The organism is Nocardia noduli, assembly GCF_019038455.1.
Lineage (GTDB): Bacteria > Actinomycetota > Actinomycetes > Mycobacteriales > Mycobacteriaceae > Nocardia > Nocardia noduli.
Genome location: NZ_JAFMPL010000045.1, coordinates 1 through 55,872, shown reverse-complemented (window position 1 = coordinate 55,872; position 55,872 = coordinate 1). Strand labels below are relative to the sequence as shown.

Sequence of the window (55,872 nt, the reverse complement as noted above, 5' to 3'; positions counted from 1 at the left end):
CCCTGAGTGGGCGGGGGCGGGTAACCCTGGGTCGGCGGCGGCGGGTAGCCCTGGGTCGGCGGCGGATACGCGCCGGTCGCCGCGTACTGCGGGGCCTGCTGGGTGGGCGGCGCCATCGGCTGCGGCGGGACGGGCGGCGGCGCGGCCGGCTGCTGGGCGGCGGGTTGTTGCGCGGGCTGGGGCGAGTCCTCGACGCTCACACCGTGATCGGTGACCAGCGCCGCGAATCCCCCCGCGTACCCCTGACCGACCGCGCGCACCTTCCAGGTGCCCTGGCGGCGGTACAGCTCGAGCGCGATGACGATCGACTCGGTCGCCAGCCCGCCGATCTGGTACTCGTACAACCGGTTGCCCGCCGAGTCGGAGACGACGGCGGTCGGCGGGGCGAACTGCCCGAAACTGCTCGACGGGTCGTCGAGGGTGATCACCGCGCGGATCTGGTCGATGTCCTGCGGCACGGCGTTCAGCGACACCGCCAGCGAGGCGGACTGCCCGGCGGGTGCGGGTTGCAGGTTCACGCCCGGTCCGCTCGGCTGGTTGAAGAATACGAAATCCGCGTCGGTTCTGACCTTGCCTCGCTCGGTCACCAGGAGCGCGGACAGATCCGCCGGAGCCGTCAGCTGGATGGAGATCACCACATCATTGGAGGCCAGCGGCCCGTTCTGGCCCTTGGCGAGTGTTGCGGACAAGGTCGACCCTTCGCTTGTCGGTGCGTTCGGTAGCCACTCTACGAGAAACGGACTCGGTGCGACCCGGGTAAGCGCCGTACACGACCCCGACTCCCAGGCCGAGATCGGTTAGTGTGTCGGCACACGAGAGATCGATGGGACACATTTGCGCGGTCCCGCGCGATCTACGGGGTGCGGGAACCTCCCGCGGAAAACAGTTGGAAGTGGCGAGAACTCCCACATTCCCGGACAAGACAGCAGGCAGACTCCCCCATGGCGCAACTGTTCGAACAGTCGAAAAAGGTGATCGAGGCGCACCTCGCCGGAACAAGTATCCGCGCGATCTCCGGCTCGATGATCGCCTATGAAGGAAACGTCCAGTTCAAGAGCGCCGGATTCGGCGGCGGCGACGGTGTACTCGCGGGCATGAAGCGGCGCGCGACCGGCGAGAAACTGTCGCTGATGGAATGCGGCGGGAACGGCCGGGTCTTCTTCGCCGTCAACGGCCAGGACGTCACCGTGATCAACATCAACGGCGACACCCTCCAGGTCGAATCGCAGCAGCTGCTCGCCTTCGCCGGAAACCTGCGCACCGACGTGCGTTTCGCCGGTGTGCGGGGCGCGTCGACCGGAGCGGGCCTGTTCACCACGACGGTGTCGGGTCAGGGCCAGGTCGCGTTGCTGTCGGCGGGCGGTCCGCTGATCCACCTCGAGGTGTCGCCGCAGTACCCGCTGATCGTCGACCCGGACGCGTTCGTGGCGGCGCAGGGCAACCTCCAGCAGTCCTTCGTCACCGATGTGTCGTGGCGGACGGTGGTCGGCCAGGACGCGGGCGAGGCTTTCTCGCTGCGCTGGGATGGCCAGGGCGTCGTGTTGATCCAGCCGGCGGAACGGTAGGGGCAGGTCCATGTTCGAGAAAGTCAACGGAAAAGTCGTCAAGGTCAACGTCGGCATGGCGGGCGGCGTTGTCGCGCGCAACGGCGCGATGCTGTTCTACACCGGCGATATCTCCTTCTCACCGCACCAGATTCCCGGCGCGCAGGGGATGGGCGGCGGCGGCATCATGGGGATGGCGGGCCGGATGATGGCCGGTGAGCACGAGCGCACCATGCTCGCCCAGGGCAACGGCGAAGTGCATTACGGCCTGGCCGGACTCGAAGTGCACGTGGTGCAGATGCAGCCCGGCGCGACCCTGCGGGTCGAGGCGTCGCGACTGCTCGCCAACAGCGCGCAATTGCAGAGTTCGATCGTCTCGGTGATGAGTTCCGGCGGCGGTGGCGGAGGTGGCGGCGGCGGCATCATGGGCGCGCTGCGCGGCGCCGCGGCGGGCACCCTGACCGGTCAGGGCATGTTCACCACCCAGCTCGCGGGCCAGGGGTCCGCGGTCCTGCTCGCCCACGGCGGGTTCCTGGAATTGCAGGTGGGCGGCCCGCATCCGATCGTGGTCGATCCGCAGGCGTTCGTCGCCGCGTACGGCAATGTGCAGACCGAACTGAAATCGGCACTCAGCTGGCGCGACGCGGTCGGCAAGGGCTCCGGCGAGGCGATGCAGTTGCATTGCGTCGGACAGGGCGTCGTCTACGTGCAGGCCTCCGAAGAGAAGTTGTGAGATATGTCTGAGCGAATCAGGATCCGACGAATCGGCGAGGTGCGGTGATGGCACAGGTTTTCAGCCCGGCGAATCTCGGTGAGAGCGACAACGTCCCGGGCAACGACTACGCCTACTGCATCGACCTGACCCGGCCGTGGTTCATGCGCAAGGGCGCGATGATCGCCTACTACGGGCAGATCAATTTCCAGATGCTCACCCACGGCCTGCACGGCGGACTGCTGCAAATGGTGTCGCAGCAATTCTCCGCGCCGCTGTTCACCGGTGACTACGTCGTGGCCGAGGGCCACGGGAAGCTGATCATCGGCGACCGCGGCTACAACATCAATTCCTACGATCTCGAAGAGGGCAACCTCACGATTCGCGCCGCCAATCTGCTGGCGTTCGAACCGGGTCTGTCGCTCAACCAGTCGATCGTGCCCGGCTTCCTCACCCTGATCGGCACCGGCAAATTCCTCGCCTCCTCCAACGGCCCGGTGATGTTCGCCGAACCGCCGCTGCGGGTCGACCCGGAATCGCTGGTCGGCTGGGCCGACTGCCCGTCACCGAGTCACCATTACGACCAGCGCTGGGTCACCGATTTCCTGGCGGCGGGCGCGGCGCGCATGGGCGTGAACTCCGGCGAGGAACGGCAATTCGATTTCACCGGCGCGGGCACGGTGCTCATCCAGTCCAGCGAGAAGGTGATGAGCGATTCCGTGCTGGTCCGCACGATCGAGGGCCAGTTGCAGAGCGGGATGACCGTGGGCGGTCTCCAGCGGATCCAGTCCGTGATCGCCCAGCAGCTCGCGGGTCAACAGCAGTACTGACCGCCCCGAGCATGCCCGGCACGGCGTCACGGTGCACTCGGCTACCGTGTGCACCGTGTCGCGCATGCTCGGCTCCGGAGCCGCACGGTTGATGTGGATCACCGCCCTCACCTGCACCGCCGCCTTGATCGGCGGTGCGGGACCGCTGGGCGCCGTACCCATACCGTCGGTGCCCGCCGGTCCCGACATCCCCGAATTCCTCGGCGCGCCCGCCGTCGCCGCGCCGATCCCAGGGATTGCGCCCGTCCCGCGACACCCCTTCCTCGCGCCCAACGGCGATTCCGGTATCCACAATGACGGCTGGATGAGCGACAGCTACACCCGCCCCGGCCCCCTCGGCTACGACACCCGGGTCAATTCGATGCTGCTGGCCAGCGAATGCGGCTCGGTCGCCTTCGATCGGGCCGGTCGGATCGTCACCACCTGTCTCGGCGTGGCGCCCGGCCTCTACATCATCGATCCGAACTCCCTCGCGGTGCTCGGCAAACATCCGCTGCCCGGCCGCGGCCCGCTCGATCTGTTGAAACCGGGCGCTTTCAACAACTTCGGTGGCGGCGGCTACTTCTACCTGGACAACGAGGACCGCGCCGTCATCGGCACCGGAACCGGCCACCTCCAGGTATTCCAGCAAACCCCGGCCGCCGACGGCTTCTCGCTGGTCCGCGACTACGACCTGACGGCCGTCCTGCAACCGGGGGAAACCCTCAACTCGGCGCTGCCCGATTCGAACGGCCTGATCTGGTTCGTCGCGAAGACCAACGGCGTCGTCGGCACCGTCGACCCGGACACCGGGGCGGCGCGGACGATCCGACTCGGTTCCGGTGAAGACGGCCAGATCGAGAACTCGTTCGCGGTCGGCGATTCGGGCGAGGTCTACATCGCGACCAATCGCGAACTGCTGCGTTTCGACGCGGCCACCGACGGCTCCCCCCTGATCACCTGGCGCGTCACTTACGCCAACAGCGGCCAACGCAAACCCGGCCAGGTCGATGACGGCACCGGCACCACACCCACCGTGCTACCCGACGGCTACGTCGCCATCACCGACAACGCCGACCCGATGAACGTCGTCGTCTACCGCACCGCACCCACCGCCGCCGACCGCGAGGTCTGCGCCGTCCCGGTTTTCGCACCCGGTGCGAGCGCCACCGAGAACTCCCTCATCGGCGCGGGCCGCACCCTCATCGTCGAGAACAATTACGGCTACGCGAATCCGCGCTCGACCATGCTCGGCGCCACCACGACCCCAGGCTTCGCCCGCGTCGACATCGACCCGGACGGCAACGGCTGCACCCTGGCCTGGACCAACGACACCGAAGCCGCCCCGAGCGTCGTCCCGAAACTCTCCCTCGCCACCGGCCTCGTCTACACCTACACCAAAGGCACCCAGCCGACCGATCCCTGGTACTGGACCGCCCTGGACTACCGCACCGGCGAAGTGGTGTGGAAACGCCTGTCCGGAGTGGGTTTCGGCTTCAACAACAACTACGCGGGCATCGCCCTCGGCCCCGACGGCGCCGCGTACGTCGGCACACTGGGCGGCTTGATCTCCCTGCGCGACGGACGCTGATCCCGCGCGGACGAGTCCGAGCCACCGCGGGACACCCTCCCGACGCCCTGATACTCGGTCCGAAATATCGGCGAGTAACACAGGCGGGGGGAATTCCGATCAGCCTCGTGGACAAGTGTGTCGATCGCACGAGAAGAAGACAGAGGGGAAGCGGATGTCGCACCACCGCACCAGGAGACGGGTCGCACTCGCGGCGGTCGCGAGCGCGGTCGCGCTCGGGATCGGAATGTCTCCCGCGACTGCCGAGCCGGTGAACAGTCCCGGTGTCGTCGAGACATCGGTGAAATCCCCGGATGGTTCGTATATCCAGAAGATCGAGGTCAAGGACAGTCGCAATGTGCGACTGCACGTGTTCTCCGCGGCCATGAACAATACGGTCGCCGTCGACGTGCTGCGTCCGAGCGACACCTCCGAAGCCCGGCCTTCGCTGTACCTGTTCAACGGTGCGGGCGGCGGTCTCGACGACGCGTCGTGGAAGCGCAATACCGACGCGCTGGAATTCCTCGGCGGCAAGAACATCAATGTGGTGCAGGTCGTCGGCGGCGCGTGGAGTTTCTACACCGACTGGATCAATCCCGATCCGGTGCTCGGTGTGAACAAATGGCAGACCTTCACCACCGAGGAATTGCCGCCGCTGGTCGACGCGGCGCTCGGCACCAACGGCGTCAATGCCGTGGCCGCGCTCTCGATGACGGGCACCTCGGTGCTCAACTTCGCGATCGCGAAGCCGGGCCTGTTCCGCAGCGTCGCGACCTACAGCGGTATCGCCCAGGTCAGCGACCCGATCGGGCAGCAGATGGTCAAGCTGACCGTGGAGACGTGGGGCGGCGGCGATACCCGCAACATGTGGGGTCCGACCGACAGCCCGCTGTGGCGGGCCAACGACCCGATGGTGAACGCCGAGAAGCTGCGCGGCACCAACCTGTTCTTTTCCACCGGCAACGGCATTCCTGGTGAATTCGACCAGGCGGGCGGCAAATTCCGGATGGAATCCCCCGCGGAGACCCCGCAGGTGGTGGCGATCGGTTCGGTCATCGAAAGTGGCGTCAACTGGTCGAACCACAACATGAACACCCGGTTGAACCAGCTGGGCATTCCGGCCAAATTCGTCTACCGCAACAGCGGCACCCATTCGTGGGGTTACTGGCAGGACGATCTGAAGTCGTCGTGGCCGGTGCTGGCCGAAGGCCTGTTCAGCACACCGTAGTCGGATCGACCGTAGGCCGTCGCGCGGCGGCGGCCTACGCGGCGGGTGCCGCTGTGCCCTACGCGGCAGGGGCCGCTGTGCCCTACGCGGCAGGGGCCGCGTCGATGAACCAGTTCACGATCTCTTCTCCCGCCATGATCCCGGTCGCCTCGGTGATCGTCAGGTTCGGGCTGGTCCAGTTGAGTTGTTCGAGTTCTCCGTGCCGCGGGCGGATGGCCGAATCGGCGGCGCGCAACATCTCTGCGTCGAGTGCACCGTCGCCCGCCGCGAAAGTCTTCGCCGCGGAAGCGAGTTCACCCGACTCGAGTAGTCGCCTGCGCACCTCGGCGACGGCGAGACTCTTGCATACCGCGTTCGGCATCGTGTAGATCTTGCGCCCCTGTTGCGAGGCGGACCACCCGCGCGCACCGCACCACGAACCCCATTCGGCGAGAAAACCTTCGGGGACTTCCTTGGGTTTGACCACCAGGTAGCAGAACAGGTGGTCGGCGATGCGGAATTTGGAAACCCACGAATCATCGATACGGGAGCGCAGTTCGGCGCTCACCTCCGACAGCGTCGTGCCGCCCGCGCGCACCTGGTCGTCGATGTCGATGCGCCAGCGCATATCCGGTACGCCGTCGACCAGGATATTCCCGCCGTTGCTGGTGATGGCGTAGCGCCAGGGCGCACCCGGCAGCTTGATCCTGTTGAACTGTTTGATGGTGCGGGTGGTGGTCGGGATGACCGCGGCGGGTTCGGTGAGCGACTGCATCCGCAGCGCCGCGGCGGTCGTCATGAACGACAGCGGCGCGCCCTCCAGATGTTCCACGCAGACCATCGGCACTTCCGAGGTCGTGCTGAAGGCGTTGCGCGAGTAGATCATCGTCCGATCCAGGTCCGTCGCGATCAGGGCCTGTCTTCGTGTATTACGTAGGAGCATTCGCTACTGCACTTCCTTGATCAATCCCATGCACGAATAGGCCAGGTCGGGAACGACTTCCACCGGAACTCCACGCGCCGCCGCGAGCAGCCGCAGGTGCGCGTGCTCGGGCGCGTCCGCCTCGCGGACCAGCACTCGCCACGGCACCCGGCGCAACAGCACCCTGGTCGTCTCGCCGACACCGGGTTTCACGAAATTCACGCTGGCGATGCCGTATTCCTCGCGCACCTTCTCGACCGAGGCCCAGCCCGACCAGGTGGGAGTCCGGTCACTCGCCAGGATGGCGGCGAGTTCGGCGGGCACGCGGTCGCGGACGGTGTCGAACGCCGCGCTCACGGTGTCGAGGAGTCCGCCGGACACATCGGCGTCGGCGAGGTCGCGATAGAACTTGGCGCCGTGGAATTCACCGGGGCCGATGAGTGTGTCGTTCAGGACCGTGCGTGAGATCAGGCCCGACACGGTCGAATTCAGGCAGGCCGAGGCGATCAGGAAGTCGTCGCGGGTGCCGTAGGTGCGCACGCAGTGGCCGGGATCGGCGAGAACGGCGAGTTCACCGTCGAATCGCGCGCCGCCCGCCGCGTGGTAGGCGTCGAGCGCTTCGGTGAGCTCCCTGGTGATCGCGCCCTTGCCGGTCCATCCGTCGACGAAGACCACCGAGGCCGGATCATGGTGGCGCGCAATATAATCCAGTGCGACGGTATCGATGCCGCGATCACGCACGATGGAGACCGCGTAATGCGGAACGTCGAGCGCGGCCTTGCCCACACCGCGATCCGAGCCCAGCCAGCGCTTCATCAGGATGCCGATCGGGGTGCCCGCCCTGGCCAGCGAGACCAGCACGATGTTCTCGCCGCGCTCGGCGACGACCAGTTCCGACACCGTCGCGACCGCGAGCGCGAGCCGGTGCGCGCTCTCGGTCAGCACGTGGTCGAACAATTCGCGATACGCGGCGTCGGGCTGGAATTCGATGGGAAGCGATTCCGCGTAGTGCGCGTCACCGGCCTGGATACGGCGCTCCCGTTCGGCCACATCGGCTTCCAGGTCGGCGCCGGAGAGATCCTTCAACAGCCAGGACACCTCGTGCGCCGCATACGATCCGAATTCCGGGCCGTAGAGCGGATCGGGAAGGTCGAGCGCCGAACCCGGCGAACTGTTCGATGCTGCGTTCACGTGGACTCCACCGGGATCTTCGAAATCGGGGCCCCGGCGACGCCGACGGGATCGAGTACGGTGCCGTGCGGCGTTTCGCTGCGCTCGGCATGTAATTTGCGCGGGTCGGCTCCCGGCAGCACCGCGACGACGACGTCGCTGCCCGCTGCGGTGAGCACGTCGAGCAGCCCGCCCTCGGCCACCAGTTCGGGGGTATCGGCGGGTGCGTCGATCACCACGACCAGCACCGGGGCGGCTGGCGCGTCGCTCGTGCCGGTGAGATGGGCCCACACGGCGTCGACATCGTCCTCCCACTGCGCGTTGTACAGGTAGCGCGGTGCCTCCACATCCGATTCCGGTGCGGCGAAACGGAATCCGCGCCGCAGTGGGTATCCCGGCGCGTCGAGTACGTACGCGGGTGAGCGGGTGGTCGTCTGGAACCGGCTCGGCACACCGGATTCGGCGAGTTCGGCCGCCAATCGCAGCGGCAGGTACATGAGCTCCTCGTGCCCGATGACGATGACGGGACGCGCGGGATCCAGATCCGCCCGCAGCCCCGCGGTCGCCTCGGCCAGCGCGGCCTCGAACGCGTCGGCATCGGCGTCGAGAATTCCGTGCCTGCCGCCCTCCGGCACGTGATCCGGCCACGGCAGACGCACCCGGGTGCAGGTGCCCCGACGCGACGCGGTCGGATTGAGTTCGGCCTCCGGTAACGCGGTCACCGCGTCGACCAGCCCTTCCGGCAGCACGGTGTGCCCCGAGGCCAGGCACACCGTGTCGATGACGGCCCCGAGTTCGGCGGCCGCTGCTTCGAAGCGGGCGCGATCCTCCCCGGTGCGCATATCGACCAGGGAGGCGAGCACGTAATGCGACCTCGGCGCGAACGCATGCAGCGCGCGCACCGCGTCGATAGCCGTTGCGCCGGTCGAGATCTCGTCGTCGACCAGCACCAACGGCAGATCGTTGACGAAGATCTCCGCCGGAGCTGGTTGCAGCAGATGCGAGGTGGCGTGCGAATGCCCCTCCTCGAACCCGGTGAGGGTCTGCGCCTCGGGAACATCGCGACGGGTGGAATGCAGATAGCACCGCGCACCGATGCGAGCGGCGACCGTATGTCCGAGCCCGGTCGCGGTTTCGGCGAACCCGAGCACGACGGCGGAGACGCCCGACGACGCGACGGTAAGCCGGTCGACCTCGCGACGCGCGGTCAGCGCGGCGGTCACCAGATCACCGAGCCGGTTTCCCGCGTCGAGCACGACGCGGGGATCGGTCGGCAGATGCTTGCCGAGCACGGTCGACACCAGCAGATGCGCCCGGCGCGGATTGCGCCGCAACCCCGGCCGGACCAGCTCGCCGATCCGCAATTCGCTGGGCAACGTACTGCCGTCACCGGCGCCGTAGGACGCGTGATGACGTAATTCGATACCTAATTCTCTTGTAGCCCAAGGTAATTCGATCGAAGGGTGATCACCTTCGCCGATTGGCTCGACGTGCGTACCGCTGTTACCGCGTTCGCTCACCGGACCTGCACCAACGCCGACAGCAGATCCACGAAGGACACTCCCTTGTTGGCGACCCCGAACACCCGCGAGCGCAGCAGCGTCTGGCTGGCCCAACTGCGGTGAGGTCGCATCTCGTTCATCTTGTTCCGGTATTCCGAGGCCGCCACCCCACCGACATCGACCTGAAGGATGTCGAGGGCGTCGGAGTACTCCTCGTGGGTGACCACCGACAGCGCGTGCACGGCGGCCACATGCGAGGGATGGATCACCGTCTTGCCCTGGATGCCGTTGGCCCGGTCCAGGCTGATCTCGCGCAGCAGCCCGTCCAGATCCCTCGACACCAGATACCTGCGGAACGGCACCGCGTCGGACTCCTCGAACGGCGCGGTGCGCAGCAGCGGCCGGAACATACGTTCGTGGTCGGCGAAGTACTCCCACACCGGCCCGGTGATGACGTAACCGGTGCCGTCCATGCGCCCGAGGTAGTTCACGATGTCGGCGATCACATCGGCGACCACCCGCACGTCGTAGATGGTGAGATCACGGTCACGGCGGATACCGAAGGTCGAGCACATATCCGTCGCCCCGATCCGCACCGCGAGCACCCGCTCCCGATGTTCGGCCAGCATCGCCGCGATCCCGCTCAACTCCTGGTCACGGGTTTGGCGATGCACCAGCGACGCCGATTCCAGCACCGGCATCCCGTACACCGGCCGCTCCATCCTGGTCGCCGCGTAATCGAGCGCGTCCAGATACTTCTGTCCGGTGGCGCAGTCGAATTTGGGGAAGACGAAACCGGTGAGCGCGGCCGCGCCCGGACCCAGCCGTTCGACGATCTCGCCGATCGTGTCCGCGTCGCGCACCCGGATGAACAGCAGCGGATTGGGATCGTGACTGGTCGCCAACAGGTCGAGGGTTTCCACGGCCTGGAGTTTCGCCATCTCGACCTCGTGGTCGGCGACGGCGTCCTCCAGATCGATCACCATCGAGCACACGCCGTGCGCGGCGCGTCGGCGAATCGTCTCGGCCAGATCCGCTCTGGTCGCGGGCGCGTAGAGCGTGGCGCCGAGCGCGTACGCCAGTAGCTCCCGGTCGGCGTGATCGCCGAACGGTTCCGGTTGCCGATGGAACAGATGCCGGATATCCGGCCCTTGCAGCTGCCGAAAATGGCGCAGCGGCAGTCGCTTCCGCAGGGAAATCTCCTGCTGGACGGCGATGCCTGCGGTCATCGAGGGCCCATCCTCATTCTCGTCGTGGTCCTGTGTGTTTCCTCATGCGATCCACTACCCCGGCTATGAACTCGGTGACGGCATCCAGTTCCGTCACATAGGCCAAGTAGTCGGGGTGTCGCCCCGACAGTGGTTCGGAAATTCGATCGATGCGGTCGACCTGTGCGTCGAGCACAGATCCCCATTCGCCGACGAGCCCGCGGCTCACCGCGAGCATCTGCGCATCCCGCAGCCGGAATCGTACGGCCTCGGCCCGTTCTCGCGGATTTGCCCGGACTTCACGCAGCAGAGCGAGCCGTTTGGTGACGGCGTCGACCTGTCGTTCGGCCTCGGCGAGATTCCCGCGCGCGGTAGTGGTCAATTCAAGTGCGGACTCCGGGTTGTTCTGCGCCGATGCCGCCCGTGCCCCGTCGAGGGCTTCGGCGGCGGCATCGATGGCTCGCTGGCTTTCTCGCTCATTGTTCGCCAGATCGGCCGAACTCGCAGCGTTGAACTCACGCAGCAGTGCCGAATAGGCGGGCGCCAACCCCGCCGAGCGGTTGCGAACCGCGGCCAACCTGGTATTCACCGAGGATATCGCGGTATTCGCTGCGGCGTTGCGAGATGGCGCTTGCGCCAGCGCATCCGCCAGTTCCCTCGTCGCGTACTCCAAGCGGTTCGCGGCCTCGCGCACCGCGCCCGCGGCGCCCGGACCACCCGCGGCCTCCAATGTGACGAGAGCCTCATCGACCGTGCGTGACCACGCGCGCACCGACGGATAGTCGGCGTACTCGGAATTCGCCGCCTGCGCCCGCACTCCCGCCGCCGTCACCTTCACCTGGTGGGCCAGTTGCGGCACCGTTCGATGTATCGCGACCGCCTCTTCCAGCCGCGACCGGTTGGCCTGATAGAACTCGTCCACCGCGCGCGCGGCATCGGCGAGACGCCGCGTGACGGTCGCCGTGCGCTCCTGTCCCTGCGGTAGCGGGGAGTTGTCCCGCTCCGCGGTTTCCAGCTCGTCTGCCAGCGCCAAGTACGCGCCGGAGGCGTCGTAGCAACGGCTGCGAACCGGCTCCCACGCCGCGGCGAATCGACGTTCGGGGAACACCTCGTCGGAGGCGAGCACCGCCGCATCGGCCGCACTCTGTCGCCGGTCCATGTCGAGGAACGCGTCCGCGAGCTGCGACCGGGCCTGCTGAATCCATTCGCTGTTACCGGATGACCGGAACCAGCCACGCCTACGGCCTGCCACGCCCCGATGGTAGGTGCTGAAGGTGACTATCGAGCGGACAATGTCGCGCCGATGTCCGGCGCAGCACCATAGGAGATGGTCCTGTTCGCCGAGGGTTCCCCCAGTTCCTACGCAAGTTCGCCGAAACCTACTACTGTCGTAACTCGTACCCGGCGATTCGGACATGCTGGGAACCACAGACGGACTATTGAAAGGGAATCCCGCATGGGTGTCAGTTTGTCCAAGGGCGGCAATGTCTCGCTGACCAAGGCGGCGCCTAACCTTACTGCTGTTGCCGTCGGGCTGGGGTGGGACGTTCGGACCACCACCGGAACCGACTTCGATCTGGACGCCAGCGCCATCGCGACCGGAGCGGACAAGAAGGTGGTGTCGGATCAGCACTTCGTGTTCTTCAACAACCTGAAGTCGCCCGAGGGCGCCATCGAACACGCGGGTGACAACACCACCGGCGAGGGCGAGGGCGACGACGAGGTGATCAACGTCAACCTCGCAGGCACCCCGCCCACGATCGAGAGCATCTTCTTCCCCGTCTCGATCTACGACGCGGAGACCCGGCAGCAGTCGTTCGGCCAGGTGCGCAACGCCTACATTCGCGTGGTCGATCGCTCCAACGGCACCGAGCTCGCCCGCTACGACCTGTCCGAGGACGCCTCCACCGAAACCGCCATGGTCTTCGGTGAGCTGTACCGCAACGGCGCCGAGTGGAAATTCCGCGCCATCGGCCAGGGCTACGCCTCCGGCCTGTCGGGTATCGCCAAGGATTACGGCGTCAACGTCTAAGTAACACGCATCTCACGTGCGGAGGGGGCTCGGAGACGAGCCCCCTCCGTCCGCGTCCATACCCCCTGAACTCCCTGGACGCATCGTTGGACATACGGCGGTTCAACGGCCACGCTGGTATCAATCTCGCCGAATCTGTTCCCGAAGCAATGAAAGGTCCCCGCGTGGTCCTGCGTATTTTCGGCCTCTCCGGCGTCGTCACGGTGGTGTCGCTCGTCGTGGCGCTGCTGTACGGCGGCCCAGAGGCCCTGGTGCTCTGTGCGATCCTCGGCATCCTCGAAGTGTCGCTATCGTTCGACAACGCTGTCATCAACGCCACCGTCCTGGAACGGATGAGCGACTTCTGGCAGAAGATCTTCCTCACCATCGGCGTACTGATCGCTGTTTTCGGTATGCGCCTGGTGTTTCCGCTGGCGATCGTCTGGATCACGGCCGGACTCAACCCTGCCGAGGCCTTCGATCTGGCGCTCAATCCGCCCGCCGACGACGCCGCCTACTTCCCCGACGGCAGTGCCAGCTACGAAACCCTGCTGACCGACGCGCATCCGCAGATCGCGGCGTTCGGCGGCATGTTCCTGGCCCTGCTGTTCCTCAACTTCATCTTCGAGGAGCGTGACATCACCTGGCTGAGCTGGCTCGAGAAGCCGCTGGCCAAGGCGGGCAAGCTGGATATGGCCTCCGTCGTCGTCGCGGGCATCGGCCTGGTGCTGATCGCGGAACTCGTCGCCCACGACGAGGATCGAGCCACCGTCCTGCTGTCGGGCCTGCTCGGCATGATCACCTACATCGCGGTGGACGGCCTGGGCTCGATGTTCCACACCGAGGATCTGGAGAACCCCAGCGGCGGTCCCTCCGAATTGGTCAAGGCCACCGGTAAAGCGGGCTTCTTCCTGTTCCTCTACTTGGAAGTCCTCGACGCGTCGTTCTCCTTCGACGGCGTGATCGGCGCCTTCGCCATCACCTCCGACCCGATCATCATCGCGTTGGGCCTGGGTCTGATCGGTGCGATGTTCGTCCGATCGATCACGGTGTACCTGGTGCGCAAGGGCACGCTCTCGGAGTACGTCTACCTCGAGCACGGCGCGCACTGGGCGATCGGCGCGCTCGCGGTGATCCTGTTGGTCTCGATCGGTGTGCACATCGACGAGATCATCACCGGCCTGGTCGGTGTCGCGTTCATCGGCGCGGCGTTCATCACCAGCATCATCCGCAACCGTCGTGAAGGCGATCCGGACGAAGTCGAGAAAGAACGTTCGGTGACGCCGGTAGGCTGACCCCCGGCAAGCAGCCGACGAATTCCGGTGGCAGCGGCCCCGTCTCAGGACGGATCCGCTGCCACTTTTCTTTCTGCCGCATTCACGAGGGGGCACACCCGCCGATGACCCATCCCGGCGACGTCGACATGGCGACTGTGACACTGTCCAAGGCGACACCGAGTGTCAATCTCATCGAACCCGGTGCGCGACAAGGCGTGATGCGAGCGCATCTGAGATGGTCGAGTCGCCCGCGCGGGTTGTTACGCCGCGCCAAGCCGGTCGATCTCGACCTAGGGTGCCTCTACGAGTTGTCCGACGGTGACAAGGGTGTCGTGCAGGCAGTCGGGAACAACTTCGGATCCATCGACGACGCACCGTATATCCGGCTCGACGGCGACGATCGCACCGGCGGCGACGGCAATGGTGGCGGCGAGACCTTGCACATCGATCTCACCCGGCCCGAATTGTTCCGGCGCATCCTGATCTTCGCCTTCATCTACGACGGCGTGCCGAACTGGGCCGCCGCCGACGCGGTGGTGACGCTGTTCCCGACCGAGGGGCCGCGGGTGGAGATGTCACTCGATTCGCCCTCCAGGGGAGCGCGCTGCTGTGCCGTCGCGCTGCTGGAGAACCGGGGATCGGGACTCGTCGTGAATCGGGAAGTGAACTACATCAACGGGACCCAGCGTCATATCGACGAGGCGTACGGCTGGGGTATGCGCTGGCACAGCACGACCAAGTAGTCGTCGCGTATAGGCACCGCGCACCCGGATCACCTCCGCCACAATCGATTCGACGCCGAAGCGCGGCGTGGGTTTCGACTATCCGGTGGGCACCAGTTCACCGGACGCGCTGCGCGGCAACGCGCTCGGCGCGGGCCGGATACCGCGCATACCCGCCCGGACGAACAGGAAATACAACGGCACCAGCAGGATCGCGCGACCCCACACGCCGAACTGCACGACGTTCTCGGTCATCTCGACCGAACCTCCCGAGGTGATCGCGTAGAAGTACCGGAACACGCCGACGCCGATCGCCGCGTCGGCGACCAGATAGCAGCCGATCAACGACCACGGCACTTCGAGCAATACCAGGAACGGGATCAGCCACAGCGTGTACTGCGGTGAGTGCACCTTGTGGAAAAGCAGGAATCCGCACAGCATCGCGCCGCTGACCCCCACCCACGGGAACACCCCGATCGCCGCGTACCGCCGCTTGCCGAGCCACATGGCCAACGCGAAGGATCCGACCACCAGGGCGGGCGAGGCGATCGACACCGTGTGCTGGAACGAGGATTCGCTGTCGGCGTTGTCGCCGTACAACCGGCGCAGACCCCAGTACCAGAGCGAGTTGGTGGTGATATCGGCCTGACGCATCTGCTGGAAGGTGATCGAGGCGCGCCAGCCCTCGTAGCCCGCCAGCGCGAACGGCAGATTGACCGCGACCACGGTGCCGACGGCCGCCGCCGCGGTCAGCAGCGCTCCGCGCACGTCGAGACCGCGTCCCTCGTCCGGCTCGTCACCGTGGGTCATGACGTAGGCCATCAGCGGCAGCACGAAGATGCCCGGATACAGCTTGAGGCAGAAACCGAGCCCGAGCAGCACCGCCGCCAGCACCGCCCTGGTCCGCAGCGATATCCGCTGGAGGCAGATCATCACGTAGACCGCGCCCACCGCGGTACACACCACGGGCAGTTCCCAGTTGTGGAAGGCATAGAGCACCAGCGGCGGACCGGCCGCCCACAGCAGCGCGGCCCGGCCCGCCAGCCGGAACAGCAGCCACGCGGTGAGCAGGGCGAACGGCACGAGGATCAGCGCCGTGTACCGCAGGAATTCCGCGTCGTCATCGGCCCCGAGCGCGCCGAGCCACATCATCGTGCCGCTGAGCACCGGATATTCGACCGCGCCGCCGACCAGGGCGCCGTCGTCGGTGATCCCGCCGTCGATATACGGGAAGACGTGCAGGTCGATATCGCGACCGAGCCACAGCAACTGGATATCGGAATAGCAGACATCCGAATCCTTGATCGTGTCGAAGATCGTGCTGCGTCCGGATTCGTCGATCGGCCCCGTCGCGCAGCGCGCCTTGTTCGCGTAACCCAGCGCCAGAGTGAGCCCGCACAGCAGCAGGACCGCGATCGCCAAGGCGGTGCGGCGTGCCACCCGGCCGGCGAACAGATCGCTGGCGGCGGGTCCGGTCGACATGAATCCACCCTAGATGAGGGCGAATTTCAGAGGTCACGGCCTGGTCATGTAGCCTTGTCGGGTTGCTGACGCAACGACCCTCCTGCCACGGACCGTCCGTGGCCGTTTCCTAGTCCACAGGAGGTGATTGGTCCGTGCGTCATTACGAAGTGATGGTTATCCTCGACCCGAGCCTGGACGAGCGCACTGTTGGTCCGTCGCTGGACAACATGCTGAGCGTCGTCAAGACCGAAGGCGGCAAAGTCGACAAGGTCGACATCTGGGGCCGCCGCCGGCTCGCCTACGAGATCCGCAAGCAGGCCGAGGGCATCTACGCGGTGGTCGATCTGACAGCGACCCCCGCCACGGTGAACGAACTCGACCGCCAGCTGGGTCTGAACGAGTCGGTGCTGCGTACCAAGGTCCTGCGCCACGACAAGTAGTTCTCCAGCACTCGTCAGCGTCGGTGCCTATCTCTAGGCTCTAGCGCGACAAGCGAGTGTAGGGCGAACTGCACACCGAGCAGGAGGAACCACATGGCAGGCGACACGGTCATCACCGTCATCGGAAATCTGACGGCTGACCCCGAGCTTCGATTCACGCCCGCGGGCGCGGCGGTGGCGAATTTCACCGTCGCATCGACTCCCCGTGTGTTCGACCGTAATTCGAATGAATGGAAAGACGGCGAAGCGCTCTTCTTGCGCTGCAACATCTGGCGCGAAGCTGCGGAAAATGTCGCCGAGAGCTTGACCCGAGGCGCTCGCGTCATCGTGAGTGGACGGCTCAAGCAGCGCTCCTACGAAACCCGCGAGGGTGAGAAGCGCACGGTCGTGGAACTCGAGGTCGACGAGGTCGGTCCCTCGCTGCGCTACGCGACCGCGAAGGTCAACAAGGCCAATCGCGGTGGCGGTGGCGGCGGCGGTGGATTCGGTTCCGGCAGCGGCGGCGGTGGCGGCGGTAATTTCAACGCCTCCTCCTCCGGCGGTGGTGGCGGTCGTTCCGGCGGTGCCGAGGACGACCCGTGGAGCAACGCGCCCACAGCAGGCTCCTCCTTCGGGGGCGGCCGCGTAGACGACGAACCGCCGTTCTGACAACGGCTCTCATCGGACCGGCTCGGCCGCGACGACCTGCGAAGGTACGCGCGTCCGAGACGGACCATCAGTGATTACGGAGTAATAGACCATGCCTAAAGCGCCCGCGCGCGAAAAGGTACTGAAGAAGAAGGCCTGCGCTTTCTGCAAGGAAGCCAAGTCCGGTACCGTTTCGATCGATTACAAGGACACGACGCTGCTGCGCAAGTACGTCAGCGACCGGGGCAAGATCCGCGCCCGCCGTGTCACCGGCAATTGCGTTCAGCACCAGCGCGATATCGCCGTTGCCGTGAAGAACTCCCGTGAGGTGGCCCTGCTGCCTTACGTGTCGACGGCTCGCTGAGAAGGGAGACACGCAAAATGAAGCTGATTCTGACTGCTGATGTCGACAACCTCGGCGCACCCGGCGACAGCGTCGAGGTGAAGGACGGCTACGGCCGTAACTTCCTGCTGCCCCGCGGTCTGGCCATCGTCGCCAGCCGTGGCGCCCAGAAGCAGGTCGAGGGCATCCGCCGTGCCCAGGACGCGCGCAAGGTGCGCGACCTGGATCACGCCAACGAGCTGAAGCAGGCCATCGAGGGCCTGGAGTCGGTCTCGCTGAACGTGAAGACCGCGGGCACCGGCAAACTGTTCGGCTCGGTGACCCAGGCCGACGTGGCCGCGGCCATCAAGTCCGCCGGTGGTCCGGTCATCGACAAGCGCAGCATCGAGCTGCCGAAGTCGCATATCAAGAGCACCGGCAAGCACGGCATCGTGGTGCACCTGCACCCCGATGTCGCGGCCAAGTTCGACCTTCAGGTCGCGGCCAACTGATCTCCGGTGTCACCTTCGGGTGATTCGCGCCATATTCGGTGAAAGACCACTCCCGTGTTCGCACGGGAGTGGTCTTCGGTATGCGCACCGAATTATTAGCGGGATATTTGCCATTCTCGATCCGCTGTGCGCTGGACCACAGGACGTCGATTTCGGCACCGGCTCTACCACCGGTTATTCAGCCTGTGGATTACTGGAGAAACCAACCGATCGTAATGTGATACAGCTCATAACTTGTACACGAGCCGTTAACTCAACACGCCCGGCTGTTCAACTTCACCGACACGCCGCAGTGTCATTGATCCACACCCCGATGAACTGCGAAACCAATACCTATCAGCATCTTTAGGCCGGATGACCTGGGTTTTCCCCAAGTTGTCCACAGGAGGTGCACAACACTGGGTTAACAGTCCCCAAGTTATCCACAGATGTGTACACAACCACCCTTGGCAGCCGCTCGCGCGTGGCCTAGGTTCATCGCATCGTCGTGAACGAATCGCCGCGAGGCCACCATCGGATCAGTTTGCTGGACCGCAGGTAGAACCGCTGACGGCACCGATACGGCGACCCCCGACGACGAACTTGTCGGTACCCGGGAGTAGAACGAGTACCGATAGCGTGGCACCCGATCGTGGGGCAGAGAGGACGGTCGAGTCTCGTGACAGCCACCGACGATCGAGGGCACACGAATTACCCGCCCGAACCTCCCGGCGAGGACTTCGGGCGGCAGCCACCTCACGACATGGCCGCCGAACAGTCGGTACTCGGCGGAATGCTGCTCAGCAAGGACGCCATCGCCGACGTCATCGAAGTGCTGCGCCCGGGCGATTTCTACCGCCCCGCGCACCAAGCCGTCTACGACACGATCCTCGATCTGTACGGACGCGGCGAACCCGCCGACCCCGTCACCGTCTCCGCGGGCCTGGACCGCAAAGGCGAACTCAAACGCATCGGCGGCCCGTCCTACCTGGTCACCTTGACCCAGACCGTCCCCACCGCCGCCAACGCCGGCTACTACGCCGAGATCGTCGCCGAGAAGGCCATCCTGCGCCGCCTCGTCGAAGCGGGCACCCGCATCGTCCAATACGGTTACGCGGGCGCCGACGGCCAGGACATCGCCGAAGTCGTCGACCGCGCCCAGGCCGAGGTCTACGAGGTCACCGAACGCCGAACCACCGAAGATTTCATGCCACTGGAAGATCTTCTCCAGCCGACGATGGACGAAATCGATTCCATCGCCTCCCGCGGCGGCATCTCCCTCGGCGTCCCCACCGGCTTCACCGAACTCGACGAACTCACCAACGGCCTGCACCCCGGCCAGATGATCATCGTCGCCGCCCGCCCCGGCGTCGGGAAATCCACGCTGGGAATGGATTTCATGCGGAGTTGCTCGATCAAACACGGGTTGCCGAGTGTCATCTTCTCGCTGGAGATGAGTCGCACCGAAATCGTCATGCGACTGCTGTCGGCGGAGGCGAAGATCAAACTCGGCGATATGCGTTCGGGGCGGATGAGCGACGACGACTGGACGAAACTGGCGCGGCGGATGAGCGAGATCAGCGAGGCGCCGCTGTTCGTCGACGATTCACCGAACCTCACCATGATGGAGATTCGCGCCAAAGCGCGGCGGCTCAAACAGCGCCACGACCTGAAACTCGTCGTGGTGGACTACCTCCAGCTGATGACCTCGGGTAAGAAAGTCGAATCACGTCAGCAGGAAGTCTCGGACTTCTCGCGAAATCTGAAACTGCTCGCCAAGGAACTCGAGGTTCCCGTCATCGCGATCAGTCAGCTGAATCGTGGTCCCGAACAGCGCACCGACAAGCGCCCCATGGTCTCTGACCTGCGCGAATCCGGCTCGCTGGAACAGGATGCCGACATGGTCATCCTGCTGCACCGGCCCGACGCGTTCGAACGCGACGATCCGCGAGGCGGCGAGGCGGATCTCATTGTCGGCAAACACCGTAACGGTCCGACCGCCACGATCACCGTCGCCCACCAATTGCATTTGTCGCGCTTCGTCGACATGGCGCGCGGATAGGCGTTTCTTCTGTTGGATCTCATCCAACTTGGCGCAACCTCATCTGGAGTGACGCCCGCTTGGCATATCCGCGGTTTTACTGAAACAAGCTTCTCTTGCGCCATTTTCGCGCCATCGGGGGACCATCTTTGTAGACCCTCGACGGATAGGGTTGTTCCTTCGAGGAGGAGCGACATGGGTGGTGTGGACGAGAGTCGACCCCGTGACGTAGTGGCCTCGATCCGTGGGGACGGCCAGGCGGGGGCCGGGACCGATGTCGCGTGGGGTGAGGTGGGGGTGGACCGCCTGTTGGTGGCTGCTCCGTGGCGGAGGTTTCGTGGCATCAGGGTCAACGGCACTATTCGGGCTCGTATTGGTCGAGCACGGAGCGGGCGTTGGTGATCTATGAGTCGCGGTTGGAGTTGTCGCGGCTGTTGGTGGCGGATTTCGATCGGTCGGTGCGACGGATCAAGGCTCAGCCGTTTCCGTTGGAAGCGAACGTGGCCGGTAGGCGGTGTCGGCATGTGCCCGACTATCTACTGCTGACCGATGAGGGGCCGGTGGTGGTGGATGTGAAACCCGCTGCTCGACTGTCGTGTCCGGCGGTCGCGTTCACGTTCGGTTGGACACGAGTGGCGGTCGAGTCGAAGGGCTGGGTGTATGAGGTGGCCAGCGAACCGGGTGAGGTCGAGCTGGCGAATACCCGATTTCTGGCTGGTTATCGCCGGGACTGGTTGTTCGAGGGCGAGCTGCTCGATGAACTTCGATCTGTCGTACTGGACGGAGACACGCTGGGTACATCGTTGCGATGCCTGCCTGCCCGGCCGCAACCGGCGGTGAGGTCGGCGATTCTGCATCTGTTGTGGCGGCAACACTGAACAATCGACATGAGCGAACTCTCGAGTGCAACAACTGTCGCGAATATGTCTTCACAGCCTGACGCCCTTCGATGTGACTGGGCCCCATCGGCGGGTCCGCCGGCTATGCGAGTTGTAGCTGCTGCTGAAACTCGGTCGGTGACCACTGCTCACGGAACGCTTCCGGGCTGAGGAAGCCCAACGACCCGTGGGGTCGGTAACTGTTGTACTCGATCCGCCAGTCCTCGGCAAGAACACGGACCTCGGTCAACGAATGAAACACCTCGCACGACAAGAACTCGTCACGGAAACGCCCGTTGAACGACTCGCAAATCCCGTTCTGCCACGGCGATCCCGGATCGATGAACGACGCATCGACACCGGTGAACCGGCACCAATCCCGCATCGCGTGCGCGGTCATCTCGGTGCCGTTATCCATCCGGATATGGATTGGTCGCCGGCCAGTGGCAGCGATGACCTCATCGAGAACCCCGACCAACCGATCCGACGTGCACGACCGAAAAGCGCGGGTGGCCAATGCTTCCCGCGTGAACTCCTCGACGATGTTGAGGAACCGGACCTGACGCCCGTCGACGGTGACATCGACCTGGAAATCCAACGCCCACATCTGATCAGGTGCGGTTGCCCGCAACCGTTGATTGCGGCCGGTCCCGATCCGCCGCTTCTTCCGGACACGAGCTGGTCGTTTCAGTCCTTCCTCCCGCCAAAGCCGTTGGGTCCGTTTATGGTTGGTTACCAATCCCTCGCCCCGACATAAAGCGTGGGCTTTGCGCCATCCCCACCGCGGATGCTCGGCGGAGATTTCCCGTAACCGCGCCCGCAAGGCCCGGTCGAGTTCAGTGATCGTGGGTGGTCGGCGCTGGACCGATCGGGATTGCCCCACGACCACGCAGGCGCGTCGTTGCGACACCCGAAACCGTTGCTGCAGAACAACGACTGCTCTGCGACGACGGTCCGGGCTCAGAAATTTCCCCGGTTCACTTCCTTGAGCATGTCGATATCGAGGGCTTGCTCAGCGACCATCTTCTTCAGCCGCGCGTTCTCCCGCTCGAGCTCCTTGAGCCGTTTCGCGTCGTCGGACTTCATCCCGCCGTACTGGGCTTGCCAGCGGTGCCAGGAAGCGTCGGAGATCTCGAGGTGTTTGCAGACCTCTTCGATCGAGAAGCCCTGCCCGATCAGCTTCTCGCCTTCGCGGAGCTTCCGGATGACCTGCTCAGGGGTATGTCGTCGTGCCATGGCGTGTTGTCGTCCTCCTGCACCCATTCTGGTGCATCAGAACTCGCACAACCACTGGACCTGCTCAACGGGCTCCAGTCAGATGCGTAGCGCGAGTCCGCGCAACTCTTCATCGAATCTCTATCGGGCCTTCGCGCCCCTGCCACGGCGCTTTCTGGCCGTCGCAGTGTCGAATTGACAAATCCGGGCTGGGCTACGAGGGTTGTCGCGGCGACGGCCTCGGGGGTCCGTCGGAGGGAGGGGTTTTCAGATGCCGGTGCGCCATTGCGATACGAGGCCCGCTCGGGCTGCTGGATTCCGTTGCGGGGTGACGTGATGTCGGGTGGGTTCTACAACCACTTCGATGACGCGGATAAGTTCTGGGACGAGGAGCCGCTCACCCCACAGAAGTCCACTACCGCTCGATCTGCGTCGGTGCTGGCCACGGCCGCGCCGAAACCTCCACCCGCTCGGCAACAATCGGTGCCGTCGCAGGTCGAGAACAGTGCCGGCAGCACCCTCGAATCGGTAGTCGTGCCCCGGGTCGGCTCATCGCTGGTTTCGATGGAACTCGACCGTGGCTGTCTTCCGGTTCGTATCGCGATGAGTCCGCAGTGGAACAGTCACCTCGCCGCCCGAGACGTCGGCGAGGAGCTCATGGCGGCCTATAGAGCTGCTGTGTCGCAACGTATCCAGCAGTTGAGCGCGTCCGGTCGGTGGCCCAGTCCGCGAGAAATCTCGGACGCGACGACTCCGGACCTGCGAACGATCTCGATTGTTCTGCTGGAAACCCGGACCTGGGAGCAGTACACCGAGGTGTCGAGCAGCGCGATCAACAGTGGCCGATACCAGGTATCGGGTCGAATCGTGTTCGACGGAGGACATCCGGTCACGGTGACCGCTGATCGTACCTATCTGCGCTCGATCGAAGTGAGTGGTGATTGGGCCGAGACCGCCCATGTCGACACGATCGGCGGCGAGATCGTGTGGTGTGCGGAGCAAATCGCCTCGATGCGCCCGAAATCGTCCCACACGGGGACTACTCGGGCTGTACCGATGCCGACCCCGAGGACCGGTTGGACCGCCATCGGCTGCGGCTCCTCGACGAAAAGAGGCGATGATGGCCGACAAACTGACAGTCGGGTTGCCTACGGGGCGGGAAACGAAGGAATTCGGGAAGCTATCGGCGACGGTCGACGAAGGACGGGGACGAGTCGGAGTGGTCGGTGAAACAATGAGGATCGGCTCGACAGTCATCGTGGCCATATCTGCTTTGATTTCGATAACCGGATGCTCGCCGTCGCCGCCTTCCGGCGCGCCGACGACGACCGGGGCCCATCCGGTCATGATCCAGTCGCAATTGTGTGATGCGCTGAAGAATTTCTTCACTGACGACCTGCGTGTCGTCGACGTACGCACTACTCCGACTCTCACCCCGGGGTCCGAACTGAAGGTGGGTGGAATATGCGAAGTCCAGCAGGGGCAAAACCCGGCCGGTCACTACCAAGCGCGGCCCACGCTCAAGGACCTGGATCCGACCGAGGGGCGCAACGGGTACAAGAAGGCACCCGAATTGGGTGATTCTGTATGGGTTTTCGATCGGCGCACAGACGAGAGGAACCCCTCGGGTAGCGTTCGGTTCGCCACTCGCATCAAAGAATGGAATGCCATTCTCGAGGTCCAAGAAACCGACATCCTCACCGCCGGCGGTCCACTGCACCTCACCGATGACGACAAGCGCGCCTGCGTCCGATTCCTTACCGACATGACCACACAACTGGCCAACTGAGGTCAGCGGATTCCGCGGTTCGTGGTCGGCGGCGAGACTGCGCCGCCGGGGCGGGTCCGTCGGACACAAACCGCGCCGGTGGTCGCATACACATCGACGGCCGCCACTACCTCGGCCTAGACGTCCTGGCTGCTGATCGCGCCGAGTCGATACCTGGGACCTGTCACGCGCTGTCGGCACTATTACCGATCGCCTAGGAACGTATCGCGGCAGACCACGACGACCGCGGTCCGACGGCGTGCGCTGCCGTTCCGAGAATGGCGAGTCGGCCGCCTCGGCGGTCGGGTGCGAAGAGGTGTTCACAGCGGCTGGTGTTGCCGAAACTCACGGGCCGGTGGTCAGTCATGGTGAGGCATCGTGGCACGGCCTGTCAGATCGACGCCCGCCTGTACATGCGCAACCGCGCGACCCCTACGGAGCGTAGGGGCACGGGAGCGGACCGGTGAAGGGCAACCCTGGGTCGGCTCTTCACCTGACGCCAAATGCGTCCAGGCCCAGACGACACCTTCAGGCAGGCAGTAAACCTGTCGCGCGACAGTGGTCTTCGCGCTGCTGCGCTGACCGCAGCAGCGTCGGCCGGTTGCTCTCAACGGCGACCGCTGCCACACCCGCATTACGTGCGCAGCAATGTCCTTACGCGCTGACACGCGGCAACGCCCTGTCAGTCGGTCGCGGACTTTGGTCAGGCTGAGGAAATGCCATGTTTCTGAGACAGAACTTTTATGCCACGTCGCGAGACAAACCAGTAATCGCAGGTAGAACGCGGGGAGAATGCCATCAGCGGCGAGAACCTACATCTTCTTTTCTTCACATCTTCTTTTCTTCGGAACCAGTCGGCACTGGAGGACGTCGGCGTCGGGCATCGTCGCGAGTACGGACCGGTCGGCGGGCGAGATCAGCTGAAAGGACCAGGGAACGGCATGCCGACACATTGGCCGGTCAACAGCGACCAAGCGATTGTCGTCAAAATATCCAGAACAGCGGAGTTCATCGTCACCCTCTCGTAGCCATGGGGGTTCACCAAAGTCTCACCGCATCGGGCGGCGCGCAGGAATATAGCCGACAGGTCGCCGCCTCGGGCAACGAAACCGCCTGGTAGTCGCGTTTTCCCGGCGCGTCGCACCGCACCGGCGATGTCGGATCGACGTCGATCGGGCTGTCGTGAGTCCGCACCCATCCGCGAAGCTCCCGACGCCGAAGACTCGATGTCCCCTTCGACTCGAGAAAGGCATGGTCGTGCGAGCTGGCGCGCTGCGAGTTCACCCGCCTGGACCCGCGAACCCGGATCGGATCGCACGCTGTCCGAGGACGGCGCGGGTGGCTCGGCGGCGCGGTCCGTGGATCTCGGTGGTGGCCGCGGCGCTGCTGATCGGTGTCGGTCTGTCCGCTCCGACCAATGCCCAGCCCACTCCCCCCGGACCCGGACCCGGTCTCTTCACGATCCGCCCGCTCGCCCACCTCGATCAGGTCCTGACCGCGGACCCGATCTCGAAGGCGGCGGTCTGCGAGGGCGACGACGACGATCCGGAACAGACGATCCGGGTCCGTCCGGTGCGCGGCATGTACAACCTGCTCAACCAGCGCACCGACGAATACCTCGGCTACCACCGCGACGGTCGCACCGGCTGGACCGAACTCCTCGCGGAATGGGAAGTCGTCGCGGTCGGCGGATTCGGCGAGGATGTCTTCCTGATCCGGGTCCTCGACCTCGACGGTCCGCCCGCCGACGTCCTCACCTATCTCGGCGGCGACAACTCATCCGTAGCCGGTGTGCGAGCTGCTGCTGATCCGGGTCACCCGGCGTTCGAAACACAGTTGTGGAAGTTCGAGCGCGCGACAGGGAACCGCCCCTACTCCGGAGAGCTGGAGACGTCCGCCGGATCGTGAACCGGCGCCAACCCGAGGGCACGCCGGTCGGCGGCGGCGAGCCCTGGAGATCGGTATCGCGCCCACCGTCACACATTCCACCATGCGAATCAATCGTGCCGTCATGACCTTCGTGACGCTGGCTACCGCGCTCGGCGGCACCGCGAGTACTTCGGATGGCTGGACTTCTGACTCCTCGCGGACAGCGGCGGTTGCCGCGTGGTCCCACGTTCAGCCAGGACGCCGAGTCGGTTGGCGGTTGCCGTGCGAATGCGCGTGTTCTGCCGGTCGGCCACGATTTCGAGATTCAGCGTGCCGCGCCATCGACCCGGAGTAAACTCTCAGCTACCGATTGTGGTCACCTCACCCCACCGCCGTCGGGATTCCGTGCCGGGATCTCGACCGGAAATCCGGCCACCGGCATAAGCTGGTGAGCGGCGGTAGGGCCGGATCCGCGTCGAGTGACAGGTGCGGCAGGCGTTGACCCACAACGCTTTCCACGCGAAGTCCTGCAACTCGACGCCGTCGGGCTCGACGGGCGGTGGCCCTATGTTTGCAGGAGGACCGCCGTGTCGAGAGCCACCTCATCCGGAACCCGTCGCCTGATCGCCGCGACCGTATTCTCCGGAGCACTCGCCGTCGCGCCCTCGGCAATCGCCTCTGCGAATGCCGACATCGGCACCCCGGCTTCATCGCAGCCCGGTGCGGCCGCGCCGACGCTGATAGCGGTGCCCGGCGCACCGCCGTCGATCGTGGAACCCGAGATCCCGCAGCAGCCGCTCAGCCCGATGAATCCGGGAAACCCACTGAGTCCGGAGAACCCGGAAAATCCCGAGAACCCACTGAGTCCGGAAAATCCGGCGAACCCGGAGAACCCCGATAATCCGTCGAACCCGAACAATCCGAACAGTCCGGAGAACCCGAACAACCCGGAGAATCCGAACAGTCCGGAAAACCTCAACAATCCGGAGAATCCGGCCAACCCGAACAACCTGGACAACCAGTTCCCGCCGAACGGTGGGACCGGTCCGCAGAACTTCCTGCCGAGCCCGAGCGGCTGAGTCGGCACCCTACTGGATGACGGCGCAACCCTGCGTCGAGGAGAGGCCGCACGACACCTGAGCCAGCAGGCGCAGCACCGCCTCGATCGGGTTACTCGGTATGGCGATGAAATTGACCATGGTGGTTCCTCGCGGACGGCGGACGGTTGTCACCCTGTGCACCGGGTGCGGCGGTGCGTCCGTTACGCCTCGTCGTGCCCCGTGAATCACGGGCATCGGTTCTTTGCCGTTCCAACTCCGGAGACGACTGCTGCCATCATCCGGCAGAGCGGATGGGGCTGTTCCCTTCGCGTGGGGATGCCGACGCGTCAGCTACTGGGCCCAGCCCAGGTGCCCGAGTTCGTCGGTGTTCACCGAGCGGATCGTCAGTGTGCGGCCGTCGAGGATGTCGAGTGACCGGTTCGACGAACGCGCCGTCCCGATCGGCCCGCCGATGTCGACGTAACCGGGGCGACGGCGTTGACGCGCATGCCGTCTCTGCGTAACTCGTTGGCATATTGCACGTCAGCGCGGACTCGGACGGTGATTACGGGGAGGCAACTCGGGGAAGGGCCGGTCCGGGTCGCTGGTGAGAGTCAGCGAGCGCATGACTGCGCACGGTGACGATGCGGGCCGCCGGTGCGCGTCACGGCAGCGCCATCATGGCATTGGTCCTCGCGACCGCCCCGAAGACGTCGGCCTCGCATACCGCCCTGACCATATCCACATCGACCGTGCTCGGCACGTGATCGTGAGCGCAGGCGGGTGAAGCCTGTCCGGAACCGGTGATGCCCGCGTTGTTGATAACCGGTGATGCCCGCGTTGTTGATCATGAGGTCGAGGTGGCCGAAACGCTCCTCGATCGGCTCGGCGTCCGTGGACAGGGTCGGCGGATCGGTGATGTTCAGGGGCAGCGCATGTCACTCCCGCGGCCTGCGATATCGCCGCTGTCTCGCGCCTCGCCGTTCATCTACCGATTCCCTTATTGCCCCCGGTGACCAAGTCGAACTCTTGGTACACGGCCTGCTCAGCGATGACGGCTCCTGCACTGACTCGCGTCTCGAACTTCGATCCACGTGACGAGACAGCCGGGGCGCCTGTGACATCGGCCGCGTCTTCACTCCCTGCGTCGCTCTACGAGCGAAAGCTGAACTGCCGCCGTGATCTCGGTGAATCCTTTCGATCGAGATCCGGCGGCCGTACTCAGATGATGATCAGGCCCAGCAGCGCCCACACCAGACTGACTGCAGCGCCCGCGGCCGCGGAGCCGAGTCCGATAATTGCACTCATGGCTTCCTCCTCGTACTTCGATGAAAAGTTGAAATAGTTCGTGGGTCTGAGAACCCGAAAGTACGACGACCCCTCTATCATCGATCGGCGAATCACCGACCGAGTCCGAGGTTACTGTCGCCCAGCTGGGACGCCCTTTTTCGGGCATGTCCACGTCCCTACGCTTACACTCCGAATCGGTAGCGTCAAGGGCTGTTTCACCGCTGCGGATCGGTGTCATACGTCCCATGTAACCCGTGGATCACAACGCGAATCTCCAGTATTCGGCGGCTGATCGGACGAGAGTGGGATCGGGCGAATAGAACCGAATCATGTATGTACAGAAGGTAATTGGCACTTGCCACCGATCCGCATACTCGATTCCGACGCTTCTCGTCGACGCGCACGATCGATGCGATCACGTGGCGACGTATACGCGCCGTGGCCTTATCGTTCGAATGGCGATCGAACGGGGTTTCAGCCCTTCAACCCCCTGAAATAGACGAAAGACAGCAATCGCAATCCGAATGTGCGGCACTTCAGATAAAAATTCGGCATCGACCCGTCGGAATTTCGGACAGGACAAATCACCCGAGCCGTTCCGAGGAGCGGCCGCATAGGGCACTATCTCGACGAACTACAGGACAGTATTCCGATATTCGGGTATACGGCCGATTTTCCGGACAATTGTCACGGCCGATTCGGGTGCGGCTAGCACCGCGTCGCACCCCTGGGACGGGGGCGTATCCGCCTGCTCGGTCTCGCCGGACTCGGAACCGTCGGCCTTCGGTTCCACCCACCGCGCCACCGCGCTCGCTCCCGCGGATATCTGCCGCCGACCACTGTTGGCCGCACCGATCGTTCGGCCGCGCGCGACCGAGAGGGCGTCGCGGATCGAGGCGTTCTCGACTCCGTTCCACGATTCGACCTGCAACGCGCGGGCCTCGATGAACGCGTCGAGGGTCCGTGCCAGGGGGACGCGGTATCTGGCCAGTGTTCGGCCCGCCAGTGGCCGATGTACTTCGGAGACGCGCAGCGCGGCGTGCCGGTCGAGCACCGTTCGCAGGTGACTCGCCAGTTCCGCGTCGGCCTCGATGTGCTCGCGCAGGGTGGCCCTGGCGCTACCGACCGTCTGCTCCAGGTAGTCGGGTTCCTCGAGCCGGGTGCGCTCCAGCCGCAGGCGCTGCCACAGATACAACGACTGCTGGGCGACCAGCAGCAGGTTCAGCGTCTCACCGAGCATGCCCTTGTCGCGCCCGCGCTGATCTCGGCGACGCGCCGCCGCAGAATCCGTCGATGCCCGTATACATCGCCGAGGCGCTGGGCCGACGCCAGCCGCAACACGTCGTCGACCTTGTCCTCGATTCGGTCCAGGTGCGCTTCGATCCGGTCCGCCAACTGTTCGAGCGCGGCCGTCACGGCCATATGCGCCAGCACGGCCTGCCCGATCCCCGGGACGGGAGCGAGCGCCACCTGCGGATTCGACAGGATTTTCCCCGTCGTCGCCGACTTGGTCGTCTTGTGGAACGTGACCACGGTGCCCGGCTTCGGACGCGACGCGTTCTCCCAGATCCTGGATCCCTGGATGTAACGGGTGGCGGGGGCTGTGGTCTTCATCACTGATGAGGCGACCTTGCCCGCGACGTTCGACACCGGGGCGTCGGGTATCGAGATGGCGGTATCCGGGTCGTCGCTCGACCACTGGTCGACGAACTCGGCGATCAATGCCTCGTCGCCGACCACCACGGCACCGAACTCGTCGGCGATCACCGCGATGTCGGGAGCGACGCTCTCGTCCGCACCGGAACTGTCTACGGCACTGGTCATTCGACGTGAACCTTCCCCCGTGTATCGGCAGCGTCCGGACCATACATCCGACCGGCTCGGGCGGGAGGCGGATCGAGCGATACGTCACCAGAAGTTAGCTGGCCCGGGGCGGTGTGGCGCGCGGTTACGGAGTGGTACTCCGGGAAACGGTGGGCGGCAGTCGGCGACATTTGCCTGTGACCCGGATTCCACTTCAGTAACGCTCGCGGCTCCTACCACGACGTCCCTGGTGACACATGGCCCTTCGGGGGGGCCTGTCCGTTCACCTGTCGATCATCGTGGAATGGGGATGAGGGCATGTCTCTTCGTGAATTCTTCGCGCGGCACCGGATCGCTTCGGCGGTAGCCGCGCCCGCCGTCCTGGGTATCGCGGCGCTCGTCGCGGGATCTTTGGCGCTGACGTCGTCGCCGCATACCGCGGATCCCCGGCTCACGACGTCGGTCACCGAATGCCGGGACATGGTCACCATCTCGGTCGCCGGGCGTAACGACTCACCGGACGAGGCGACCACTCGGATGCTGGTCGACGCGAATGGGAACGCGCTGCCCGCCGCGATGTCGGGTGACTACCACAGCGAATGGGTCGACCCGGTTGTCAACGCACCGGCGGGCGCCGTCGACCCGGACGCCTACTCGGCCGTCTACATCGCGTATCCGGCGAATATGGACAGCTACGAAGACGCCGTGAACACCGGCGTCGCCAATACCCAGCAGGTCATGCGGGAGATCGCGCAGGCCTGCCCCGACACGCGGTTCTCCATCGTCGGCTACAGCGAGGGCGCCGATGTCGTGCGCCGGGTGGCGATGGAGATCGGGCATCAGGAGCCCGGCGCGGACGGCGAGTACGGCATCGTCGATCCGGCCGATGTGGTCGGTGTCGTCATCCTGGCCGACGCGGGTCGTTCGGCCGGAGACGGACCGTTCCCCGGTGCCGAGGACCCGTACGCCAACCCCGACGGCTTCGACCAGAAGTACCAGAACGGCAAGAACACGGCTCCCGGAAAGGGGGCGCTGCCGGGGACGAGCGGTGATTTCGGTGCCCTGAACGGCAAGATCGCGTCCTTCTGCTCCGAAGGCGACCTCACCTGCGCCGCGCCGGAGAACATCTCCCTGCTGCAATTGGTGGTCAACGTCGGCCGCCAGATCAATGTCGACGCACTCGAGCGCGAGGGGCTGACCCCGGCAACCGGACAGGACGTCGCGGTGACGCTGGGCAAGATCGCCCTGGCCGCGTTCGCCGATATCCAGTCGCAGAAGAACTGGATGCAGAGCGACGAGACCTTCCTCGAGGTCCTGCTGCGGGTGTCGGATCCGGAGTACAAGCCCGGTACGGCGCCGAAGACCCCGGCGAAGGCGGACACGATCGCCTCCGATCAGATGTCGCCGCTGGCCTACCTGCCGCAGAAGGTGCTCAACGAGATCATCGGTCTCATCGTGACGAACCAGAACACCATTCCGGTCATCATGAGCGACCCGTATCAGCTGACGCTCGGACCGAATCACACCGGTCATCACTTCGACTACTGGGATGACGCCGACGCCGCCGCGGGCAAGCCGCTGACCTCCGCCGAGTACGCGGCAGCCTGGCTGACGCATCTGGCCAAGCAGGCGCAGGCGGGCGAGCCGGTCGATACGAAGGCCAAGCCGCAGGAAGCCGATGTGGCCGCCGTGTACAAGGCGGTGGAGGAGACGAAGGCGAAGCCGACGAGTACCACCACGTCCAAGCCGACGACCACTACCAAGACAACGGGCGCCGAGGCGGCGAAGTCGAAGACCGGCGGTGAGTCGAAGACCACCACGTCGACGACAACCACGCCGCCCAGCACGACGACACCTCCGACCACGACACCGTCGACCACGACGACCACAACCACCGCGCCGACGACCACGAATCCGCAGACGACCACGGACCCGCCCGCCGCGCCGGCGGAGACGTCGACGACAACCCAGCAGGAGGCCGCACCGCAGGCCAGGAATTCCGTCGCGGCACCGCCCGCGGCGATGGCTCCGGTCGAAACTCCCGCACCGGCGCCCGCGCACGCCGCGCCCGCCGCGACTGAGCCGTCCGCGACCGGAACCGGCACCAGCCCGACCGGCACGACAACCGAATCCACGACCCCGACCACCACGGGCTCGCGGTAGCGAGTTCGACCGGATGCCCCGGATACCTCCCGCCAGAGGTATCCGGGGCATCCGCATGTCGGCGGGGTCCCGATACCGTTGCCACGCATAGAATTCGACGACGACCACGGAACCACCGAGCGCAACGGAGTGCCCATGAGCAACAGCGTCGAGATCGGCGCCGCCTACGACGACATCGCCGACCTGTACGTCGAAGTGGTCGAAGGTCAGCTCGCGGCACAACCCCTCGATCGGGCGATGCTCGACACCTTCTCGGAGTTGTTGCGCGCCAACGAATCCGGGCCCGTACTCGAAGTCGGTTGCGGGGCGGGACGGATCACCGACTATCTGTCGGGGCGCGGACTGGACATCAGCGGAATCGACGTGTCCGCCCGGATGATCGCCTATGCCAGAGGCCGCTACCCGGGCCTGCGATTCGACGAGGGTTCCATGGAGCGGCTCGACTTCGGCGACGGGGCGCTCGCGGGCCTGGTCGCCTGGTATTCGATCATCCACCTGCCACCGGATCGGGTGCCCGACGTGTTATCGGAGTTCTATCGGGTACTCCGTCCTAAAGGGCACGCGCTGCTGGCCTTCCAGGCGATCGAGACCTCGGTCGCGGTGGAGGCCTTCGACCACCGGGTGGCGCTCTCCTATCGCTGGTCGCCTCCGCGACTTGCCGAGGTGTTGCGCGACATCGGATTCACCGAGGTGTGCCGAATGGTGCGACAACCGGAACCGGACGAACGTGGCGCGCAGGGATACCTGCTGGTCACGAGGGATCATTGATTCGACCGGCACCCGCACCCAAGTGCGGGTACGTTTGGTCTGTCACACCGATTCGGGGTTGTGCGTACCCACCCGACAATGTGGTCGATCCATCATTCGAAGCTCACCGCTGTCGTCAGGGGGCGTCCACATATGGAGTTCGTTTCGCCGATCGATGCATTGTTCCTCCTCGCCGAATCTCGCGAGCACCCCATGCACGTGGGTGGTCTCATGTTGTTCGAGCCACCGGAGGACGCCGGACCCGATTACGTCCGGCGAACCCACGAGCGGATCCTGCGGGAGACCTCGTTCCATCCGACCTTCCGCAAACGCCCCGCCACCTGGCTCGGCGCGCCCCAGATCGGATGGACGCAGGAATCCGATATCGAGCTGGGCTATCACGTGCGCCGCGCCGCGCTACCCCGGCCGGGTGGGCAACAACAGTTGCTCGACCTGGCGTCACGGTTGCACAGCACGCTGCTCGACCGTCATCGCCCGCTCTGGGAGATGCACGTGATCGAGGGTTTCGGCGACGGCCGCTTCGCCCTCTACACGAAGATGCATCACGCCCTGATCGACGGCGTCTCCGGGCAGCGTCTGATGCGGCGCATCATGACCGAGGACGCGACCGCCCGTGACCTCCTGGTCCCGTGGAATCTGCCGCGCACCCATCCGAGGAACGCCGACGAACCTTCCGGTTCGGCGTTCGGCTCGGCCGCGCGCAATCTCCTGTCCGCGGCGGGATCGGTCCCGGCGCTGGCCCGCACCGCGCGGGACGCGCTGCTGCGTCAGCAGCTGACCATGCCGTTCTCCGCGCCGCGCACCATGTTCAACGTCCCCATCGGCGGGGCGCGGCGGGTCGTGGTCAGGTCGTGGCCGCTGGAACGGGTCAAGCAGGTGGCCAAATCCACCGGCTCGACCGTCAACGATGTCGTGCTCGCGATGTCGGCGGGCGCGCTGCGCGGATTCCTCAGGGAACGAGAGGCGTTGCCGGACAAACCGATGATCGCGATGGTCCCGGTATCGCTGCGCGACGAGGACGACAACGAGGCCGGCGGTAACAAGATCTGCGCCATTCTGTGCAATCTGGCCACCGATCTCGCCGATCCGTTCGACCGGCTGGAGGCGATCAAGGATTCGATGCATCGCAACAAGGAGGTGTATCGGGCCTTGTCGAACACCCAGGCGATGGCCCTGTCGGCGTTGACGCTGAGTCCATTCGCGATGTCGCTGCTGCCCGCGCTCAACTCGGTGGCCAACCCGGCGTTCAATATCGTCATCTCGAATGTGTCCGGCGCGCGCGAACCCCTCTATTGGAACGGCGCCCGGCTCGACGCGGGCTACCCGATGTCGATTCCGCTGGACGGGCAGGCCGCCAACATCACGCTCACCACCAACGGCGCGAATCTGGACTTCGGCATCGTCGGTTGCCGTCGCAGCGTGCCGCATCTGGACCGGATCCTGATCCACCTGGACAACGCGCTGACCGAGCTGGAGGAGTCGCACTAGCCTCGACGACACGCGGACGCTACCGGAACGAGCCGACTCGCCCCGTGGGGAAGAAGTTCTTTTCCGGCAAAACTAGAACGTGTTACTGTCAAATTATGGTGCACCACCCAGTCGAATGGACCGCTGCCGCGCCATGGCGATACCCGCGGTACGCGGGCTATTCGACTGTTCCGGTCGACCACGTGTGTCGTCGCGCCGGAACACGGCGGGGCATCTATGTAACTCGTTCTATAGCGTCCTCGGTCCGCGGCCAGCGGCTGCGGAGCCAGTAAGGGAGACCAGCACCCATGCGTACCGAAATCTGCGACCGGCTGGGGATCGAGTTCCCCATCTTCGCCTTCACCCACTGCCGCGACGTCGCGGCCGCGGTCAGCAATGCCGGCGGAATCGGCGTACTCGGCGCGGTCGGATTCACCGCCGAGCAGCTGGAAGTCGAGCTGAGCTGGCTCGATGAGCACGTGCACGGCGTCTACGGCGTCGACCTGGTCATCCCGTCGAAGTACGAGGGCAAGGGCATCGACGGGCTCAACCCCGAGGAGCTGGAAGCCAAACTGGCCGAACTGGTTCCGCAGGGCCACCGCGATTTCGCCGAGAAGATTCTCGCCGATCACGGTGTGCCGAAACTGCCCGCCGAAGAACACCACAACCAGTTGCTCGGCTGGACCGCCACCACGGTCGCCCCGCAGATCGAGGTGATCCTGCGCCACCCGAAGGCCAAACTGGTCGCCAACGCGCTCGGCACCCCGCCGACCGAGGTGATCTCGCAGATCCAGGACTCGGGCCGACTCATCGGCGCGCTGTGCGGATCGGTGAAACACGCGCTCAATCACAAGAACGCGGGTCTGGACTTCGTCGTCTGCCAGGGCACCGAGGGCGGCGGACACACCGGTGAGGTCTCCTCGCTGGTGCTCTGGCCCCAGGTGATCGACGCCGTCGGCGACCTGCCGGTGCTCGCGGCGGGCGGTATCGGCAACGGCCGCCAGATCGCCGCAGCCCTGGCGATGGGCGCGGCGGGCGCGTGGACCGGCTCGGTGTGGCTGACCGTGGAGGAGGCCAATGTGCCGCCCGCGCAGATGCAGAGCTACATCGACGCCACCAGCAACGACACCGTGCGCTCGCGCGCGTGGACCGGCAAACCGGCCCGCATGCTCAAGAACGACTGGACCGAGGCCTGGGAACAGCCGGAGAACCCGAGCCCGCTGCCGATGCCGTTGCAGATGATGGTGGCCCTCGACGGCGTCAAGCGCGGACACCGCTACCCCGAGGCCGCCAAGGATGTGAACTTCAATCCGGTCGGTCAGGTGGTCGGCATGTTGAACAAGGTCGAACGTTCCGCCGACGTCGTCGCGCGGCTGATCGAGGAATACGTCGAATCCTGCGAGCGTCTCAACAAACTCAACGGGGCTTGAGCGGCCATTCCGGCCACCTCGGATGCTCGCGTTCGAGGATCGGATCGGTGATACCGCCCCAGCAGGCCAGTCGCGCGGTATCCCAGCCCGCCAACTCCGAGCCCGACACGTAGACCGACTGGAGGAATTCCAGCGCCGCGCCGACCGGATCGTCGGCGCGGCGGAGGTCGTCGTAGTCGAAGTAGGCCGAATGGCTCGACCCGGCGGCGACCCAGCGCGCCCCGGGCGGCAGCGGACGATCGGCCAGCCCTTCGGGTTCCGGCGCGACATACGAATACAGCGTCGGGGCGGGCACTTTCGCGTCGCCGAACCAGAATCCCGCGCTGATCTCCTCGCGCGAATAGGCCTCGCGGGTCACCGAATCCAGGGTCTCGGGCAGGTCGATATGCCGGTCCGAGAACCGCTGGACCGCGAGATCGAAACTGTGCCAGAAGAATTGGACCGGGCTGATCTTGCCGGAATAGTTGGCGCTGAACTCCTCCAGTATCCGCCCGACCCGGACCAGGACCGTATGCGCGCGTCGCACCTGGTCGGGGTCGTAGTGGGCGTGCTCGGTGTCCTCGGCGAAGGGCCGCCCGACATCGGGGAGGTCGAACGGATGCGGATGGGGCAGAACCACTTCCACGCCCAGTTCGGCGAGGCCGTCCATGACGGCGGTGTAGAAACTCGCGACGGACCGGTCGGGGAGTTCGATCTCCACCTCGGTGCCCCTGTCGTCGGCGATCCGCAGCACGTGATCGAAGAAATCGAACGCGCAGGTGAACACGGGACCGCCGCGGGCGTCACCGAGCGGGACGGTGCTCAACCCGCGCGCGGTCAGCCGGTAGGTGATATGCCACCAGTGGTTGCGGCGGATACCCGTCGCGAGGGCGACCTTGCCGACGATCTGCGTGAACCGGTGCAGCGTCTCCTTGGCGGGGCGCCACGACTCGTAGGGCAGGGCGGGCAGCAGCTCGGCGGAGTCGGTCATACCGCAACGGTACGTTCGGCCGAGCGGGTGTGCCAGGAGTTAGCCAGATGTGTCGCGCACGTGGAACGCGCGGCTCGGACAGTGGTCGCTGAGGGCCTCAGGCCGTCGCCGCGTGCGTTTGCTCGACCGGTTCGGCCACGAGCAGATCCTCGAATTTCGCGACGACCTTCTCGTGGTACATCCCGAACAGATCCTCGAACAGCGCCAATTGCGCGTCCGACGGGCCCGAACCGGATTCCCACACGGCGACCAGCGCGCGCCAGACCAGCACGTGCAGATCGGCGGCGCCCGCGAAGAACGCCTGGACCGCCTCCGGCACCTCGAGCACCATCTCGCCGATGGAGTTGAGGATGGCCCGTTGCATGCTCATGCCGAGCGAGGTCAGCAATGTGCGGACCAGGACCACCTCGATGGCCAGGATCTGCTGGTAATCGGGGACCTCGCGCCGGGCCAGCGATTCCAGTTGATCGATGGCGGATTTCAACTCGACCGGATCGATGTCCTGCGCGCTCGCGGTGTAGGCGAGCAGGGCGTCCATCACGATGCCGCGCTCGACCTCGACGATGTCGCGGAACATATCGATGGCGACGTCGGGCATCGGGACCGAGAAGCGGAACAGATGCCGGTACACGTCGATTCCACCCGCTTCGCGGACGTCACGAATGGTGAAACCCTTGCCACGGCGGGCTTCGACGAAACCGTACGATTCGAGCCTGCCGAGCGTCAGTTGCGCGGTGGCCCGGTTCATATCGAATTCCTCGGCCACCTGACGGACCGACGGCATCAGTTCACCGGGCTGATATTCCCCCGCGGTAACCCGGCGTGCCAATTCATCGGCAACGTCGGCGACTACCGTTCGGGAACCCATCAATGCCACCTTTCGGCTCTGGCTGCACGTCCCAGACAGTCTAGGACGCGCGAGGTCGGACCGCATCTATGTAACACTGATCCGCGCACGATGTGAGGTGATTCATGACCATTGGACGGGGAATCGATCGACCGGGCGAGATATCGACCGGTACCGGCACCCGCGTTTCCACGACGGAAACGGCCGCCGCGCTCCCGGTCGGCCGGGTGGTCCGCAATGCCAGAATCGCATCGATTCCGGTGGCCTTCGCAGGTAGAAGGGCGATCGGCTACGGAAAGCGCGCGCTCGGCCGTTCGGCCGCGGAAGTGAATCGCGACATCAGGTCGCGGACCGCGCAGCATATTTTCGAAGTTCTCGGCGAACTCAAAGGCTGCGCGACGAAATTCGGTCAGCTCCTCGCCATCTACGAACTCGCGCTGCCGTCGGAGCTGGCCGAGCCGTACCGGATCGCGCTGGGCGGGCTCCAGGACTCCGCACCGGCGATGCTGCCGTCAACGGTGCGCGAGGTGCTGGCCGAGCAGTTGGGCCGGGACTGGCGAACGAATTTCCTCGAGTTCGACGAGCGCCGGGCCGCCGCCGCGTCCATCGGGCAGGTGCACCGGGCCGTGTGGCACGACGGCAGAGAAGTCGCGGTCAAGATCATGTATCCCGGCGCCCGCGAATCGGTGCTCGGCGATCTCGACCAGTTACGCCGCATGTCGGCTCTGCTCGGGGTATTCGTACCCGGCGCCGATGTCGCGGCGCTCACCGATTCGGTGCGCGCGGGCATTCTCCGGGAACTCGACTACGCCGCCGAAGCCGCCAGTCAGCGCGCGTTCGCGGACGCCTACCGTGACGATCCGGAATTCCGGGTCCCGGACGTGGTGGCCCAGCGGGGCGATGTCGTCATCTCCGAATGGCTCGACGGCACCCCGGTGCCGCACATCATCGCCTCGGGTTCGCAGGCCGAACGCGATCGAGTCGGCATGGCGATGGTGCGATTCGTGCTCGACGGTTGCACGCGCACCGATCTGCTCTACTGCGACCCGCATCCCGGCAATTTCCGGGTGCTGCCCGACGGCAGACTCGGCGTCGTGGATTTCGGCGCGTGCTGCCGATGGCCACCCGCCGGTTTCGACGGTCTGGCGCTGGACTACTGCCGTGCCGTGTTCGAAGGTGGGCCGACGGATCTGGAAGCGGCGAGTAGGCGGCACGGATTCGTCACCGACGATCGCAGTTTCGATGTGGACGCGCTGTTCGCGGCGGTCCTGCCGTGCAGTGAACCGCTGCGGCACAAGACCTTTCAGCTGACCTCACCCTGGTTGCGCAGGCAGGTGGTGCGCGCGACCCGGCCCCGGCTGTCGAATGTGGCCAGACAGTGCACGATCCCGGTGCCTTTCACCCCGTTCGCGCGATCCTCGCTGACGATCATCGGCGCGCTGGCGCAACTCGGCACCGAAGGCGCCTACCGCGAGGAGATCGTGCGGTCGCTTCCGGTGCTGGCCGAGGTCTTCGACCGGCTGGACCAGCAGGATCCCCGGCCCGTCGATCTCGCCGCGGCCCGTGAACGACGGACGCGACGGATCACGGCGAGCTAAACGTCTGAGACAGATTCGGGCGAATTCCAGCCGGACAGCCACTCGCGCCACCGCGGCTCGACCAGTTCGGCGAGCACGTCGTATCCGCCCTCCCCCGGATGTGCGCCATCTCCCGCGCGCACCTCGCGCATCCACGCCGGGTTCTCGCGCAGAGCGTGATGAATCCGCACGTAGGGCACGGCGGCCGACGCGCAGATCTCGGCGAAACGCTCGTCGAGTGCGGCACTGCGCGCGTTGTGGTCCTGGTCGGCGACCGGCGGCGGCGCGACGGCGAGTACCCGCCAGCCACGTGCCGCGGCCTGGCGCAGCATCCGCGCCAACGACTCCGCGGACCTCGCGGGATCAACGCGCGGGCCATCGCCTTCCCAGGAGGTGTCGTTGACCCCGAACGACAGCACGACTCCGGCGTCGGTCCCCGACGGCAGACGCTGGTCGCACTCCCCCAGCCAGCGTTCGGCGATCTCGACCGAGGTCTGGCGGCGGACGCCGAGGTTGTAGAGCGTCGGCGCGAAACCGTCGGCATGGGCCGAGGCGCCGAGGCGGCCGACCCAACCGAGGCAGCGGGGGTCGCCCACCCCGGCGACGAAGGAATCACCGACACAGCAGATACGAAGATCACGAAGCACACCGTGATCCTGTCAGTCCGCGCCGGCGACGAACGGTCGACGGGGTCGATACCGGACAGCCGAATTCAATAGGATCACCGTGTTCGTCCGGGAGGGAGTTTGCTGTGACAGGGGTAATGACGAGCCGGGCGCAGACGCCGCCCGCGTGGTTCACGGAATTGTTCGCGCATCGGCGTTGGATCCGCCGAACCGGGCCCTTTCCGCATATCTACGCCCGCGATATCTTCGTCGCCGACTTCTACCAGCGACTCGTCGACGATTACGCGCGCGTGCGAGCCGAGCGAATCGACCGATTCCATCGCGTGACCGGCCACGGTGACGCCACCGCGCTCGGATTATCCGAATTGCGGGACGGCCCGCTCGCCCTATTCGCCACGAGGGAATGGCACGACCTGATCGCCGGGGTGACCGGGGTGGCGGCCACCGGCGATATCGACGGTTCGGTACGCCACCACGCGCCGGGCAGTCCGGCCGGGACACCGGACAACGGACTCGCTCCCGTGCTGTTCGCCGAACCCCCGCCCGGCCCCGCCGAGGTCCGCCTGCCCGGCGAGGCGGGCACGCGGGAGACCGTGCGGGCGGTGGCGGTGCTGTTCCACCTGGGTAATCCGGACTGGCGCACCGGTGACGGCGGCGAGATCACGCTCCGGGCCGATAGCGGCGGCGATTCCACCGCACCCGCGCTCACGATTCCGCCGCTGGACAATTCGATGGTGATCTTCGAATGCACGCCGCGCTCGTGGCACCACTTCGCGGGCGGCAACACCGCAGATCGCGGCAGCGTGGTGATGTGGTTGCACCGACCGAGACACGAGGCGGAGTCGCGATGGGGAGCGGGGCGCCTCGACCAGCGCTGATGACCGGCGCGGTGTTCCGTCGGTCGCGGTTCAGCCCGGTATCGAGACGCCGGTGAGCCGTTCCGACATCGCCCAGAGACGTTGCGCGAGATCGGTGTCGAGGGCCTGTTCGTTGCGCGGCTCCTCCTCCTTGAAACGGTGGAAATAGCGACCGTTGATGGCGTCGGTGTCCGTCGTTGTCACCAGGTGCACCAGCGGGCCCGCGCCCTTCTCCGGGCGGATGAAGAACGGGCGGGCCAGCGGCGAACGCACGAACGCGCCGACACCGAACGGGATGTTGTCGTAGACATTGGTGGCGACGGCGCCGGGGTGGAACGCGGCGGTGACCAGTCCTGTGCCCTCCGTGCGACGCGCCAATTCGCGGGTGAACAGGATGTTCGCGAGTTTGGACGCGCTGTAGGCGCCGAGCATGCCGAACGATCCGGTCGTGGCGTTGGCGATTTCCGGATCCAGTTTCGCCGAGCGGTAGGTCATGCTCGAGGTGTTGATCACCCGCGGCTTCGGCGCCAGAGACAGGCGCTCGAACAGCAGACCGGTCAGCAGGAACGGGGCGAGATGGTTGACCTGGAAGGTCAGTTCGTTGCCGTCGACGGTCGCGGTGCGTTTCGGCCACGAGCCACCCGCGTTGTTGGCGAGGACGTCGATGCGCGGGTATCGGCTCAGCAACCGCTCGGCGAGGGAACGTACGTCGTCGAGTCGGCCGAAATCGGCGAGAAAGGCTTCCGCGCCCACCGCCGCTGCCACCTCCCGAGTGCGTTCGGGCGAGCGGCCGACCACCGCGACCGTCGCACCGCGCGCCGCCAGTTTCGCGGCGGCCTCGGCGCCGATACCGGAACTCGCGCCGGTCACCACGATGGTGCTGCCTGCCAGATCCCGCTCGTGCTCTGCCATGGTCTCCCTCGCTCGTCCGGTCCGCCATAGATCGTTATCGGCGCCGACGATTTCGGCAAGGCCGTGGGTCGCCGGACGGTTGCCGACCGGCCCGCCCTGCCCCGCCGCCGTTGTCTCTGGCAGGCTGATCACCGCCCGAAACGGCACTCGCGGCGTCGCACCACGGCGGCGTGTTGGGCCGATCGGACACGGTGACCTGCTGCATACTCACCGAACGCGCGACGCGGGTGGCCGGTGAAGCTCCAACTCGATCCGAAAGTGCCGATACGACATGCGAGTCGACGGGCGGGACATCCCGGTCACGGGCAGCCTGCTACAACCGCTGATCCGGCGGACCACTGACATCGTCCGTGTCGTCATCGCGGCGCTGTGGCTGGCCGTCGTCATCGCCGCGTCCGTCATCACCCGGCCGGAATGGCTGGCACTGGAGCGCTCGGTCTCCGATATCGTCGGCTTCCTCACCCCCGATCAGTCCAATCTCGTCTACCTGGTCTACGGCGTCCTGATCCTGATCCTGCCCTTCGCGATCCTGATCGAACTCGTCATCGGCAGGCAGTGGAAACTCCTCGCCGGATACGCGGCGGCCGGATTGACCGCGGGCCTGCTGCTCTCCATCACCGGGACCGGTCTGTCCGCGCCGAAATGGCATCTCCAGGTGCCGGACCGCCTCGACACCTTCCTCTCCCAATTCCTCGACGATCCGCGCTGGATCGCGATGCTCGCCGCGGTGCTCACCGTCTCCAGCCCCTGGCTGCCGACCAAACCGCGGCGCTGGCTGTGGTTCCTGCTGCTCGCGTTCGCGCCGATGCACCTGGTGGTCAGCACCGTGGTTCCCGCGCGCGCGATGCTCGGGCTCTCGGTCGGCTGGCTGGTCGGCGCGCTCATCGTCTGGGTGGTCGGCACGCCCGCGCTGGAGGTTCCGCTCGACGCGGCCGTGCGGATGCTGGCCCGGCGCGGGCACACGGTGAACGGTTTCACCGTGGTGCGCCCGGCGGGCCCGGGCCCGTTGACGCTGGCCGCCGCCGTGACGGGGCCGGAGCGGGAACTGATGATCGAGTTGTACGGCAAGAACCAGCGCAGTTGGAGCGCGCTGCGCATGCTGTGGCGCTGGTTGACGTTCCGCAGCAGCGAGACCGCGGCGCTGCACGGGTCGATGCACCGGGCGGTCGAACACCGCGCCCTGATGACCATCGCCGCCGACGACCTGGGCCTGTCGAGTCAGACCGCCGTCGGCGTCGCCGCGCTCGACCGAGGCTGGATGCTGTACGCGCACACGACCCCGCGCGGCACGACCATCGCCGAACTGCCCGAATCGGTGCTGCCCGGGGTGTGGACGGCGTTGGATCTGCTGCACAGGGGCCAGATCTCACACGGCGATCTGCGTCCGGCCGAGGTCAGGATCGATGACGGCGCCACGCTGTTCGGCGGATTCGGCAGTGCCGAATTCGGCGCCTCCGACACCCAGATGCAGTCCGATATCGCGCAACTGCTGGTCTCGACGACGGCGATCTACGGTAAGGAACCGGCCGTGCGGGCCGCGATCGAGGCGCTCGGCGAACAGACCATCCTGCTGGCCTCGCGTCGGCTGACCAAGAACGCCATGCCGTCGGGTATCCGCAAATCGGTCTCCGGCGGCGGCTCGGTGGTCGCCAAGGCCCGCGAGGAGGTCCGCAAGCAGACCGGGCAGGACAAGATCGAGGCCGATCAGATCACCCGGTTCTCCCGTAACCAGATCATCCAGTTGGTGCTGTTGATCGGCCTGGTCTACGTCGCCTACCCCTTCATCAGCGCGGTTCCGACCTTCTTCACCCAGCTCAAGACCGCGAACTGGTGGTGGGCGCTGCTCGGGCTCGGCGTGTCCGCGCTGACCTATATCGGCGCGGCGGCGGCGCTGTGGGCGTGCGCCTCCGGACTGGTCAAATTCACGAATCTGGTGATCATGCAGATCGCCAACACCTTCGCCGCGACCACCACACCGGCCAGGGTGGGCGGACTCGCGCTGAGCGTGCGTTTCCTACAGAAGGGCGGCCTCGGGGCGGTACGGGCGACGGCCGCGGTGGCGTTGCAGCAGGCGGTGCAGATCATCACCCACCTGAGCCTGCTCGTGCTGTTCAGCGTCGTGGCGGGAACTTCGGCGAACCTGTCGCATTTCGTGCCGGACGTGATGGTGATCTACCTGGCGGCGGGTGTCGCGGTCGGCATCATCGGCACGTTCATGTTCGTGCCGAAACTGCGGCACTGGCTCAACAATTCGGTGCGGCCGCAATTGCAGGAGGTACTCGGCGAACTCGGTCACCTGGCCCGGGATCCTCGACGCTTCTTCATCATCGTGCTCGGCTGCGCCGCGATCACCCTCGGTCAGGCGGGTGCGCTGTGGGCCAGTATCGAAGCCTTCGGCGGCGGCACGAATTTCGTGACGGTCACCATCGTCACCATGATCGGCGGCACGCTGGCCTCGGCCGCGCCGACGCCGGGCGGTGTCGGCGCGGTGGAGGCCGCGCTCATCGGCGGATTGGCCGCGTTCGGGGTGCCCGCGACGATCGCGGTCCCCTCGGTCCTGCTCTACCGGGTGCTGACCTGCTGGCTCCCGGTGTTCTGCGGGTGGTTCACCATGCGGTGGATGACCTCGAAGAACATGATCTGAGCCGGATATACGAACGACGCCGGACAGCGACGCGTCCTGAACTCGGTCAGGCGGTGACGATGTCGGCGAGCCTGGCGGTGATCAATTCCTCGGCCTCCGACACCATGCGTTCGATGAGTTCGGCGCAGCCGGGGATGTCGTGGATCAGGCCCTGGGCCAGGCCCGCCGACCAGATTCCCGCGTCGAGATCGCCTTCCTCGAAGACGCGGCGGCCACGCGCGCCCGCCACGAGTTCGCGGACGTCCTCGAATTTTCCTCCGGCCTTCTCGATTTCGACGACCTTGCGGCTGATCTCGTTATCCGCGACGCGAGCGGTATTGCGCATGGTGCGGAAGATCAGCTGGGTGTCGAGTTCGCTGTTGGCGACGATCTGTTCCTTGACCTTCTGGTCGATGGCCGATTCGCGGGTGCACAGGAAACGGGTGCCCATATTGACGCCGTCCGCGCCGAGCGCGAGCGCCGCGACCAGCCCGCGGGCGTCGGCTATACCGCCCGAGGCGATCATCGGGATGTCGAGGACGCGCGCGGCGGCGGGGATGAGGATCAGGCCGGGGATATCGTCCTCGCCCGGGTGACCCGCGCATTCGAATCCGTCGATGCTGACGCCGTCGACGCCGACGTGCTGGGCCTTGAGCGCGTGCCGCACGCTGGTGCATTTGTGCAGCACCTTGATACCGGCGTCGTGGTAGTACGGCAGGTACGGCTCGGGGTTGGACCCGGCGGTCTCCACGATCTTCACACCGCTGTCGATGATCGCCCGAACGTATTCGACGTACGGCGGCGGATTGATCGACGGCAGGATGGTGACGTTGACGCCGAACGGTTTGTCGGTCAGCTCCCTTGTCCTGGCGATCTCGTTGCGCAGTTCGTCGGGGGTTGGCTGGGTGAGAGCGGTGATGAAGCCGAGTCCGCCCGCGTTCGCGACGGCCGCGACGAGTTCGGCCCGGCCGACCCACATCATGCCGCCCTGCACGATGGGGTGCTCCACCCCGAAGGTCTCGGTGAACCTGGTCCGCAGCATCGCGCTACTCCTCTATTCCGGGTGGGCGTCGTTCCCGCCCCTGCCGGGTCGATCGTGACACGGGGTCGACCGGCAGACAACCCACAAGTGAGCCGGGATTCGCACACATGATCTCCTGACGTAGGGTTCTCCTCCATGTAGATCGGGTTCGGACATCTGTAAATCAGCAGATCGAAGCATATTTATCGACCTCGATGGCATCGCGAGACGATTAACGATCATTCTTCTCTCGATCGCTTGCCGCTGCTGTAAGTTAGTTGTTATTCTCGTCTCAGTTCAGCCCGTCGATGCCGTCGGTCCCACCGGCGTGGGTCACGGTCCCCTCCGCGACTGCTCGCAGTTCGCGACACCGCACAGCCAAGGAGTTCGCGGCATGACCACTGGTGCACAAGCACTCGACGAACCGATCCGTTCGCGGCGCAACCACTGGAACAACCAGCTCGCGGCGCACGCGCAGATGCGTCCCGAAGAGGTCGCCGTGCGGTTCCGCGGTGTGGACACCACCTGGAAACAGCTGCACGAACGCTCGCTGAAATTCGCCGACGCCCTCGCCCGACGCGGTGTCGGCTTCGGCGACCGGGTGCTGATCCTGGCGCTGAACTACCCGGAATACTTGGAAACCGTCTTCGGCATCAACGCGCTCGGCGCCATCGCGGTGCCGGTCAACTTCCGGCTCACCCCGCCCGAGGTGGCCTATATCGTCAGCGACAGCGGCGCGAAGGCGATCGTCACCGATACGGTGTTGGCGCCACTGGCCGCCGCCGTCGCGGCGCAGTCCCCCGCGTTGGAGACCCGCGTGGTCATCGGTGGCACGTCCGGTGACGGTGTCGTCGGATTCGACGACGCGCTGGCCGAGGCGGGCGCGCCGCACACCCCGCTCGACATCCCCGAGGACACCCCGAGCCTGATCATGTACACCTCGGGCACCACGGGCAGCCCCAAGGGCGCGGTGCTCTCGTACGCGAATATGAACGCCCAGGCGCTCACCTGTATCCGCGCGCTCGCCATCGAACCGGAATCGGTGGGCTTCTGCACCTCCCCGCTGTTCCACATCGCCGGACTCGGCAGTCTCGCACCGTATTTCATGCTCGGCGCGAAAACCGTCCTGCATCCGCTCGGCGCGTTCGACGCCACCGAATTCCTGGACGCGCTGGAGGCCGAGCAGGCGACGACGGCCTTCTGCGTGCCCGCGCAATGGCAGCTGATCTGCGCCGATCCGACCGTCACGGATCGCAAGCTCGCCCTCGAGGCGCTGAGTTGGGGCGCCGCGCCCGCCTCCGACACGGTGCTGCGCGCCATGGCCGAAGCCTTCCCGACCGCGTTCAATGTCGCGGTCTTCGGCCAGACCGAGATGTCGCCGATCACCTGCGTCCTCGAGGGCAAGGACGCGATCCGCAAACTCGGCTCGGTCGGCAAACCCATCCCGACCATCCAGGCCCGCATCGTCGACGACGAGATGAACGATGTCGCCCCCGGCGAGATCGGCGAGATCGTCTATCGCGGACCGACTCTCATGCAGGGCTACTGGAACAAGCCGGAAGCCACGGCGGAGGCGTTCGCGGGCGGCTGGTTCCATTCCGGCGACCTGGTGCGCCAGGACGAGGAAGGGTTCATCTACGTCGTCGACCGCAAGAAGGACATGATCATCTCCGGCGGCGAGAACATCTACTGCGCCGAGGTGGAGAACGTGCTCTTCGCCCACCCGCTGATCCGCGAGGCGGCCGTGGTCGGCCGGGCGCACGAGAAATGGGGCGAGGTGCCGGTCGCGGTGGTCGCGCTCGTCGATCCGGACGCCGAACTGACCATCACAGACCTCGAACCGTTCCTCAACGAGAACCTGGCGCGCTACAAGCACCCCAAAGAACTCGTCGTGGTCGCCGAACTGCCCCGCAATGCCAGCGGCAAGGTCGTGAAAGTTCAGCTGCGCAAGGATTATTCGTCCTGACCACACGCCCGATCCGTGACTGGGACACGGGATCGGGCACGCGGACGGCGCGGACGCGTCGGTATCACCGGAAGGTGGACCGAGGCGTCCGCGCCGTCGTGCTCAGCCGGTCGAGCGATCGGCCCCGGCCGTGGCGTCCCCGCGGACCAGATCCTCCAGGCCGGGCGCGACGAGAGCCTCCACCTGGCGATAGGCGTCGGGGGCCGCCAGCGGCGGGTCCGAATCGGCGATCATCCCGAGTAGCCCGACGATGCCCCAGGACAGGAAGTTGACCGGCGCGGACAGGACCTGCTCCTCGACATCGAAGGTGTCGGTCAAACGCTCGATGAGAATCTTGGCGACCATGCCGCGAGTGGCGCGCAGCAGAACCGCGTTGGCCTTGCGGCCGAGCAGAGCCCGGTACACCTCGGGGTTCTCGGCGGCCAGTTGGAACAGTGTGTAGACGGGAGCGAGCGGAGCCGAAAGCGGTGGCGCGAAAGGGTCATCCGGGTCGGGGCGCGCCGCCATGATGGTCGCGCGCAGATATTCGGTACTGCTGACCAGCAGCAGATCGTCCTTGTCGCGGAAGTGGGAGTAGAAGGTGGAGCGGCCGACATCGGCCCGGTCCAGGATGTCGCTGACCGAGATCCGCTCGTAGCCGCGCTCGATCATGAGCTCGATCAGGGCCTGGTGCAGAGCGTTTCTGGTCCGCCGGACACGGCGGTCGTTACCTTTGTTCATCGCGCTGATTCCGAGTACATGAGTCCTCCGGACAAAGCACGCGAAACCGTCCCGAACGGCACGGTTCCCGCCACTTTGCTCCTGGTCGAGCCGCTGATACACCCCCGATCATGAACACATGACCGGAAACAGACAACAGTTCGACAGCGTGACTTCGCGGACAGCGAACGAAATCGGCCTGCTGATCACCAAACCGCGTGGATATCGCCTCGTCAAATTCCTGTACCTGCTCGGGCGCGTAGGGGCCCTGAACACCGCGCTGATCAGGGAGAGCGGCGCGGGCCTCGGCGCGGACGTCCTCGATATCGGTTGCGGTCCCGGTGATCTCGTCCGCGCGATGGGCGAGCGTGTCGGGCCGGACGGATCGGCGACCGGGGTCGACCCGTCACCCAGGATGATCGAATACGCGACGGCGCGGTCGTCGGCCGGTTGTCGATTCGAGGTCCGCGCGGCGCAGGACATCACCGCGCCCGACGCCTCCTACGACCTGGTGACCTGCACGTTCGTCATGCACCACATACCCGAACAGCATCGCCGCGCAGCCATCGCCCACATGTATCGGGTGCTGCGCCCCGGCGGACGACTGCTACTCGCCGATACCTATCCGGGCGGACGCCTGAAGGCCGTGGTCGCGATCATGTCCCGCTTCGCCGCCGCGCGCGCCCACGACCACGCCGAGGATCCGGTGGCCGCCATCGACATACGCCGATACCGAGAGGATTTGCGGGACGCGGGTTTTCGCACCGTCGACTTCACCACGGTCGGCTCGTCCACCGCGATGTTGCTGGCCACCAAGTAGACCGAAATTCGGTCGACCGGCACAGGTCCGCCCTTCTACGCTGACCGGATCAGCAGGAGGGGGTCGTCAACATGTCGACATTACGAGTCACCGTCGAAGAATTGGTCGTCCATCCGCATCCGAACGCGGATCGACTCGAGTTGGCGCAGGTCGGTCTGTACCGCGCCGTCGTCGCCAAGGGAGCGTTCGTCTCCGGCGACCACGCGCTCTACATCCCCGAACAGGCGGTGCTGCCCGATCCGCTGATCGAGGAGATCGGGTTGAGCGGGAAACTGGCGGGCGCGCAACGCAACCGGGTGAAGACCGTGCGCCTGCGCGGGGAGGTCTCGCAGGGCATCGTCTGCGTACCGGCGGCCCTGGGCGAGGTCGACCTCGCGACGGCCGCGCTGGCCGGGACCGATTTCGCCGAGACACTCGGCATCACCAAATGGGTTCCGACGGTGCCGGTCTCGATGTCGGGGCAGGTCGAGGCCGCACCGGACCTACTGCGCTGGATCGATGTCGAGAACATCAAGCGGTACCCGGATATCTTCGAGGCGGGCGAACCCGTCGTCGCGACCGAGAAGATCCACGGCACCGCGTGCCTGTTCACCTACGTGCGTGACGGCGAGCGGACCTACGTGTCGTCCAAGGGTGTCGGCGGGCAGTCGTTGGCGCTGACACCGGCCGAGGGCAACCTGTACTGGCGCGCGGTCCACCGCTACGGACTCCTCGAGGCGGCGCGCGCGATCGCCGACGAATTCGGCCTGGCCAGGGTCGGATTCTTCGGTGAGGTGTACGGCGCGGGCGTCCAGGACCTGCACTACGGCGCGGCCGCCGACCGTGACGAGACCCTGGGCTACGCGCTGTTCGACGTCGCGGTCGATCCCGAGCCGGAACCGGTGCGCTGGCTCGGTCACGCCGAAATCGGCGCGGTCTGGACCGATCTCGGTCTGTCGGTGCCACGGGTGCCGGTGCTGTACGAAGGCCCCTACGACGCCGCGCGGCTCGTGGAACTGGCGGAGGGCAGGGAGACGGTCTCCGGATCGGAAACCGGTATCCGCGAAGGGCTGGTGGTACGCCCGGCGACCGAACGACGCTCGGACGTCCTCGGCGGTCGTGCCATCGGCAAGATCGTCTCCGACGGCTACCTGCTGCGCGACGGGGGCACCGAATACGAGTGAACCACCCGCGCCGCCGCGAAAGGGGCAGGCGGACAGCCTGAAACGCATTCCTCTTCCACCCCGCGATTACGGCATAATCGCGGGGGTACCGCTCCCGGGCTTCTCGGCCCGAGCGAGGCGGAGAGGGAGGACACGATGGGGTCCGGTCTGCCGGATGGGCGCGATGGTGGCAACGGTCGGGAGCAGGGTCGGCGCACGACTCTGCTATCGGCCGCCGTCGCCGCCGTGGCCGACCTACTCGGGGTCGCTCCCGAGGCGGTCGCCACCGGTGTGCCGTTCAGCGACCTCGGGCTGAGTTCCACCCAGCTCGCCCGGCTGACGGCCGCGCTGGAGGACGCCACGGGTGTCGAGGTGTCGCTGACCGCCCTCTACGACCACCCCGACATCGAGCAGCTTGTCGAGCATCTCGCGACGCCATGACGGCCGCCGACACTCCCCTCCCGCCGCCGCACCCTCCGGTCTCCATCGTCGGGATGGGATGCCGAGTGCCCGGCGCGGACGGTCTCGACGAGTTCTGGGAACTGCTGCGCACCGGACGCGACGCCACCGGCGAACCGCCCGAGGGCCGATCGGTCACCCGGCACGCCGGCTATCTCAGCGATATCGACCGGTTCGACAACGACTGGTTCGCGATATCGGCCAGGGAAGCCGCGGTGATGGATCCGCAGCAGCGGCTGGCGCTGGAAGTCGCGATCGAGGCGATCGACGACGCGGGCATCGGCTATCGCACGCGCGGTCGCGGTGCCGCGGTGGTGTTCGGCGCCTGCGGATTCGACCACGGCGTCACGGTGCTCGGCTCCGCCGGACACGACGCGCCGTACGCGGTCACCGGTTCGGCGCTCAGCATCATCGCCAATCGGCTGTCCTACGTGCTCGACCTGCGCGGACCGAGCCTGGTCGTGGACAGCGCCTGTTCGTCCTCGCTGGCCGCGGTGGATATCGCGCTGCGACTGCTCGCCGACGAGACGGTGCCGTTCGCGATCGTCGGCGGGGTCAACCTGACATTGCTGCCCTACACCTCGGACTACCTCGCCGAGAGCGGATTCCTGGCCGAGGACGGCCGGTGCAAACCGTTCGACGCGGCGGCCGACGGTTACACCCGCAGCGACGGTTGCGGGGTGATCGTGCTGCGGCGCACCGCCGACGCGCGGCGCGCGGGCGATCGGATCTACGCCGAGATCGCCGGTGCCGCCGTCGGTTCCGACGGTCGCTCCAACGGTCTGTACGCACCCAACGGCCGGGCCCAGCAGGACACCATCCGCACCGCGTGGTCGCGGGCCGGACTCGATCCGCGCTCCGCGGGCTACATCGAATGTCACGGCACCGGCACCGCGCTCGGCGACGCGGTGGAGGTCGGGGCGCTCGCCGCGGTCCTCGCTACCGACGAGCCCGACCCGGCGCCGATCCGGATCGGCTCGCTGAAATCGAACCTCGGCCATCTGGAGGCCGCCGCCGGGGTGACCGGCCTGATCAAGACCGCGCTGTCCATCCACCACGCGACGATCGCGCCGACCGTCCACTTCACCAACGAGAACGCGCTGTTGAAACTGGGCGAACGCGGGCTGGAGGTGCCGACCGAACCGGTCGACTGGAGCGCGACGCCGCGCGCCGAACGTCACGCGGGGGTGAGTTCTTTCGGATTCGGCGGGACCAACGCGCACGTGGTCCTGCGCGGGGTCGCGCAGACTCCCGGCCGCCGGGACAGCGGCGGACCGTTGGTCATTCCGGTGACCGGGCGCGATATCGCCGAAATTCGTTCGCGGGCGGAGGATCTGCTCGCTCGTCTCGAGGTGGGTCGGGACGGATCGACCGACGACGGTGCTGACGTCGCGCATCCGGTTCGATCCGCGAAGGCCACGGTGTATGCCTTTGCTGCCGACACCACTACCTCCTCTGACAGCGCCGGTGCCGAAATCTTCGATCCAGCAGTTGCCGGGACCGACACCGCCGCCTCAACGGCTAACCTCGGCACCACCCCCGACGCTACTGCTACCAACGCGGCTGCGCGTATCACCGCTGCCGGCGCCAACGTCATCAAGGCCGCTGCCGCCGCATTGATCGCTACCAACGCCTCCAACGTCGCCGCGAAATCCATCGGCACCGCCAGGACTACCCGCGCCGCCGCTACCGGTGGCGACGACACGAACGCCGCTGCCACCGACACGAACGCCGCGAACAGCATCGCCGCTTCCTCCGCTACGGCGGGTGCCCACGTCGGTGCCGTTGCCTCCGCTGGTGCCGTTGCCTCCGCTGGTGCCGGTCCATCCGCCGGTGCCAGTGGAACGGGTGGTGCCGATAGCGCGCGAGTTACGAACAGCGCCGCCTACGCGGGCGGTGACAGCGACGAAGGCGGTCGCACCGCCGATGGCAGTGGCAGTGCCGGTCCCCCAGACAGCGCGAGCCGCGCAGACAGCACCGATGGCACAGACCGTTCCGGCGGAACAGGGCGCACGGGCGGCACCTACAGTGCAAGCGGTGCGGGCAACGCCATCGGTGCGGGCAGGGGCAGTGCTGGTGGCGAAGCCGGTTCCGATGGCGGTGGCAGCGTCGGCAGCGCAGGCGATGCTGGTGGTGTAGGCAGCTCCGGTCGCGAAGTCGGCCCCGACGACGCGGGCCGTTCCCGCGGTGCAGGCGGTACCAGGGGAACAGGCGGTATCGGTGGGGGCGGGGGCGGTTCCGATGGTGGCCCCGACACCGGCACGTGGTCGACGCTGCACCGGGTCGCCGTGTCCGCGGCGCGGGCACTGCCGGAGACCACCCGGGCTGTGGTCACGGCACATGACATCGACCAGGCGCGTGAGCGGTTGCACGCCTTGGCCTCGGGCGATTCGAGTCCAGGCCTCATCGGGCCGAGTTCGGCGCGGCGGCGCGGCGGTGTGCTGTTCCTGTTCTCAGGTCAGGGTGGGCAGCACCCGAGGATGGGTAGGTCGCTGGCGGCGCGCTGGCCGGTTTTCGCGCGGGCGGTGACGGCGGCGACGGATGCGGTCGCGGCGGCGGGCGGTCCTCGGGTGTGGACCCCGCGGCACGGATTCGCGCTCGGTGACGAGGCGACCGAATTCGTTCAGCCCGCGCTGTTCGCCTACCAGGTCGCGTTGGCGGAACTGTTCGCCTCCTGGGGTGTCCGGCCGGACGGGGTGGTCGGGCACAGTCTCGGTGAGATCGCCGGTGCGGTCAGCGGGGGCGCGTTATCGCTGGCGGACGGCGCGAATATCGCGGTGCGGCGCAGCAGGGCGCTCGGTGCGCTCGACGGTCAGGGCGCGATGGCCCTGCTCGAAGCCGCACCGGAGGAGGCGGCGCAATTGGTGGAACCCGTGCGGGCGTCGGTGGGTATCGCCGCGATCAACGGTCCACGTTCGGTGGTGATCTCCGGGGTGCCGCGCTACGTCGACACCGTGGTGCGCCGGGCCAAACGTCGCGATATGTTCGCCCAGCGTATCGCCGTCGATTTCGCCGCGCACAGTCCCCAGGTCGCGCCGGTACTGCCCGAATTCGTCGAGGCGCTCGCCGGACTCGCCCCGCGCGCACCGCACACCAGGCTCTATTCGACCGCGCGGCGCGGCACGGTGGTCGACTCAGCGTCGCTGACCGCCGACTACTGGGCCGACAATATCAGCGGGACAGTCGAACTCGGCGCGGCACTGGAACGGGCGGCGGCCGACGGGTTCACGAGCGTGGTGGAGATCTCGCCCCATCCGGTCCTGGTCTCATCGGTGCGGGAATACCGGGCGTTCCGCGATTCGGCCTATCCGGGAGCTACGCGCGAGGACGAGGCCGAGGCCTTCCTCGAGACCATCGCCCGGCTGCATACCGAGGGACGCGCGGTGAACTGGTCGGCACTCGGTCCTTTCACCGGCCCGGAGTATCGACGTCGTTGGCAGCGACGGCGATTCGCACCGATCGCTCGGATCGATCGGCCCGCGGCAATACCCGAATTCGTCCCGGACGCGCTGGACGATCACGTGGTGCTCGGTGTCGCGACAGTCCCCGCGGTGTACTGGCTGCGCAGGTTGTCGCACCTGGCCGGATCCGAATCCGCCACCATGCTGGCAGATTTCGTCGTCGACGAATTGACCGAACTTAGCGCGCTGCCCCGGATCGCCTACCACGCGGACGATTCGACGGGCACACTGCGCGTCTCGGCCGACGGCGCGGTTCCGGTGGCGTCCGCACGGCCGGATGGGCATCCCTCGCCCGCGGATATCGTCGCGTGGATGCGTCTGGCCGACGCCAATCGCGCGGTGCGTCACCAGATGCACGGCCTGGAAGCGGGCTACTTCTATGCCCAATTGCGCGGCAGAGCATTGGAATACGGTCCGAGATTCCGCCCGTTGCGCCGGATCGCGACCGGAAGCGGCCGGGCCCTCGGCACCTTCGAGGACGCCGAACCGCACAGCACCGCCACCCTGGACGGTTGTCTGCACCTGTTGGCCGCCGCCTGCTACGACGACCTGCCCGACGAGGCGGTCCCCCTGCCGATCGGCATCGAATCAGCCTGGGTCTCCGCCGAATCCGATCGCGTTGTGGTCGAGGGACACGCGTTGATCAGGGAGTATTCCGAGAGCGGTCTGGTCGGCGATATCGTCGCCACCGATCAGCACGGAGCGCCGGTACTGGCGCTGTGCGGGGTGCGTATCCGGTTCGCCGATCACCTGTCCCGCGTGCCCGCCGCCGAACAGTCCGCGCACGGTCCCGCTGTCGCCTTCCGCCAGGAGACCTGGCATCCGCTGCATCCCGAGGCGATCGGACGCCCGAACGCCGACGTGCGACCACGTCATGTGCGGCGCGCCTTGGTCGTGGGCGAATCCGCGCTCGCGACCCGGCTGGCACGCACGCTGGAGACGATCGTGCCGACCGAACGCGCGGCCCGTGAACCCGACGCCGCCGCGGCGGTGGTCGCCTCGGCGCTACTGCGTCGCGCGAGCGCCGAACGCACGGCGGTGGTGCTGGTGTGGCCGGAAGAGCCCGGAACACAGCGGGATTCGATCGCCGCCGTCGGACGGGTGCTGGGTCTGCTCCAGCACCTGCAATCCCACGACGCCACCGCGTCACTGACGGTGGTACTTCCGCTCGGCTGCTCCCCGTCCGCGCACGCGACGGCCGGGCTGATCCGATCGCTGCAACTCGAATCCGGGCGCACGATCCGGCTGGTGTGGACCGACCACGATCCCGAGAACACGGCGGTGCTGGCCGGACTCGTCACCGCCGAACCGGAAGCCGGACTGCCCGAGGAGATCCGGCTGACCGGCGGTGACGCCGCCATCCGACGCTTCACCGTCGCGACCGCCGACACCGCGCCGCCCGCGATCGACCCGCACGGAACCTACGTGGTGACCGGCGGTCTCGGCGCGCTCGGCGCGATGGCGGTGCGCTGGCTGCTCGACGCGGGCGCGCACGACGTGGTGGTGCTGACCAGATCACCCCGGCCGGTGCCCACGGTGCTGGACGGTTTCGAGGAGCGGATCGTCGTGGTCCGCTGCGACGCGACCGACCGCAGCGATCTGTCCAACGCCCTGAGCGATATCCGGGAATGCGGTTCGACCATCCGCGGTGTCGTGCACGCCGCAGGCACCCTCGAGGACGCGGTTTTCGACCATATCGGTGCGGACCAGCTGGCACGGATGGCAGCGCCGAAGATCGGCGCCGCCGCCGATCTCCTCGAGCTGACCGCGGGTGATCCGATCGATTTCGTCCTGCTGTTCTCCTCGGCGACCGGTGCGCTCGGCGCGCCGGGCCAGGCCGCCTACGCGGCGGCCAACGCGGGTATGGACGCGCTGGCCGCGTCGGTGCCGCAGCGTCGGGTCATCAGTATCGGCTGGGGTACGTGGGCATCGGGGCTGGCCGAGGCGGCGGGCGGCGCGATCCATCTGCGCCGCGCCGGGATCGCGGCACTGGATCCGGCGCGCGGCGCGGAAATGCTCGGTCGCGCGCTGCGGCACACCGGGCCCTATCTGCTCGCCGTCGACTACGCGCCGACCTCCGACCGGGCCCCGGTGGCGAACCGGCTGCGCACACTGCTGGCGCCGGGACGTGACCTGCGGAATTCCCCGGCGCGTCCCCACCC

General features: G+C 66.4%; 46 protein-coding genes. 30 read left to right on the top strand and 16 right to left on the bottom strand.

Annotation, left to right across the window (positions count from 1 at the left end; translation table 11 throughout):
* A partial coding sequence (locus tag JZ792_RS22870; protein ID WP_216913153.1) for a TerD family protein occupies window positions 1-689 on the bottom strand: 689 nt, incomplete at its 3' end.
* A 252-nt stretch (window positions 690-941) separates the two neighbouring features.
* On the opposite strand from JZ792_RS22870, the gene JZ792_RS22865 reads away from it, so the two are divergent.
* The 5 genes from JZ792_RS22865 (at window position 942) to JZ792_RS22845 (ending at window position 5,863) form a co-directional block, all read left to right on the top strand.
* Complete coding sequence (locus JZ792_RS22865) at window positions 942-1,565, top strand: AIM24 family protein (RefSeq protein ID WP_109523043.1); 624 nt, start codon at window positions 942-944, stop codon at window positions 1,563-1,565.
* Window positions 1,566-1,575: 10 nt separating this feature from the next.
* The gene (locus JZ792_RS22860) at window positions 1,576-2,277 is read left to right on the top strand and encodes an AIM24 family protein (protein WP_216913152.1); all 702 of its coding nucleotides are present in this window, start codon (window positions 1,576-1,578) and stop codon (window positions 2,275-2,277) included.
* 47 nt (window positions 2,278-2,324) lie between these two features.
* Window positions 2,325-3,086, top strand: coding sequence for an AIM24 family protein (locus JZ792_RS22855; protein ID WP_109523041.1), 762 nt, complete (start codon window positions 2,325-2,327; stop codon window positions 3,084-3,086).
* Window positions 3,087-3,150: 64 nt separating this feature from the next.
* The gene (locus JZ792_RS22850; protein ID WP_216913151.1) at window positions 3,151-4,656 is read left to right on the top strand and encodes a hypothetical protein; all 1,506 of its coding nucleotides are present in this window, start codon (window positions 3,151-3,153) and stop codon (window positions 4,654-4,656) included.
* A 154-nt stretch (window positions 4,657-4,810) separates the two neighbouring features.
* Window positions 4,811-5,863 carry an alpha/beta hydrolase gene (locus JZ792_RS22845; RefSeq protein WP_216913150.1) on the top strand — a complete coding sequence of 351 codons (1,053 nt, stop codon included), beginning with the start codon at window positions 4,811-4,813 and terminating at the stop codon, window positions 5,861-5,863.
* An 82-nt stretch (window positions 5,864-5,945) separates the two neighbouring features.
* Here the strand turns inward: JZ792_RS22845 and JZ792_RS22840 are convergent, their stop codons facing one another.
* The 5 genes from JZ792_RS22840 to JZ792_RS22820 are packed head-to-tail and all read right to left on the bottom strand — an operon-like array spanning window position 5,946 to window position 11,896.
* The gene (locus tag JZ792_RS22840) at window positions 5,946-6,728 is read right to left on the bottom strand and encodes an HAD family hydrolase (protein ID WP_254190186.1); all 783 of its coding nucleotides are present in this window, start codon (window positions 6,726-6,728) and stop codon (window positions 5,946-5,948) included.
* Window positions 6,729-6,788: 60 nt separating this feature from the next.
* Window positions 6,789-7,955 carry a cysteine protease StiP family protein gene (locus JZ792_RS22835; RefSeq protein WP_216913148.1) on the bottom strand — a complete coding sequence of 389 codons (1,167 nt, stop codon included), beginning with the start codon at window positions 7,953-7,955 and terminating at the stop codon, window positions 6,789-6,791.
* Window positions 7,952-9,391, bottom strand: coding sequence for a phosphoribosyltransferase family protein (locus JZ792_RS22830; RefSeq protein ID WP_216913161.1), 1,440 nt, complete (start codon window positions 9,389-9,391; stop codon window positions 7,952-7,954). The genes JZ792_RS22835 and JZ792_RS22830 overlap by 4 nt, the downstream gene beginning before the upstream one ends.
* A 59-nt stretch (window positions 9,392-9,450) precedes the next feature.
* Entirely contained in the window at window positions 9,451-10,665 is a 1,215-nt protein-coding gene (locus JZ792_RS22825; RefSeq protein WP_216913147.1) for an HpcH/HpaI aldolase/citrate lyase family protein, read from the bottom strand.
* A gap of 13 nt (window positions 10,666-10,678) precedes the next feature.
* On the bottom strand, window positions 10,679-11,896 hold the full coding sequence (locus tag JZ792_RS22820) for a hypothetical protein (RefSeq protein ID WP_216913146.1): 1,218 nt from the start codon (window positions 11,894-11,896) through the stop codon (window positions 10,679-10,681).
* A 204-nt stretch (window positions 11,897-12,100) separates the two neighbouring features.
* Here JZ792_RS22820 and JZ792_RS22815 point away from each other — a divergent pair, with 204 nt between their 5' ends.
* From JZ792_RS22815 to JZ792_RS22805, 3 genes are all read left to right on the top strand, one after another.
* Window positions 12,101-12,676: a TerD family protein gene (locus JZ792_RS22815; RefSeq protein WP_109523033.1), complete on the top strand. Its 576-nt coding sequence runs from the start codon at window positions 12,101-12,103 to the stop codon at window positions 12,674-12,676.
* A gap of 164 nt (window positions 12,677-12,840) precedes the next feature.
* The gene (locus JZ792_RS22810) at window positions 12,841-13,950 is read left to right on the top strand and encodes a DUF475 domain-containing protein (protein WP_216913144.1); all 1,110 of its coding nucleotides are present in this window, start codon (window positions 12,841-12,843) and stop codon (window positions 13,948-13,950) included.
* A gap of 104 nt (window positions 13,951-14,054) precedes the next feature.
* Window positions 14,055-14,675 (top strand): Tellurium resistance, encoded by a 621-nt coding sequence (locus JZ792_RS22805; RefSeq protein ID WP_216913142.1) that lies wholly within the window; start codon window positions 14,055-14,057, stop codon window positions 14,673-14,675.
* Between the two features lie 78 nt (window positions 14,676-14,753).
* Here the strand turns inward: JZ792_RS22805 and JZ792_RS22800 are convergent, their stop codons facing one another.
* The gene (locus JZ792_RS22800) at window positions 14,754-16,136 is read right to left on the bottom strand and encodes a glycosyltransferase family 87 protein (protein ID WP_216913140.1); all 1,383 of its coding nucleotides are present in this window, start codon (window positions 16,134-16,136) and stop codon (window positions 14,754-14,756) included.
* A 134-nt stretch (window positions 16,137-16,270) separates the two neighbouring features.
* Between JZ792_RS22800 and rpsF the strand changes: the two genes are divergently transcribed.
* From rpsF to JZ792_RS22770, 6 genes are all read left to right on the top strand, one after another.
* On the top strand, window positions 16,271-16,558 hold the full coding sequence (gene rpsF, locus JZ792_RS22795) for a 30S ribosomal protein S6 (protein ID WP_109523030.1): 288 nt from the start codon (window positions 16,271-16,273) through the stop codon (window positions 16,556-16,558).
* 93 nt (window positions 16,559-16,651) lie between these two features.
* Window positions 16,652-17,206, top strand: coding sequence for a single-stranded DNA-binding protein (locus tag JZ792_RS22790; protein ID WP_109523029.1), 555 nt, complete (start codon window positions 16,652-16,654; stop codon window positions 17,204-17,206).
* Between the two features lie 91 nt (window positions 17,207-17,297).
* Window positions 17,298-17,549: a 30S ribosomal protein S18 gene (gene rpsR, locus JZ792_RS22785; protein WP_067786801.1), complete on the top strand. Its 252-nt coding sequence runs from the start codon at window positions 17,298-17,300 to the stop codon at window positions 17,547-17,549.
* A 17-nt stretch (window positions 17,550-17,566) separates the two neighbouring features.
* Window positions 17,567-18,019, top strand: a complete 453-nt coding sequence (rplI, locus tag JZ792_RS22780) for a 50S ribosomal protein L9 (protein ID WP_216913138.1) — start codon at window positions 17,567-17,569, stop codon at window positions 18,017-18,019.
* A gap of 658 nt (window positions 18,020-18,677) precedes the next feature.
* Window positions 18,678-20,060, top strand: a complete 1,383-nt coding sequence (gene dnaB / locus JZ792_RS22775) for a replicative DNA helicase (protein WP_216913136.1) — start codon at window positions 18,678-18,680, stop codon at window positions 20,058-20,060.
* 302 nt (window positions 20,061-20,362) lie between these two features.
* The gene (locus JZ792_RS22770; protein WP_308165408.1) at window positions 20,363-20,917 is read left to right on the top strand and encodes a TnsA-like heteromeric transposase endonuclease subunit; all 555 of its coding nucleotides are present in this window, start codon (window positions 20,363-20,365) and stop codon (window positions 20,915-20,917) included.
* A 103-nt stretch (window positions 20,918-21,020) separates the two neighbouring features.
* On the opposite strand, the gene JZ792_RS22765 is transcribed toward JZ792_RS22770, so the two are convergent.
* A protein-coding gene (locus JZ792_RS22765; protein WP_216913134.1) for an IS3 family transposase occupies window positions 21,021-22,153 on the bottom strand; the annotation gives its coding sequence in 2 pieces (ribosomal slippage) (window positions 21,021-21,892 and window positions 21,892-22,153; 1,134 coding nt in all).
* Window positions 22,154-23,252: 1,099 nt separating this feature from the next.
* Here JZ792_RS22765 and JZ792_RS22760 point away from each other — a divergent pair.
* From JZ792_RS22760 to JZ792_RS42685, 4 genes are all read left to right on the top strand, one after another.
* The gene (locus JZ792_RS22760) at window positions 23,253-23,921 is read left to right on the top strand and encodes a hypothetical protein (RefSeq protein ID WP_216913133.1); all 669 of its coding nucleotides are present in this window, start codon (window positions 23,253-23,255) and stop codon (window positions 23,919-23,921) included.
* A 1,317-nt stretch (window positions 23,922-25,238) separates the two neighbouring features.
* Complete coding sequence (locus tag JZ792_RS22755; protein ID WP_216913131.1) at window positions 25,239-25,808, top strand: hypothetical protein; 570 nt, start codon at window positions 25,239-25,241, stop codon at window positions 25,806-25,808.
* A gap of 548 nt (window positions 25,809-26,356) precedes the next feature.
* On the top strand, window positions 26,357-26,848 hold the full coding sequence (locus tag JZ792_RS22750) for a hypothetical protein (RefSeq protein WP_216913129.1): 492 nt from the start codon (window positions 26,357-26,359) through the stop codon (window positions 26,846-26,848).
* Between the two features lie 599 nt (window positions 26,849-27,447).
* A complete protein-coding gene (locus JZ792_RS42685) occupies window positions 27,448-27,576 on the top strand; it encodes a hypothetical protein (RefSeq protein WP_256461459.1) in 129 nt (42 codons plus the stop codon).
* 1,157 nt (window positions 27,577-28,733) lie between these two features.
* Here JZ792_RS42685 and JZ792_RS22745 read toward each other — a convergent pair.
* Window positions 28,734-29,339, bottom strand: a complete 606-nt coding sequence (locus JZ792_RS22745) for a hypothetical protein (RefSeq protein ID WP_216913127.1) — start codon at window positions 29,337-29,339, stop codon at window positions 28,734-28,736.
* The gene (locus JZ792_RS22740) at window positions 29,321-29,923 is read right to left on the bottom strand and encodes a hypothetical protein (RefSeq protein ID WP_216913125.1); all 603 of its coding nucleotides are present in this window, start codon (window positions 29,921-29,923) and stop codon (window positions 29,321-29,323) included. Before JZ792_RS22740 ends, JZ792_RS22745 begins: the two co-directional genes overlap by 19 nt.
* A gap of 297 nt (window positions 29,924-30,220) precedes the next feature.
* On the opposite strand from JZ792_RS22740, the gene JZ792_RS22735 reads away from it, so the two are divergent.
* The 4 genes from JZ792_RS22735 to JZ792_RS22720 all read left to right on the top strand — a co-directional run bounded on the left by JZ792_RS22735 (window position 30,221) and on the right by JZ792_RS22720 (window position 35,730).
* Window positions 30,221-32,065, top strand: coding sequence for a cutinase family protein (locus JZ792_RS22735; RefSeq protein WP_216913123.1), 1,845 nt, complete (start codon window positions 30,221-30,223; stop codon window positions 32,063-32,065).
* 135 nt (window positions 32,066-32,200) lie between these two features.
* Entirely contained in the window at window positions 32,201-32,833 is a 633-nt protein-coding gene (locus JZ792_RS22730; protein ID WP_216913121.1) for a class I SAM-dependent methyltransferase, read from the top strand.
* Between the two features lie 132 nt (window positions 32,834-32,965).
* Complete coding sequence (locus tag JZ792_RS22725; RefSeq protein WP_216913119.1) at window positions 32,966-34,321, top strand: WS/DGAT/MGAT family O-acyltransferase; 1,356 nt, start codon at window positions 32,966-32,968, stop codon at window positions 34,319-34,321.
* Window positions 34,322-34,608: 287 nt separating this feature from the next.
* On the top strand, window positions 34,609-35,730 hold the full coding sequence (locus JZ792_RS22720) for a nitronate monooxygenase (RefSeq protein WP_216913117.1): 1,122 nt from the start codon (window positions 34,609-34,611) through the stop codon (window positions 35,728-35,730).
* On the opposite strand, the gene JZ792_RS22715 is transcribed toward JZ792_RS22720, so the two are convergent.
* Together JZ792_RS22715 and JZ792_RS22710 are read right to left on the bottom strand one after the other, a co-directional pair.
* Entirely contained in the window at window positions 35,717-36,700 is a 984-nt protein-coding gene (locus JZ792_RS22715) for a DUF5996 family protein (RefSeq protein ID WP_216913115.1), read from the bottom strand. The two genes, JZ792_RS22720 and JZ792_RS22715, sit on opposite strands and share 14 nt — an antisense overlap.
* A 97-nt stretch (window positions 36,701-36,797) precedes the next feature.
* Window positions 36,798-37,568, bottom strand: coding sequence for a GntR family transcriptional regulator (locus JZ792_RS22710; protein ID WP_216913113.1), 771 nt, complete (start codon window positions 37,566-37,568; stop codon window positions 36,798-36,800).
* A 104-nt stretch (window positions 37,569-37,672) separates the two neighbouring features.
* Here JZ792_RS22710 and JZ792_RS22705 point away from each other — a divergent pair, with 104 nt between their 5' ends.
* On the top strand, window positions 37,673-39,145 hold the full coding sequence (locus JZ792_RS22705) for an ABC1 kinase family protein (protein WP_254190184.1): 1,473 nt from the start codon (window positions 37,673-37,675) through the stop codon (window positions 39,143-39,145).
* On the opposite strand, the gene JZ792_RS22700 is transcribed toward JZ792_RS22705, so the two are convergent.
* Entirely contained in the window at window positions 39,142-39,771 is a 630-nt protein-coding gene (locus JZ792_RS22700) for a DUF459 domain-containing protein (protein WP_216913111.1), read from the bottom strand. The two genes, JZ792_RS22705 and JZ792_RS22700, sit on opposite strands and share 4 nt — an antisense overlap.
* 104 nt (window positions 39,772-39,875) lie before the next feature.
* On the opposite strand from JZ792_RS22700, the gene JZ792_RS22695 reads away from it, so the two are divergent.
* Window positions 39,876-40,628 carry a 2OG-Fe(II) oxygenase gene (locus tag JZ792_RS22695; protein ID WP_308165407.1) on the top strand — a complete coding sequence of 251 codons (753 nt, stop codon included), beginning with the start codon at window positions 39,876-39,878 and terminating at the stop codon, window positions 40,626-40,628.
* A 30-nt stretch (window positions 40,629-40,658) separates the two neighbouring features.
* Here the strand turns inward: JZ792_RS22695 and JZ792_RS22690 are convergent, their stop codons facing one another.
* Window positions 40,659-41,651 (bottom strand): SDR family NAD(P)-dependent oxidoreductase, encoded by a 993-nt coding sequence (locus JZ792_RS22690; RefSeq protein ID WP_308165406.1) that lies wholly within the window; start codon window positions 41,649-41,651, stop codon window positions 40,659-40,661.
* Between the two features lie 139 nt (window positions 41,652-41,790).
* Between JZ792_RS22690 and JZ792_RS22685 the strand changes: the two genes are divergently transcribed.
* Window positions 41,791-44,163 carry a lysylphosphatidylglycerol synthase transmembrane domain-containing protein gene (locus tag JZ792_RS22685; RefSeq protein WP_216913109.1) on the top strand — a complete coding sequence of 791 codons (2,373 nt, stop codon included), beginning with the start codon at window positions 41,791-41,793 and terminating at the stop codon, window positions 44,161-44,163.
* Between the two features lie 46 nt (window positions 44,164-44,209).
* Here JZ792_RS22685 and JZ792_RS22680 read toward each other — a convergent pair whose 3' ends face one another.
* Window positions 44,210-45,184 carry an NAD(P)H-dependent flavin oxidoreductase gene (locus JZ792_RS22680; protein WP_216913108.1) on the bottom strand — a complete coding sequence of 325 codons (975 nt, stop codon included), beginning with the start codon at window positions 45,182-45,184 and terminating at the stop codon, window positions 44,210-44,212.
* A gap of 373 nt (window positions 45,185-45,557) precedes the next feature.
* On the opposite strand from JZ792_RS22680, the gene fadD5 reads away from it, so the two are divergent.
* A complete protein-coding gene (gene fadD5 / locus JZ792_RS22675) occupies window positions 45,558-47,129 on the top strand; it encodes a fatty-acid--CoA ligase FadD5 (RefSeq protein ID WP_216913107.1) in 1,572 nt (523 codons plus the stop codon).
* Between the two features lie 102 nt (window positions 47,130-47,231).
* Here fadD5 and JZ792_RS22670 read toward each other — a convergent pair whose 3' ends face one another.
* Window positions 47,232-47,849, bottom strand: a complete 618-nt coding sequence (locus JZ792_RS22670) for a TetR/AcrR family transcriptional regulator (protein ID WP_216913106.1) — start codon at window positions 47,847-47,849, stop codon at window positions 47,232-47,234.
* 118 nt (window positions 47,850-47,967) lie between these two features.
* Here JZ792_RS22670 and JZ792_RS22665 point away from each other — a divergent pair, with 118 nt between their 5' ends.
* The 4 genes from JZ792_RS22665 to JZ792_RS22650 all read left to right on the top strand — a co-directional run.
* Window positions 47,968-48,648 carry a class I SAM-dependent methyltransferase gene (locus JZ792_RS22665; protein WP_216913105.1) on the top strand — a complete coding sequence of 227 codons (681 nt, stop codon included), beginning with the start codon at window positions 47,968-47,970 and terminating at the stop codon, window positions 48,646-48,648.
* 71 nt (window positions 48,649-48,719) lie between these two features.
* The gene (locus JZ792_RS22660; protein WP_216913104.1) at window positions 48,720-49,811 is read left to right on the top strand and encodes an RNA ligase (ATP); all 1,092 of its coding nucleotides are present in this window, start codon (window positions 48,720-48,722) and stop codon (window positions 49,809-49,811) included.
* Window positions 49,812-49,946: 135 nt separating this feature from the next.
* The gene (locus JZ792_RS22655) at window positions 49,947-50,231 is read left to right on the top strand and encodes an acyl carrier protein (protein WP_216913103.1); all 285 of its coding nucleotides are present in this window, start codon (window positions 49,947-49,949) and stop codon (window positions 50,229-50,231) included.
* A 65-nt stretch (window positions 50,232-50,296) separates the two neighbouring features.
* On the top strand, window positions 50,297-55,872 hold a 5,576-nt coding region (locus JZ792_RS22650; RefSeq protein WP_216913101.1), incomplete at its 3' end, for a type I polyketide synthase.

Excerpts from the sequence above, each read along its gene's own strand:
- JZ792_RS22865 (WP_109523043.1), top strand. The coding sequence starts at position 942 with ATGGCGCAACTGTTCGAACAGTCGAAAAAGGTGATCGAGGCGCACCTC.
- JZ792_RS22860 (WP_216913152.1), top strand. The coding sequence starts at position 1,576 with ATGTTCGAGAAAGTCAACGGAAAAGTCGTCAAGGTCAACGTCGGCATG.
- JZ792_RS22855 (WP_109523041.1), top strand. The coding sequence starts at position 2,325 with ATGGCACAGGTTTTCAGCCCGGCGAATCTCGGTGAGAGCGACAACGTC.
- JZ792_RS22850 (WP_216913151.1), top strand. The coding sequence starts at position 3,151 with ATGCTCGGCTCCGGAGCCGCACGGTTGATGTGGATCACCGCCCTCACC.
- JZ792_RS22845 (WP_216913150.1), top strand. The coding sequence starts at position 4,811 with ATGTCGCACCACCGCACCAGGAGACGGGTCGCACTCGCGGCGGTCGCG.
- JZ792_RS22840 (WP_254190186.1), bottom strand. The coding sequence starts at position 6,728 with ATGATCTACTCGCGCAACGCCTTCAGCACGACCTCGGAAGTGCCGATG.
- JZ792_RS22825 (WP_216913147.1), bottom strand. The coding sequence starts at position 10,665 with ATGACCGCAGGCATCGCCGTCCAGCAGGAGATTTCCCTGCGGAAGCGA.
- JZ792_RS22815 (WP_109523033.1), top strand. The coding sequence starts at position 12,101 with ATGGGTGTCAGTTTGTCCAAGGGCGGCAATGTCTCGCTGACCAAGGCG.
- JZ792_RS22805 (WP_216913142.1), top strand. The coding sequence starts at position 14,055 with ATGACCCATCCCGGCGACGTCGACATGGCGACTGTGACACTGTCCAAG.
- JZ792_RS22800 (WP_216913140.1), bottom strand. The coding sequence starts at position 16,136 with ATGTCGACCGGACCCGCCGCCAGCGATCTGTTCGCCGGCCGGGTGGCA.
- JZ792_RS22790 (WP_109523029.1), top strand. The coding sequence starts at position 16,652 with ATGGCAGGCGACACGGTCATCACCGTCATCGGAAATCTGACGGCTGAC.
- rpsR (WP_067786801.1), top strand. The coding sequence starts at position 17,298 with ATGCCTAAAGCGCCCGCGCGCGAAAAGGTACTGAAGAAGAAGGCCTGC.
- rplI (WP_216913138.1), top strand. The coding sequence starts at position 17,567 with ATGAAGCTGATTCTGACTGCTGATGTCGACAACCTCGGCGCACCCGGC.
- JZ792_RS22760 (WP_216913133.1), top strand. The coding sequence starts at position 23,253 with ATGGCCGACAAACTGACAGTCGGGTTGCCTACGGGGCGGGAAACGAAG.
- JZ792_RS22745 (WP_216913127.1), bottom strand. The coding sequence starts at position 29,339 with ATGCTCGGTGAGACGCTGAACCTGCTGCTGGTCGCCCAGCAGTCGTTG.
- JZ792_RS22740 (WP_216913125.1), bottom strand. The coding sequence starts at position 29,923 with ATGACCAGTGCCGTAGACAGTTCCGGTGCGGACGAGAGCGTCGCTCCC.
- JZ792_RS22735 (WP_216913123.1), top strand. The coding sequence starts at position 30,221 with ATGTCTCTTCGTGAATTCTTCGCGCGGCACCGGATCGCTTCGGCGGTA.
- JZ792_RS22730 (WP_216913121.1), top strand. The coding sequence starts at position 32,201 with ATGAGCAACAGCGTCGAGATCGGCGCCGCCTACGACGACATCGCCGAC.
- JZ792_RS22725 (WP_216913119.1), top strand. The coding sequence starts at position 32,966 with ATGGAGTTCGTTTCGCCGATCGATGCATTGTTCCTCCTCGCCGAATCT.
- JZ792_RS22720 (WP_216913117.1), top strand. The coding sequence starts at position 34,609 with ATGCGTACCGAAATCTGCGACCGGCTGGGGATCGAGTTCCCCATCTTC.
- JZ792_RS22715 (WP_216913115.1), bottom strand. The coding sequence starts at position 36,700 with ATGACCGACTCCGCCGAGCTGCTGCCCGCCCTGCCCTACGAGTCGTGG.
- JZ792_RS22710 (WP_216913113.1), bottom strand. The coding sequence starts at position 37,568 with ATGGGTTCCCGAACGGTAGTCGCCGACGTTGCCGATGAATTGGCACGC.
- JZ792_RS22705 (WP_254190184.1), top strand. The coding sequence starts at position 37,673 with ATGACCATTGGACGGGGAATCGATCGACCGGGCGAGATATCGACCGGT.
- JZ792_RS22685 (WP_216913109.1), top strand. The coding sequence starts at position 41,791 with ATGCGAGTCGACGGGCGGGACATCCCGGTCACGGGCAGCCTGCTACAA.
- JZ792_RS22680 (WP_216913108.1), bottom strand. The coding sequence starts at position 45,184 with ATGCTGCGGACCAGGTTCACCGAGACCTTCGGGGTGGAGCACCCCATC.
- fadD5 (WP_216913107.1), top strand. The coding sequence starts at position 45,558 with ATGACCACTGGTGCACAAGCACTCGACGAACCGATCCGTTCGCGGCGC.
- JZ792_RS22670 (WP_216913106.1), bottom strand. The coding sequence starts at position 47,849 with ATGAACAAAGGTAACGACCGCCGTGTCCGGCGGACCAGAAACGCTCTG.
- JZ792_RS22665 (WP_216913105.1), top strand. The coding sequence starts at position 47,968 with ATGACCGGAAACAGACAACAGTTCGACAGCGTGACTTCGCGGACAGCG.
- JZ792_RS22660 (WP_216913104.1), top strand. The coding sequence starts at position 48,720 with ATGTCGACATTACGAGTCACCGTCGAAGAATTGGTCGTCCATCCGCAT.
- JZ792_RS22655 (WP_216913103.1), top strand. The coding sequence starts at position 49,947 with ATGGGGTCCGGTCTGCCGGATGGGCGCGATGGTGGCAACGGTCGGGAG.